Here is a 56630-nt window from a genome sequence, read left to right as displayed (position 1 = left end):
AGCGGCACTGGAGGGTGCGATCGCAACCCTCGATGCAGACCAGCCCCAAGTCGCGGCAATTTTGCTGGAACCCCTCCAGGGGGAAGGGGGGGTGCGACCGGGAGACCGGACCTACTTCCAGGCGGTACGGCAGATCTGTAGCGATCGCAATATTTTGCTAATTCTAGACGAGGTGCAGGTGGGTGTAGGCCGCACTGGCCAATACTGGGGCTATGAACATCTGGGCATTGAACCCGATGTATTTACCCTGGCCAAGGGGCTGGGGGGCGGCATCCCCATCGGGGCAACCCTGTGCAAAGACGCCTATGCCGTGTTCGAGCCCGGAGACCATGCCAGCACCTTTGGCGGTAATCCCTTTGCCTGTGGGGTAGCTCTAGCGGTATGCCAAACCCTAGAGTCCGCAGGACTGGTGGCCAATGCCCGTCATCAAGGGGAACGGCTGCGGGCAGGCTTGCAGCAGATTTGCGATCGCTATCCCCAAGCATTCGCCGAGGTGCGGGGCTGGGGGCTGATCAATGGCCTAGTGATCAACCCTGAGATGGCCTTTACCTCCATTGACGTGGTCAAGGCAGCCATGACCGCAGGGCTACTCATTGTGCCCGCTGGTCCCCAGGTGGTGCGACTGGTACCGCCGCTGATTCTGTCGGCAACAGAGGTCCAGCAGGGGATGGAGAAGTTGGATTGTGCGATCGCAACCCTATTGCCCTAATCCTGTTGCCCCAGGTGACGAGCGCACTTCAACACCAAAACCCGGAGGGAAACGCTAGTAGCGTTTCCCTCCGGGTTTTTTCAGCAATTCTATTCCGAGTAATGCCTACCGAGATTTAGTTGCCCAAGGACTCTAGAACTTAGTACCGCATGGCGTAAATCAGCCCACTATTGTCGCGTCAGCCCAACATTTTCTGGTCCCCTCTACCCCTGGGAGAGGGCTAGGGTGAGGGGCCGAAGTTACCACGAGAGAGCAGTTAGGGTATTTACGCCGCAGAGCACTAAGAGACGACAAAGGCTAGAGCAAAGAGACCCGCTACCAAGGCCATGGCCACCCCCCCAAGAACAATGTAATTGCGCTTTTCAGTTGCCGTGGGGGGCTTTGCCTCATACATCTTCGGCTCAACGGCGAAGTTGTTCAGCCGACCGCCATCTTCAACTGTGTAGCGCATAGGAAAACCCCTATCTCATAAATTAATCTCTCCATAAACTTAGCAGACTACCGCAAGAAGTCGCAATATTTCGCAATATTACCGGCCAATTCTTAGCGCAGCGTCAAGCTCAAGTTTTAGGGTTCTCGTAGGGTGCATAACGCTAAGGCGTGGCTTCGCCTTTTATGTCGCTTGCGAAACGCGAAGCAATACACCCCAGAAAGGCCACACCTAGGGGAAATGGGCAGAGGATTTCCGCCGCCCAGTCCTAGTAATACTTGGCGGAAATAGGCTTACGATTCTGCCGCGCCAGCCCAACATTTTCTGGTCCCCTCTCACAAAGAAAGAGGGCTAGGTTGAGGGGCCACGGTGTACCACGATAGAACGGTCAGAGTATTTATGCTGCCCAGTCCTAGGACTCCGAAGACTGCTTGAAGAACTCACTTACCTTGAAGCTAGAGTTCGTTTCCGTATCTTCCAATTGCTTCATCATGGAGCGGGTGATGAGCTTGCCCGCCTCCACCAGCACCGCCCCGGTAATGGGGTGGAGGAGATTTTGCTCCGCCCGCCGTCCGATCAGAGCCTCAATGTCTTGGAGGGAGTTCACATACATCCCTGGCGGCAGTTCCACCACCACCCCCTCCCCAATCACCCGCGCCTGACAGGCCAAGCGAGAATTGGTCTTACAGGAGGTAATCACCTCCAGAGTGCGCTGCTCCCGGCGATTGACAGGGGTCAGAGACTCCGCCCCAGACTGCACATAAATGTGGCAAGTGGCACACATGCCCCGACCGCCACATTCCTTTAGCACTTCGAGATCTTTATTAAGCAGCACCGACAACAAGTTGCCATTGGTCTCTACGGAACTTTGTTGGGCGATGGGCTCTAGGCGAACGGTCTTAGCCATGGGATTCCTTAAAGGTGGCGGAAAGGGGGTGGGAAAAGCGGTTAGTCCTCAGATCCATTGACCTGAAGCATGGTACGTTGCTCGTCGCTCAGGGCGGTGGCTAGCACCATGGCCCGATAGTCACGAATAACCAGCCCACAACGAGCAATGAAGGCGTTGACCCAACTCTGAATCGCGGCTAGATCCTGGGAGGAGATGGCACTATCCGGGGAAATCGCGGCGGTATCGCTCAGGGTCAAATGGCCACTGCGGTTCACTTGGAAGGCCACCAAGCTGGGGGCCGCTTTATGGGTGGTTCGCCAGGTATTTGCTACTACAATTTTGCCCAGATAGCGAGCCGTCTCATCACTGAGGCTGTTGACGGCAGCTAGAATATCTTCCCACTGGGGCGGAGCGGGCGGAGACGGCGGCGGCGGAGCGGCGGCGGCGGCAGAAGGAGCTAGAAGGTCGGCTTTGTTTTCACCGTCTGGTTCAGGATGCCAATAGGACTGCCCCTTGAGGGTGCTGCCCTCAGCCATTGTGCGGAAATCGGCAACAATGCTGTGGGGGCTTTTCGGCAGGGATTGGAGGAGATCTTGAATGCTCTGACGATATTTGGCAGTACTGAGCACCGGATCGGTTAAAACCAGCAGGATAATATCGCCAGTAATTTTATGAATGTGGGCTTCTTGATAGTTAAACCGAAAGGTGAAGGATTCAAAATCCGCCGGGGTGGTGCTGACCACCTGCTGAATTCCTTGAATCAGGGCCTGCCGCTGTTGATAGTTCAATCCCCGCTCTAGACCACAAAAGTAGGGCTGAGACCGACCATCCATCAGGACAAGCCCTAGGATGCCAGGGAGATTGAGAAATGACTGAATCACCTGCCGCTGCATAGATGCTTTAGGTTTCGCTGCAATTTGGTTGGGGAATCGCGCCAAGCGAGTAATCTAAGGATTGCAGATGATCCCGATGGCTGCACCGTATTTTCGCCTTCACCGTTCTTCCGGATAGAGCATTATGTCTTCCGATCTGCCCTTTACCCTGGATCAGTTGCGGATCTTAAAAGCGATCGCGACTGAGGGAAGCTTCAAGCGGGCTGCTGACAGCCTCTACGTATCTCAACCGGCTGTGAGTCTTCAGGTGCAAAACCTAGAGCGCCAGTTGGATGTACCACTGTTTGACCGGGGCGGACGACGGGCTCAGTTGACGGAGGCAGGGCACCTGTTGTTGGAGTATGGCGATCGGATCCTCAGTCTATGCCAGGAAACCTGTCGCGCCATTGAAGACCTGCAAAGTTTGCAGGGCGGGACACTGATCGTCGGGGCAAGTCAGACCACGGGTACCTACCTCCTCCCGCGCATGATTGGTCTATTCCGCAAGGCGTATCCCGAGGTAGCGGTACAACTCCATGTCCACTCTACCCGTCGCACCTCTTGGAGTGTGGCCAATGGGCAGGTTGATCTGGCTATCATTGGCGGTGAAGTCCCTCCTGAACTGCAAGATTCTTTAGAGATTGTTCCCTACGCTGAGGATGAACTCGCACTGATCCTGCCTGTCTTCCATCCCCTGGCGAGTGCCGACATGATTCAGCGGGATGATCTTTATAAGATGAAGTTCATTGCCCTCGACTCCCAGTCCACCATCCGCAAGGTGATTGATCAGGTGTTGACGCGCTGGGGTATTGAAACCCGGCGGTTGCGGATCGAGATGGAACTTAACTCGATTGAGGCGATCAAAAATGCGGTGCAGGCGGGGTTGGGGGTATCCTTTGTCTCCATCTCTGCCATTGAGAAGGAGCTTCAGATGGGGATGATTCATCGTGCCCGTATTGATTCCCTGGTGGTACACCGAACGCTATCGGTGATTTTTAATCCCAATCGCTACCGATCTAAGGCGGCGGAGGCATTTGCCCAGGAGATTTTGCCGCAGTTCACAAATCGTCCTCTAGACTTTAGGAAATCTGGGAAGGTAGCGGCCCCAGTGACGACTCCGGTCTCTACTCCGACTGTCATGGATGTCAATGGCAAGACGCTGATAGATAAGGCCGATAGACCCAAGTCTGATCGCCGCGATTAGGACGCGAGATTGACCAAACTCTCCTATGGATATTGTTTGTACCCGCCCGAGTTGTCCCCGTCCTGAAAATCATTTTGCCGATCTAGACAGCGGTGATACGGTGAAAACCGTGCGACAGAAGTTTTGCACCGCCTGCGGGATGCCACTGATTTTGAGTGGCCGCTACTTGACGGAAAGACTGTTGGGGAAGGGGGGCTTCGGGGCGGCCTATTTGGCCCGCGATCGCTATACTCCCACCATGCGCCGTTGCGTGGTGAAGTTATTCCAACCCTCGGGAAATTTGAGTCCTGCCCAGATGCAGTTGGCCCAGTCCCTCTTTGAGCGAGAGGCGGCGGTGTTAGAAGATCTGGGCAACCGCCATCGCCAGATTCCTAACCTATATGCCTTTTTCCCTTTGATTGTGCCGGGGCAGCAACCGGGTAGCCAGGATGAGTTTTTCTATCTGGTGCAGGAGTTTATTGATGGGGAGGACCTAGAGCAGGAGTTGGCCCGACGGGGGGCCTTTTCCCAGGGGGAGATGACGGAAGTGCTGGTGGAAATGCTGAAGGTGCTGGCCTTTGTCCATGAAAATGGGACTATTCACCGGGATATCAAGCCGTCGAACATCATGCGTCACCGCAATGGGTCGCTGTACCTCTTGGACTTTGGGGCGGTAAAGCAGGTGACCAATGTTCAGGGGGCGGCCCAGGGCCAGTCTACGGGTATCTATTCCATGGGGTTTGCACCCCCGGAACAGATGGCGGGGGGGACGGTGTATCCCTCGACGGACCTCTATGCCTTGGCGGTGACCTGCATTACGTTGCTGACGGGGAAGGCGACGGGGGATCTCTACGATTCCTACAATAATGTGTGGAGTTGGCGGTCCCATGCCCAGGTGAATGACGCGATCGCAGAGGTACTAGATCGCATGTTGCTGTCTACACCTAACCAGCGTTACCCCGGTGCCAAGGACGTGCTGGAGGCGCTCCGGGCTGCTGCCCAACAGGTCAAGGCCAACCCTAGTTCCAATCCTCAAACTCCCACCCCTCTCACCTCCGGCAGTGCCGGGACGGCTATTCAGTCCCCCGTGCCCGCGCCTGCGATGGCTTCTCCCGTGCCTGCCGCATCCGCGAGCCCTAGAGCGGCGGCTCCGTCCATCCCCGCGCCTTCTACCCCGCGCCCCGCTGCCCCCCGCGCCTCTACGCCCAGTATTTCCCTGGTGCGGCTGCTGGGGGGGGCTGCCTTTACGGGGTTTGAGGGTAGTCTTTTGGCGATCGCCCTGTTCAGCCTCCTGGGTACCACTTGGCTGGGCAGTGGCGCTTGGCTGTTATTGGTGGTGGGGCTAGTGCTGTTGCAACTTCGGAGTGTGATCGAACGATTTGACTTGGTGATCATTGGTGGTGTCACTCTCGGGGTGGTGCTGGTGTTTCCCTCCCTACGCTCGGTGTTGCTGGCAACTGGGGCTCCGCTGGAATCGGTGTTAGTGTTGGCGGTGTTGGGAGGGCTGATGGTGGTTGCGATCGCAACGTTGTTCCGCCTCATCTATCGCCTGTTATCGACAATCCTTTAGGATCTTTTTTTAGCCGCTTGAGGGCAATCCAGCCCTGGAGTCCAACGCCCATAAAGACCGCCCTGGTAGAAATCTGGAGTTCTAACGTTTCTATGAGTAGCAACCGCGAGACCCCGGTATTGATTGCCTCCCTCTTAATTACAGCGGGCCTAATTGGTGGCGGTCTCTGGTGGTTTAGTCGCAGCGGTGATTTCAACCTGGGCAGCCTCATGGGGGGCAACACCCCCAGCGCGACGACACCGAACAATTCCGATAGCACCCTAGCGACGACGGGGGTCGAGACCTTTGCCCAGGTTGACAGCGTCCCCGCTGGGGTTTTTGCCTATGGTGGCAGCACCACCTGGGCTCCCGTACGAGGTACGGTGGATTCCATCCTGACCCAGGTTCATCCCAGCTTCCAACTCCGCTACACCAACCCCATCGGTGTGCCACCGGGGTCAGGTACAGGCATTGAGATGCTGCTAAGCAATCAAATTTCCTTTTCCCAGTCCTCCCGCCCCCTCAATGCCGAGGAGCGGCAACGGGCAGAGCAGCAGGGCTACAGTTTGAAGGAAATTCCGGTGGCCATTGAGGGGTTAGCGATCGCAGTGCATCCAGACCTGGCCGTAGAGGGCTTGACCCTGACCCAACTGCGGGATATTTATCTGGGCAGCCTCACCAACTGGAGCCAAGTTGGGGGACCCAATTTAGCCATTACCGCCGTATCGCGCCCCGGTGCCGGGGGCACCGTTGAGTTTTTCGTCGATACGGTGCTGGGAGGATCCCCTTTGGCCGCCAGCGTCCGTACCGCTGGCACCACCACCGAAGCCCTGCGCTTGGTCAGCGACACCCCCGGCGCAATTTACTACGCTTCTGCCCCTGAGGTAGTAGGGCAATGCACTGTCAAACCCATCGCCCTTGGTCACGAAGCTAATGCCCTAGTGCAGCCCTACGCCGAACCCTACGTCCCCCCTAGCGCCTGTCCCGACCAGCGCAATCAACTCAATCGGGAGGGATTTCGCAGCGGTGACTACCCCATCACCCGTCGCATGTTTGTCATCCTGCGGGAGGACGGCAGCGCTGATCAGCAGGCCGGGGAAGCCTATGCCGCCCTCCTGCTCAGCCGCCAAGGCCAGGATCTCCTCAACGAAGCTGGATTTGTTCCCATTCGCTAGCAGATTGGGTTTTCAGGCGTATAGCCTGACGGCGTTCAAGAAAAGGTGATGTAGCGCTTGCTCTGTGGGTGTACTAGTGTTCCGTCAGGAAAATTTTGACGGGTCTTCGACCCGTCAAAATTTACCCCCAACCGCATCAGGGCAGGGTTGATTTATTAGCGCATAAACCTCTACTCTGACCCTGACCAATCCGGCGGCAATTTTCTCTTTCATTGCCACCTTTGCTGGATTGGGTATTGTAGAATCCGGGCAAGATTACGCTAAATCTGGGGTACTTGTCCTGGGAGTTTTAGGGGGATCCGCACTATGGTGGATGTTCCTGAGTGGAACTGTGAATCTTTTGCGATCGCGCCTCACCCCCCTCGACTGAGGTGGTTAAATCGGGTTGCTGGCACGGTCATTCTGGTCTTTGGTGTTGTTGCGCTGGCGGTTGGTGAATGAAGGCTGGGCCATTCCCTTCAAGCAAACAGATCGGGCGGTGGTGGCAGGGACTCCTCGGTCTAGCGATCGCCCTGGTGGTTTTCGGCAGTGGAATTGGAGTCGGCCAGAGTTGGGGGGCAGATCCCCCAGTGCTGGTGGCCCAGTCTGTAGAGGAACTCCAGCAAAAAAAGGAGGAAATCGATCAGCAGCGGACAAATCTGGAACAGCAACGCAACCAACTGCAAAACCAAACCAGCGCCGCCGAAGATAAGCTCAACGATCTCCAGGACACCATTGCCGCCACCACCACCCAGATTGCCGATACGGAATATCAGCTCCAGCGGGCAGAAACGCGCCTCCAAGAGCTAGAGACGGATCTAGTCGCTGCGGAGTCCGCCTATCAAACAATGCAAACCGCCACCGTAGCCCGACTGCAATTCATGCAGCGGCAGCGGGGTAGCCAGGGCTGGGCCATTTTGTTGCAAAGCGAAAACTTCAACGAATTTCTCGAACGCCGCTACCAACTGGGACTGGTATTTGGGGCTGATCGCACCGTGTTGCAAAACCTTCAGGCCAAGGCGCAGGAAATCCAAGATCAGCAGGCGGTGGTTGAGGAGCAAAAAAATAATGTTGCTCTGATTCGGCAAAAACTCCTGTCCCAAAAGCAGCAGTACGAAGCGGAGGCGGGGGAGCAAACCCAGTTGATTGGCCGCCTTAACCAAGATCGTGCTGCCCTGGAAGCCGCCGAGGCCCAACTGGCCCGTGACTCCGACAGTATCGCCGCCCTGATTCGCCAAAAGGTGGCCGCAGCTACCGGAGTGGTACGGGGTAGCGGACGGTTTATCTATCCTGTCAATGGCCGCATTACCAGTGGCTTTGGCAACCGTCGTCACCCCATTTTGGGCTACAACCGATTCCATGGTGGGGTGGACTTTGGGGCCAGCCAAGGTACTACCATCCACGCCGCCGATTCGGGGCAGGTGATTTTCTCTGGCTGGTACGGCGGCTATGGCCGCACCATCATCCTTGACCATGGCGGTGGCATCACCACCCTCTATGCCCATGCCAGCCAGCTCTATGTGAATGTGGGGCAAAATGTGGCCCAGGGACAAGCGATCGCGGCGGTGGGCTCGACGGGCCTCTCCACGGGTCCCCACCTCCACTTCGAGGTCAGGCAAAACGGCAACCCTATTAATCCGATGAATTATCTGTAGTCCAATACAGATTCTTATTTCCGTGAGCCGCTGGGAGTGGGCAGTGCTATCGTAGGGGCGCATTTGAGCCCCCAAAAGGGGATTTTCTATCGCCAGCCATGTCCAGTCAGACCACCGCTAAACAGGGCGGATTTCGTCCTCTGCGTCAGGGAATAGCCTATCTGCTGGGGACGGTGCTGCTGATCGTTGCCCTAATGGCCTTAAAGGGCCTAGCCGCTTGGGCTGCTGAGGAGTATGTCTACTCCATTGTGGTTGTGGGGGGGCTGCTGAAAAGTTTGGAACTGGTGGAGGTCAGCAATGTGCTGATCTTTGCCCTGCTGGGGGTGGGGCTAGGGGCCATGACCCGTTGGCTAGTGCGGCCCTGGTTTAGATGGCTACGGTGGCTGATTCTCGCGATCGCAGTTCCTTTAGTATTCCTCAGCAGCTATGGGGTGCGTCATGAGCTATGGGTGCAGGAGGTCACGATCGACTCCGGGCTACTCCCCGAGCAAGCCGAGCAGATTACCGAGCGCCTGTTGCAGGAATCCACCGGGCATGAAGGGCTTTGGGGCTTTTTTCTCTACACCGTCCGCACACCACTGCTGCCAACGGAGTTGAGTACTCTCCAGAGCCTAGATGATGATGATCAGTGGTTTCGCTCTGAACTGACCCGTTACAGTGGTGTGGAACCGGGCCTAATTTCTCTGATTTTTCGGTTATCGGGGTGGGGCATTCGGGTCTTTTATATGGGATTAGCTGCCATCACCGCCGCCATCTACTTCACTAAGGGCAATGTCTGGGCCGAGACCCACCGTCAGCAGTCCCAGAATCGCCCTGGAAATCGCCCTGGCAAACAGCGGCCATGACTCTGGCAGCAGTGATTTTAGCAGGGGGCCACAGTCGCCGTATGGGGCAGGACAAAGCCCTGCTGCCCCGAGGCGATCGCCCCCTAATTCACCACCTTTGCACTGTGGCAGCGGCCTGCACGCCAACGGTGGGGGTGATAACACCCTGGCCCGATCGCTATCGGTCCCACGTCCCGGCTGCTGTCAATTTCATCCCAGAACCCGCTACCCCAGAACGGTCCCCCGGTCCCCTCGTGGCCCTGTCCCTGGCCTGGGCTACCGTAACGGCAGACTGGCTACTATTACTGGCCTGTGATTTACCTAACTTGGAGGCATCAGTGCTGCAAACCTGGAGCCAGCAGCTCGATAGTCTCCCCCCTGAAGTCATCGCCTACCTGCCCCGCCATCCCCAAGGCTGGGAGCCCCTCTGTGGGTTCTACCGTCAGACCTGCAAATCGGCCCTAAAGGCCGCGATCGCAGACGGCACCCGCAGTTTTCAAAAATGGCTAGCGAATCAGCCCGTAGTGGCCATTCCCCAAGTTCCCTCGGGGCTGCTACTCAACTGCAATACCCCGGAGAATTGGCAGCAATTCTCAACGCCTGATACCTGAATACCTGATACCTGAATACCTAGAACGTTGCACCCACCAGGGCATTGAGGGCGCTGTGGAACAGCGGTAGCCCATCGGTGCTACCTAGGACCGGATCAGCGGCCCGCTCTGGGTGAGGCATCATACCCAGAACATTGCCCCGCTGATTGCAGAGACCGGCAATATTGCCCAGGGAGCCATTGGGATTATGGACTGCATCCACACTGCCGTCTGGAGCACAGTAGCGAAACAGAATTTGGCCCCGATCCGCCAATACCTGCAAGGTGTCGGCATCGGCGTAGTAACAGCCCTCGCCATGGGCAATGGGCAGGGTAATCACCGCCTGGGGTGAGTACTGCTGGGTCCATAGACTCTCGGTCTGTTCCACCCGCAGGGAAACGCGATCGCAGATAAAGTTCAAATCTCGATTCCGCACCAAGGCTCCCGGCAGCAGCCCCGCCTCCGTCAGAATTTGGAACCCGTTGCAAATACCCAGGACCAAGCCTCCCCGCTGGGCATGGGCCACAGTTTGTTGGAGGGCGGGGGAAAAACGTGCGATCGCGCCACAGCGTAGATAGTCGCCATAGCTGAACCCCCCCGGTACCACCACCAGATCCACATCCCCCAGATCAGAGTCTTCGTGCCAGATCAGGCGAGTAGGCTGCTGCAAAACATCCCGCGTCACATAGGCAACATCGCGATCGCAGTTAGAACCCGGAAAAACAATAATGCCAACCTTCATCCTTCTGCCTGAATCCTTTCGTTACTAATGCTCAGTCAATTAAGGCTTGTAATGCTTGACAGGTGACCAAAATCCTGGAGTTTAGTTGGGGTTGAATTTTGACGGGTTTCGACCCGTCAAAATTTTCCTGACGGAACACTAGACTGAAACCGCCTGGGGTTGAACCTGAAGCTCAAAGCGATAGTTTTCGATCACAGGATTCGCCAAAAGCTGGTCACAGATGCGATCCAATTCCACCTCGGCATCTCCCTCACTAGCCGCCGTCAGCGTCACCTGAATGTACTTACCAATCCGCACCTCAGAGACTGTGCTGTGCCCCATGTGGTGAAGTCCCGCACAGATGGCCGTCCCCGCTGGGTCCAGCACCGACGGGCGCAGGGTGACATAGATCTGAGCTTGGTAAGTGGGCATAGTGTCAGAACCGCAGCAAAGGCCGTATTAAAGCATCCCCATCCTACCCCATCCCCCTCTGGTCTAAGCTGGAGGAAAGCTTTCGGGCTCAGGTATGAAGCAGCGCAGAACACGAAATCAGGATCGGATTTTGCAGGTGATGAAGGCCCAGTCTCACCCTGTCTCGGCCCAGGATCTCTATCTAGAACTGCGGAGCCACCAGTTCAGCACCGGGTTAGCCACAGTTTACCGGGCGTTAGAAGCCCTGAAACTGGAAGGCGCAGTGAAAATGCGAACCCTCCCCAGCGGCGAGTCGGTCTATAGCTTGCCCCAGCAGGATCGCCACCACCTGACCTGTCTCCGCTGCGATCGCACCATCCCCATTGACGAGTGTCCGGTCCACGACCTAGAAACCCAGCTTCACCAGACCCACCAGTTCCGCATTTTTTACCACACCCTAGAATTTTTTGGCCTTTGTCCCGACTGTCAACAGGTCGATGTTGTAGGAGCAGAGGCCGTAAATGGCCCTAAATCCCTCAAGGACAGTTAGGAAAGCGGCACAGAGATTTACCTCACATCGGTATTCTCAGAGATTCTTATAGACAACAAGCGTTTAACTGAAATCCCTGGGTTGCCGTGGCACAGGGATTTTTTTTGCTTAGTGCTCCGTCCGAATGGCTAGAGGTCTTGATAAAACACCCACGAGCACTAGACCCACGAGCATTTTTGTAAAGTCTACTTTTTGGGGGGCTTAGTGATCACACTCACAGGACCATTGACCACCACCTGACAAGCTAAACGACAGGCTTCAGGCCGTTTGCGGAGTTTGCGCTCCTCCACCGCCGTACGAGGAGAGAGATTTTCCATCCCCTCAGCAATTTCCACCACACAGGTGCCACATTGACCGTAGCCGCCGCAGTTCGTCATCTTACCCACAAAGGTATAGAGGTCAATTCCCTGCTCCATAGCTTTAAAGCGAAGATTCGCTCCATCGGCGGCGATAACCTCCCGGTCCTCGTTGATAAACTTAATCGTTCCCATTGCTATTCTCCTTAACTGCCGCAACTGCCGCCTAGAACTGTCCCTATCCGTTCCCTGCCCAGCCTAAGGGGTTGAGGTTCTGATGAAAACCTGTTCAGACCAACCCCATAGATCGACCCAGAGCCCCAGTAACTGCTGGATATTGCGCTAGGGATTCACAATCGTTACACTTCATATACATTTTTGCACCTGTTCTAATCGTCGCAGGGTTTTCCCGCCCGGTATGGTGACATCGACGATTCGGCCATTGCCCGTCAGCACCATTCCTCTACCCGTCCGATCTGTCGCTCCTGAAGTCAGGAAGCGGCAGGGAGTCTGGTAGGCTTATCAGTATCTGCGGCCCTTAAAAAACCTGCAAAACAACTGTCGAAACCTTACGAGGAGGAGAGTAGTCGATGGGACTACCCTGGTACCGGGTACATACAGTGGTCCTCAATGATCCAGGACGGCTGATTTCTGTACACCTCATGCACACAGCCTTGGTGGCTGGCTGGGCAGGCTCTATGGCCTTGTTTGAGCTAGCCACAATTGATCCAAGCGACCCCGTCCTGAACCCCATATGGCGTCAGGGCCTGTTTGTACTTCCCTTCATGGCACGCCTCGGCGTGACTGAATCCTGGGGAGGCTGGAGCGTCACTGGTGGCGCTGCTGCTGATCCTGGCTTCTGGAGCTTTGAAGGCGTGGCAGCGGCCCACATTGTCCTATCGGGTCTGCTGTTCCTAGCAGCCTGCTGGCACTGGGTTTATTGGGATCTAGATCTATTTCGCGATCCCCGCACTGGCGAGCCTGCTCTTGACTTGCCCAAGATGTTTGGCATCCATCTTTTCCTGTCTGGGCTTCTCTGCTTCGGCTTTGGAGCCTTCCATCTCACGGGCCTTTGGGGGCCTGGTATGTGGGTTTCAGATCCCTATGGTCTGACCGGACATGTCCAAGCCGTTGCCCCGGAATGGGGACCTGGAGGGTTTAACCCCTTCAATCCCGGTGGTATTGTGGCTCACCACATCGCTGCTGGTATCGTCGGCATCATTGCGGGTCTATTCCACTTAACCGTTCGTCCACCACAGCGTCTCTATAAGGCACTGCGGATGGGGAATATCGAAACCGTGTTATCTAGCAGTATTGCTGCTGTGTTTTTTGCTGCCTTTGTGGTGGCTGGGACCATGTGGTATGGCAGTGCTGCTACTCCTATCGAGCTGTTTGGTCCTACCCGCTATCAGTGGGATAGTGGCTACTTCCAGCAAGAAATCCAGCGTCGGGTTCAAGCCGAAACGGCGACAGGGGCCTCACTTGTTGAAGCCTATGCTGCTGTTCCAGAGAAACTTGCTTTCTACGACTACGTGGGTAACAGCCCTGCTAAGGGTGGTTTATTCCGGGTCGGCCCCATGAACACTGGGGATGGCATTGCCCAGGGCTGGATTGGTCACCCTGTCTTTACCGATGGGGAAGGCCGGGAGTTGTCGGTAAGGCGTCTCCCCAACTTCTTTGAAACCTTCCCTGTTGTGTTGGTGGATAAGGACGGCATTGTTCGGGCAGATATTCCCTTCCGGCGAGCTGATTCAAAGTACAGCTTTGAGCAGACCGGCGTTACCGCGACGATCTATGGCGGAGAGTTGGCGGGTCAAACCATCACCGATCCGGCTCAAGTTAAGCGCATTGCCCGTAAGGCTCAATTGGGTGAACCCTTTGAGTTTGACCGCGAAACCCTAGGATCTGACGGGGTATTCCGGACTAGTCCTCGAGGCTGGTTTACCTATGCCCACGCGGTGTTTGCGCTGTTGTTCTTCTTTGGCCATATCTGGCATGGGTCTCGTACCCTATTCCGGGATGTGTTCGCGGGTATTGACCCCGAACTCTCTGCGGAACAGGTGGAATGGGGCTTCTTCCAGAAGGTGGGTGATAAGACCACCCGCACCAAGGAGACCGCTTAGGCGATAGGTCTGTTTTCTGAGACATAAACGCTCAGCGGTTGTCCTGCATATCGGGTCTATCGCTGAGCGTTTTTTTTCGGATCCCTTAGACTTAAAAGTATTCCCTCTAAAAAATCATCTCCTGAACTGGACAAAGACTGATGCTCTGACTGCTTCTCGCTTTGTTCTTTACTCAGATTCGAGACCGCCATTTAGCTGGGATACTATAAAAACAGGTTGGTTCAGTAGGAGCTATCGAAGACTATGGAAAGCGTGGCTTACATTTTCATCTTTGCGTGTATCATTGGCACCCTGTTCTTTGCGATCGCATTTCGTGAGCCTCCTCGGATTCCGAAGGACTAGGCTAGAACAGTCAACTCAGGGGATTGGCCCCGGTTGGGGAACATAGCAGTTGCCAGTCCGATTTAGGACAAGATTGCCAGCCACGGTGCTTTAACACTAAGCATCCGATCACGTCCTCGGTGTCTTAAGCAAAGTGGCCAAAGCTGTACATTCTCCCAGCCATCGCTAAATTGGCAAAAAAGGGGTAACATCATCGGATCCACGATGGCGTTACCCCTTTTTAATCGGTTCCGATAAGATGGTCCAATAACGATGGGTTTACGGATCATAGCCATAGTCCAAATCCTACAGATAATCCCACTGCTCCGAGGGGAGGTCAGGTTGCATGCAATGTCCCTTCTGCCAACATCCCAATAACCGTGTTCTAGAGTCCCGTGCGGCTGAAGGGGGGCGCAGCATTCGACGACGGCGAGAATGCTTGGAATGTGCTCGGCGCTTTACCACCTATGAACGAATTGAATACGTTCCCATCACGGTGATTAAAAGCAGTGGCGATCGCGAATCCTTTGATCGTTCTAAAGTGCTACGGGGTATGGTGCGGGCCTGCGAAAAAACAGGGATCACGCCCCAGCAACTAGAGGCCCTTGTGGATGACATTGAAGCGGAACTACAACAGCGATCGCGGCGGGAAGTTGACAGTCGCGAAATTGGGGAACTGGTGCTCCAGCACCTACGGGGGTTGAACGAAGTCGCCTACGTTCGCTTCGCCTCCGTCTATCGGCAGTTTCAAGGCATCCAAGATTTTTCCGAAGCCCTCAACCACCTAGCCCCCACCCCGCCCTTCTCAAACACCGAGCAGGGACTGGCCTCTGCTCGGTTGAGTGCCCTACTAACTTCCGGTAACACCAGCAGTTAGATCCTGGACTTGGTATAGATCCTGAAAGATAGATCCTGAAATATAGATCTTGCAGAAGATAGTTTGGAGGCGATGGCAATGCCAAGGTCTTCGGGTATAATTCTAGATCTTGCGGTAGCGTAGCTGCCGCTAAATAGAGCTGCGTACTCAACGCCTCCGTGCGCTTGAGTGATTCGGGATGTTCCGTCTTTTCTGGCTGACAGCATCCGCCTTAAACCAGCCCCACACTACGGAGAAAACATAGGTAAACACTAGCATGGTCAACCAGGTAGAAAAGGAAAGGGATACAGACATTGGGTTTACCCATGAAGACTTTGCAGCCCTCTTAGACAAATACGACTATCACTTCAACCCTGGTGATACAGTCGCTGGCACCGTCTTCAGCCTTGAGCCCAGAGGGGCATTAATCGATATCGGTGCTAAAACGGCTGCCTACATCCCCATTCAGGAGATGTCCATCAACCGCGTTGAAAGCCCAGACGAGGTGCTACAGGCAAACGAGACGCGGGAGTTCTTCATCCTCACCGACGAGAATGAAGATGGTCAGCTCACCCTTTCCATCCGCCGGATTGAGTACATGCGAGCTTGGGAGCGGGTACGCCAGCTCCAAAAAGAAGATGCTACGGTGCGTTCTGGCGTCTTTGCTACTAACCGAGGCGGAGCCTTGGTGCGAATCGAGGGGCTGCGCGGGTTTATCCCTGGCTCCCACATCAGCACTCGTAAGCCTAAGGAAGATCTGGTGGGCGAAGACCTGCCTCTGAAATTCTTGGAAGTAGATGAAGAGCGGAACCGCCTAGTGTTGAGCCATCGCCGCGCCCTAGTGGAGCGCAAGATGAATGGTCTTCAGGTGGGCGAAGTGGTACTGGGGAACGTCCGTGGCTTGAAACCCTATGGGGCTTTTATAGACATTGGTGGTGTTAGCGGTCTATTGCACATTTCTGAAATCTCCCACGATCACATCGACACCCCCCACAGTGTCTTTAATGTGAACGACGAGATTAAGGTGATGATTATTGATCTCGACGCTGAACGGGGACGGATTTCCCTGTCTACTAAGCAGCTTGAGCCCGAACCCGGAGATATGGTGAAGAACCCTGATCTTGTCTTCGATAAGGCCGAAGAAATGGCTGAAAAGTACCGTGAGCAACTGAGAAAGCAGGCGGAAGCTAAGCAGCAAGCGGAAGTCGCGGAGGAGATCGAAGAAGAGATCGCCTATATCGATGAAGAGGATGTTGAAGTGGAGTCATAGCCTCCGGCATTCAGCCATTCAGCGTAATTCTTTCTATGTCTGCATCCTCAGGATTTGCCCTGCGCCTATTCGGGCCGTAGGGTCGCAGCTTAGCTGCAAGGGGGTATGACTGCTCTACAACGGGGACCACAGATCTACTGTGGTCCCCGTTGTAGCGACATGGCGTTTTGAGGTCAGGAGAACAGGAAATGGCTCGTGTACAGTGTGGCGATCACGTCCTTGAATCTGTTGCGGGGATTGTCTTTGACAAGGACGGAACCTTAGCGGATTCGTTGCCTTTTTTATTCACCCTGGCTCAAATGCGATCGCGACTGATTGATCAGACAGTTCCAGGTCTTTACCCTGATCTGCTAGCGGCTTGGGGTGCGGCGCAAGAAACTCTGCGCCCCGATGGCCTGATGGCGGTGGGCACTCGCCCCGACAATGAGATTGCCGCTGCCGCCTATGTCGCAGCGCGGGGCCGGGGATGGGCCGAAGCACGGGAACTGGTGCATCAAGCCTTCATCGCTGCGGATGCCCTTGGGATACCCAAAGCTGCCGCCACCCCCCCCTTCCCCGGCATCGCTGAACTGCTGGCGTCGTTGCATCGGGCCGGAATTCGGCTGGCGGTACTCTCTGGCGATTCCACCCCCAATGTGCAGGATTTTTTGGCCCACCATGGGCTGACTCCTCTGGTGGCCTGGGGCCAAGGCAGCGATCGCACCTTGGCCAAGCCGGATCCGATCCTGCTGCACCAAGCCTGCGATCGGATCCAGGTACCCGTCAGCCAAACCTGGGTCGTGGGAGATTCCGCCTTGGATATCCAATTGGCCCGTCAGGGAGGCGCAGCGGGGAGCATTAGCGTGACTTGGGGCGGCAGTCCTCCCCTGACCGCTGCCGATATCGTCGTGACCCAGGTAGATCAGATTACTGTTCTGCCTTGAAGAACCTAGCTGGAAATGTTCTCAATCCGTGATGGGATGATGGGGTATTGGGGTGATGGGGTGTTGGGGTCAATCCCGTAGGGGCGGGTTTAGCTCGTGGCTACTGGGAAATCCCAAATGGGAAGCTCAAAACCCGCCCTACCCAGTGCCGGGTAATCCTAAAGCGACGCCTTGTCGCAGGGCTATAGGGCTTGCCCGGTGGGGAATGTGGGCTTTTGGGATTCATCTCATGGAGCCTATGTATCCCTTTGTGGCCATTCTCTGGGGTAGTCTGGTGTTTAGTCCATTGTGTGCTTGAAACAGGGTTTATCTGGTTTCAGCATTGACAGCCCACTAGTTTCAACCGTCGTTTTGCTTCATAAGAGGATCTGCCTGTGTCCCGTCGCTACCTTTTCACCTCCGAGTCAGTGACTGAGGGTCATCCCGATAAAATCTGCGACCAGATTTCAGACACTATTCTGGATGCGTTGCTTGCCCAGGATCCCCACAGCCGTGTGGCGGCTGAGGTGGTGGTAAATACTGGCTTGGTGTTGATTACGGGGGAGATTTCCTCAAACGCCCAAGTCAACTATGTTTCCCTAGCCCGCAAAAAAATTGCCGAAATTGGCTACACCGATCCCACTAATAATGGCTTTTCGGCGGATAGCTGCTCGGTACTGGTGGCATTGGATGAGCAGTCCCAGGACATTGCCCAGGGCGTAGACCAAGCCTTTGAAGCACGGGAAGCCGCCAGCGAAGAAACCTGGGATACCATCGGAGCCGGAGATCAGGGGTTGATGTTTGGCTTTGCCTGCAATGAAACCCCAGAGCTGATGCCGCTGCCCATTAGCCTTGCCCACCGCATTTCTCGTCAATTAGCCCTGGTGCGGAAGTCGGGAGAGTTGGCCTATCTTCGTCCTGATGGCAAAACCCAGGTGACGGTGGCTTACGAAGACGGTCGCCCCGTGGGCATCGACACGATTTTAGTGTCTACTCAACATACGGAAACCATCGGCGATATTACCGAGGGGGCCGATGTCCAGGCCAAGATTAAGGCGGATCTGTGGTCCCAGGTGGTGCTACCCGTGTTTTCGGACCTGACGGTTAAGCCCAGCGACAGTACCCGATTTTTGGTCAACCCCACGGGTAAATTTGTGATCGGCGGTCCCCAGGGAGATTCGGGTCTAACGGGACGCAAAATTATCGTGGATACCTACGGCGGTTATTCTCGCCATGGCGGTGGGGCTTTCTCGGGCAAAGACCCCACGAAGGTAGACCGCAGTGCGGCCTATATCTGTCGCTATGTGGCCAAGAATATTGTGGCGGCGGAGCTAGCGGAAAAGTGTGAGGTGCAGTTGAGCTACGCCATTGGGGTAGCGCGTCCCGTCAGCATTTTTGTGGATACCTTTGGCACAGGCAAGATTGCCGATGAGGTACTGCTGGATTTGGTGCAGAACAACTTTGAGCTGCGTCCGGCAGGTATTATCCACACCTTTGATTTGCAGAAGCTTCCCAGTGCCCGCAAGGGACGTTTTTATCAAGAAGTGGCGGCCTATGGTCACTTTGGTCGGACGGATCTGGATCTGCCTTGGGAAGCGACGGATAAGGTTGAGGTGCTGAAGGCGGCGGCTACCCCGACCCTCGCGGGAGTAGGAGTTTAGGGGGGCCATGGCGGGGCTGACTGTTGCGCTGAAGGAGTGGGCGATCGCAGTTGATGCTCTCTTGGCGGGAGAGTTAATTTTGCTGCTGCGGAAAGGGGGCATTCGCGATCGCGGCAGCCAGTTTCAGGTCCAAACCGATCGGGCTCTGCTCTTTCCCACCCTGGAGCACCAACGGCCTGCCCTGCTGAAATCCCCATGGCGTGATGGTCCCAGGCTAGACCCTGAGAACCATCCTGTCCCGTCCTTAGCGGTGGATTCCACCCCAATCCAGTTCCAGGGCTGGGCCGATATCACCCATGTGCTGCCCCTAAGCGATGGGGATCAGGTGGCGCGGCTCACCCCCTTTCACATCTGGACGCCCCAGTGGGTGACGGAGCGCATGGCTTGGCAGCCAGCACGTCCAATCTACGCGCTGTTGCTGCGGGTCTATCGCCTGCCCCAGCCGGTGTCTTTACCCTTCCATCCCACCTATAGCGGCTGTCGCTCCTGGGTGACGGTGCAGGAGCCGGTGGAGGGGATGGGGAGTGAGCCTGTACTAGCTGATGGGGATTACCGCGATCGCGTTTTGGCAGTCTTGGCCACAATTACCTAGGGTGTTGTCAAGCTTGAGGGGAAAGCAATGATTTAAACCTGAGAGATTGTCATTCCAGGAGGGTTCCCACGATGTCTACCCCTGCTGTTTATTCCCTATCGGAGGTGCTAGCTGCTGCCATTGCGCCACACCCTTTAGTTGTGGCACCCGATACACCAGTGTTAGACGCGATCGCGGCCATGGCCCGCCACCAAACATTAGCGGCTCCTGGGGATCAGGATTCCCGGATGGCCTGCCACCAAAGGGTGTGCTCTAGTTGCGTCCTCGTGGTAGAAACGGGGCAATTGGTGGGGCTGCTGCGAGAGCGGGATGTGGTGCGCTTGGTGGGATCTGAGCAATCGCTGATGGGGCTAACGGTGAGCGAGGGAATGACATCCCCGGTAGTTACCCTGCGGCAATCGGACTTTACCACCCTAGAAGTGGCGGCAAACCGACTCCATCGCCACACCATGGGCTATCTGCCGGTGGTAGGGGACCAGGGCGAAGTTTTGGGAATCATTACCCACGAAACTCTAGCGGCGATCTCTGGGCACACTCACCGAGACCGAACGGTACCCTATGGCGTTCCAGAGAAACATAATTCCCAACGCTTAGAGGAGCAGGAGCAACAGCGGCGGAATCTCAAGACTGCCGCTCATCTCAAAGCGGCCCAGCGCATTGCCCACCTTGGCAGTTGGGAATTTGATCCCCTCACGGAGGAGATCACGTGGTCTGATGAGGTGTTTGACATCTTTGGGCGCGATCGCGCCGCCGGTCCGCCCAGCTACGCAGAACTCATGAGTCTCTATCACCCCGAGGATCAGGCGTATCACGATGAAACGGTACAGCGGGCTATGGAAACAGGTCAGCCCTATGATCTAGAATGTCGCGCTTACCGTACCGATGGTCAGTTGATCTACATTCAGGCTCGGGGAGAGCCGATCTTGGACTCCTCAGGGCAGTTGATCCAATTAGTGGGGACGGTTTTGGACATTAGCGATCGCAAACGGGCTGAAGTCAAACTCCGCAGCCTCTCCGACCGCCTGACCCTAGCGCTCCAGTCAGGGGCGATCGGCACCTGGGATTGGGACTTTATCCAGGAAGCCAGTTGGGATCGGCGCATGTACGAAATCAAAACCTGGACCGCCCTGCCATCTACCAAGACTGGCTTCAATGCCTCCACCCAGCGGATCTGGAGGCGACAGAATCTGCACTGAAGGCCGCCATCCGAGGGGAACAGGACTTTAATGTGGAATTTCGGATTCAACGGACAGATGGCCAACTGCGGTGGGTAAAGGCATCTGCCTTGGTGCAGCGCAGCCCCCAAGGAGAGCCCTTGCGGATGACCGGCATCAACTACGACATCACTGACATTAAGCAGACAGAGGAAGATCTGCGTCAAATCACGGCCCAATTGGAAGCCTCGAATCGTGAGTTAGAAGCTTTTTCCTATTCTGTTTCCCACGATTTGCGCTCTCCCCTGCGGGCCATTGATGGCTTTAGCAGAGCCCTCCTGGAGGACTATGGCGATCAATTCGACGCCCAAGCGACGGAATACTTTGGACGCATTCGGCGCAATGTTCAGCGGATGGGGCTATTGATTGATGACCTATTGCGTCTCTCGCGTGTGTCGCGGATGGCCATGCGCTACAGGACGGTTAACCTCAGTTCCCTGGTGGAGGAGCAGGTAGCCCAATTGCGCAGCCTAGAACCGGAACGTCAGGTGCAGGTGGTGATTGCCCCAGATGCGATTGTTTGGGCCGATATGACCCTGATGGAGGTGGTGATTAGCAATCTCTTGCAAAATGCCTGGAAGTTTACCAGTCATCACCCTACGGCCCAGATTGAATTTGGTGTGATGGCCCCAGGCCAGTCGAAGACCCTAGCACTCCAGGGAGAAGCCACCTATTTTGTCCGCGATGACGGGGCTGGATTTGATATGGCCTACACTAACAAAATCTTCGGTGTTTTTCAGCGACTGCATAATATGGAAGAGTTTTCTGGGACGGGAATTGGTTTGGCCACGGTACAGCGGGCTATCCATCGCCATGGTGGCCAAGTTTGGGCAGAGGCCGCAGTGGAACAGGGAGCCACAATCTATTTCACCGTGCCCAATTCCGCACTTTCCGGTCCCCCTTTGTGAGTCTGCGTAGATACTGTGTTAGCGCCTTAGGGTCAAGACTGCTGAGGCGCTAGCTTTTTGGGGTCAAATTCCTGTCCAGAGGACAAGACCGCATAGATCACACGAATGAGCTTGTGCATCACCGCCCCCACCACCGCCATCTTGTGCTTGCCATTGTCCAAGAGCCGTTGGCGAAAAGCTCTGACCTCAGGGCAATGACGCATCAGACTCAGCGCTGGGAAAAAAAGAGCTTCGCGCAGATGGGCATTGCCAATTTTGCACAACCGCGCCTTGCCATTGATAGAAGAGCCAGACTGATGCTCCTGGGGAGTCAACCCAGCAAAAGCCGCCAGTTGAGCGGCAGAGCCAAAGACCTTAATCGAGCCAATTTCCGCCAGGATAATGCTAGCGCTATGTTCAGCAATGCCAGTAATGGAGGTCAACAAGCGGCAGGGCTCCGCCAACGATTCCTCCCCTTGAATATGCTGCTGGCAGCGCTCCTTGAGAGCCTTAGCCTGTTTTTCGAGAAACTCGATATGGGCCTCAATATCCGTTCTCAGTTCCGAGTCACGACAGAGCTCAAGGCGATTTTTCTCTTGGGTGAGCATCTGCTCCAGCGCCTTCAGACGGCGGGTGAGGCTCTGGAGCTGGGCGATCGCCGCTGGCGTGGGATGCCACAGACTGGGCTGGATATCTCGACAAAAGCGGGCAATCAGGGCGGCATCAGCGGCATCGTTCTTGGTGCGGCTGAGTTGACTTTTGGCATACCCCTTGATGCGGGCTGGGTTGACGATACTGACCTGGTGGCCCTGCTCATGGAGATAGGTAGCTAAGTCATGGCCATAGATGTTGGTCGCCTCCAGACAGGCATGAATTGCCCCGAGAGCATTCCCTTGGAGCCAATGGCTCAACTGCTCAAAGCCGCTGGGGGTGTTGTCAAACTTGGCGTGTTTAGAGGATTTGCCATTACGCTTACCACCACTCAGTAAAGCTACGTCAAAGGTGGCTTTGCTGATATCAATACCGAGGAAGATGATGGGGGCTGTACTCATTGGACTGGCTCCAGAGAATAGAGGTTGGCAGGGGCTCAACAATCGCACTATCCTTGCTAAATTCGAGGTGCCCAGTCGGGCCGCTCATGATACTGTCCAGGCTGATTGGCGATGCCCTTGGGGGAGGGGGGAGGCTCAATGAATCTACGAAACAAGCTTGAAGGCTTGGGGTTGGGTTCGGAGTTCTCCCCTGACGGTCTGCTTCCAAAATAACTCTCGATGGCAGGCCGCTTACATACAAGGTTGGGTGCAACGAAGCGTCACCCAACAGTAGTAAGCCTTGTTGGGTTCCGCTAGCGCTGCACCCAATCTACAACTTTAGACTTGACAGAGCACTAGTACTGGGCGGCGGAAATACCCTGGCCGTCCCATCGTGGCACACTCGGCCCCTCACCGTTCGGCTGAGCTCACGTCGAAGCCCTAGCCCTCTCCCAGGGGGGACCGTAAAATGTTGGGCTGACGCGACAATAGTGGGCTGATTTACGCCCTGCGGTACTCGTGCTCTTCCCGTTCGCGAAGCGCTCCGCAGGAACGGGTGGGGGCAGGACTGTAACGTCGTCAGACCAGAGCTTTGCGCTTAAGTTGACATTGATTAGGTGGATACAAATAAACGATGCTGTAGGGTGCTGTTAGGCGTTAGCGCAGCCTGAGCTTTGCGCATAGCCGTAACACACCACTCCCCAGGGCTTTGATGCGTTACGCTGGCGCTTTAGCGCAGCCATGCCGCAGGCTATACGCATCCTACAAATCATTAAGCCCATCTACTTAGTGATAGCCCTGCTTAGTGATAGCCCTGCGCCTCTATTTAAAGTGTCCGAAGGGTTAGGGGAGATCCGCCTTGACCGAACGCACCTCAGGACTCTTGAGGACTCTAAAGAATGGTTACCTTACGCACAATTTTGCTCGTCGAAGACAATCCCGATGATGAGGCTTTGGCGATCCGGGCATTACGTCGGGGCAAGATTGTCAACAACATCCAAGTGGCCCGCAATGGAGAAGAAGCCCTCAGGATTCTCTTAGGGGTCGATCCCTTGCCTACGGTGGTGCTACTAGACCTAAAACTGCCCAAAATTGATGGATTGGAAGTCCTGCGACAGATTCGCACCCAGGAGCGCACCCGTCGGTTACCCGTCGTGGTGCTGACCTCCTCCAGTGAGGATCGCGATATTGTGGAGAGCTACAGTCTGGGGGCCAACAGCTATGTCCGTAAGCCGATCGAGTTTGATCAGTTTACGGAGGCAGTGCATCAACTGGGGCTCTATTGGGGGCTGCTCAATGAGCCTTTTCCCCCAAACTTCTAACCAGAGTCCAAAGCCCCATTCATTTCCTTGGCTGGGATTGATACCAAATCCTGATCATCGACTTCCGATGGGTTGGCCCTACAGCTATGCGCCCCTAGGAGGATTTCTGTCTGTCATCCCTGGCCGTCATCCTTGATAATGGGAACCGTTGCACAGAAGGTTAATTCACCATGGCCCTACCCAATAACCTGATGACTCTAGAGGGAGAGCCCCTCTCCCCAGACCTATTGGCCGGCAAGGTCGTCCTGTTTGTCAATGTTGCCAGCAAATGCGGCCTCACCCCTCAGTACGAGGGTCTGGAAGCCCTGCATAAGGAATTTAGCGATCGCGGTTTGGTGATTGTGGGAGTTCCCTGCAACCAGTTCGGTGGTCAAGAGCCCGGTACTCCCGAAGAGATCAAAGCCTTTGCCACCACCAAGTACAACGTGGACTTTCCCCTGCTGGAAAAGCAGGATGTAAACGGGGCCAATCGCAGCCCCCTCTACCAATTCCTTGTGGGCGATGGTCCCGATATTGGCTGGAATTTTGGCAAGTTCCTGGTGGGACGTTCCGGTGAAGTGGTGGCCCGTTTTGAGCCCAAAACAGCTCCCGATGATGCCAGCCTGCGGTCGGCTATTGAGTCCGCCCTCGGCTAGGGCGTGTGGACAATCTGTTTCCGGTCTCCCCCCTTGGCAAGGGGGGACTAAGGGGGGTGATGCAGGGTGTAAACAGGTCTGTCCTAAGTTAGGCGGTTGGGCAGCCCTGAGGCATCCAATGCTGGATTAGGTCAGTTGAGATCGCGCCCCCGTGGGCCTGGGGAAGATCATGCTCCGCCTCTGGAAAGGGGATGAGCTGACTATTGGGCAGGCGGCGGGCATAGGTTTCGCAATGCCAGAAGGGAATGGTGGTATCCTGCTGCCCCGCAAAAATGAGCGTCGGCACCGATAGGTGAGGTAAAAAGCGCTCCACCGTATCGATGGCGTCCTCGGGTTTGAGCCGATCGATTAAGAAGGACTTGGCTACAGGCTGGGCCTTTAGTGCCCGCCGAGCGCGGCGAATTTCCCGATACTGGGTCTGCCGTTGAGCCAGGGCCATCACTGGCCCAAGCGCCGCAATCGCCCAATCTACTACCGGGGTCTGCCACAGCAGCGGCTGCATATAGGTGTAGCGTCCCACAAATTGATCGTCCCGAATGCCGGCGGGGGCCAGTAGGGTCAGGGCACGGGGGCGGTGGTAAATCGGCAATTCCCCCTGGGGCCTGTCCCCCTCTAAGGGCAATACCCAGGCCGTTTTGTCAACGGTCCACCCCAACCCCGCCGCCGTCAATCCGTAGGCCACCGCCACCCAGCCTCCATAGGAATGGCCGACCAAGGCCACGTCCTCTAGGCCCATAGTCTGGATAAACTGGTGCAAGAATTCCACCTGATGCCAGATCGTGTATTTCAACCGGGGTTTGGAGGACTGGCCAAATCCCAGTAAATCCAAGGCAATGCAGCGAAAGTGGGGGGCTAGGGGTTCGATCAGCAGATCCCAAGTGTGGACATCCCCCAGAAAGCCATGCAGAAAGATGATGACGGGTCCGGTTCCCTGCTCTTGGTAGGCGGCGACGTATTCGCCCACTGATATTGTCTGAAGGGTTGTTTGAACCATGTCAACGGCTTCAAGATGACTTAGATTTACTAGAGCCTACCCCTCAATTGCCCTTTGCGATCGCGTCAGTTCTACCCGTAATGGTCACCCTTCCTGCTACAGATATCACCCTTCGCATCCTCAAAGAGAGCTTAGGGTTGCAACTGGCTCCAACACCTGAGTTTTTCCCAGAGTGGATGGAAGAGCCAACTCCCCTCAGCACCATGGAGGTGTCTTATCTGGATCGGGTAGAAGCGAACTTTTTGAGTTTAGTAGAAGAGCCACCCCTGCTTGAAAATAGCGTCAAATTGGTTATTCTTGCTCCCTTGCTCGATCTGGCAGGCTTTTATCGCTCCCCCTTTCGCATCAAAACCGAAACCAGTGTTGATATCGAAATGGAAGATGAGGACATCACTATCCGAGGGCAGATTGATATCCTCGTTGTCAAAGAAAGACTCTGGTTGGTCGTCATTGAGTCCCAACGCAGCGACTTTGCAGTCACTCGCGCCCTGCCCCAGACCCTGGCCTATATGCTCAGCAACCCAGAGCTGAAACAGCCCACGTTTGGGCTGATTACCAACGGCAATGAGTTTCTCTTTCTCAAAGCGACCCGAAGGCCGAGGGTTCAATATGCAACCTCCCGATTGTTCTCCCTGATTAATCCCCAAAATGATCTACACGAGGTGCTGACTATTCTCAAACACCTGGGCCAACTCTCCATGACGTAACCCACCCCTACGATTTGGATGGGTTTGGCACGGATCAAGGGGGAAACATCCCCACCATTCCCGTAGGGGCAGGTTTAGCCAATCGCCCCCAACCCTCCACCCAGTTGAACCGTCAAGACCTGCCCCGGCCACCACCCCACTCGTAGGGGCAGGTTTAGCCAATCGCTCCCAACCCCCCACCCAGATTGAACTGTCAAAACCTGCCCCGGCCAACACCCCACGACGAGGCCGGGGTGGGTTTTGTAGGCCAGATCCTGGTGATAGGGGCAGCACCCGTGCCAAACCCACCCCCTATAATTCGGATAGGGGGCCGAGGGTACACATCACAAAGCAACCTAGTTTCTGCACCCGATTGGGGCAATGTCATTGACTCAGCCCGCTGTTTGTATGAACCCTACGTGACACCAATGTCTACAATCCTGGTTAACATCAGCGACTTGATTGCGGTTACACCCTATCCCAGCGGCGATCGTCCCGTGATTGCGGGCACTCGGACTTCCGTAGGGCGGATTGTGGCCCTATATCGGCAGGGCTACAGTGTTGAGGAAATTGTTGCCGATAAGGATTACCTGACCCTGGCTCAGGTTCACGCAGCTCTGGCCTATTACTACGCCAATCCCCAAGTCATTAATCAAGATTTAGCCGCAGAGGCGGCAGCTTACGATCAGTTGGCACCCACCACCTCTTAGACCATGACGACTGTACGGTTCTACCTGGATGAAGATGCTACCAGTAGACGTCTTTTGCAAGCTCTGACAAGCCGGGGTGCAGATGTAACCTCGGCGGCTGAGGCAGACATGTTAGGGCAGTCTGACGAAAGCCAATTAGCTTGGGCATGGACACACCAACGGGTAATCTATAGCTTCAACGTTAGGGACTTTTATCGCCTCCATTCAGATTGTTTGGTAATGGGTAAGCCCCATGCTGGTATTGTTCTCAGCCGACAAGGTTATTCGGTTGGTGATCAAATGCGAGGGTTGTTGCAGTTGGCTGCTATGCGGTCTTTGGAAGAGATGGCCAATACTGTGGAGTTTTTAGGGGCATGGATCAATCGGTTGCCCTAGCCGTAGGTATGTGTTAGCGCTACCCCTGTTAAGGTGAACGTTTGTTCTCCTTTTGGTTTAGGAGGCGAGCGGTCGAAACATGAGGATGTTTGGGGTCATATTCGTTCTTTTTGACAGCTTTTTTGGGGCCTCTGGGCGACGACTTAAACCGTTTCAGGTCGATTTGCGCCGCCCATTCTTTCAAGATTTCGGCGAAGGGTTCAATGGCCATCTTCCCGAACGGTCTCCACTCGGACGGTGGGAGGGCAATCATCATGCCTCGAAAAGTCCCCTGAACTTCTTCAACGAGATGGAAGTTGGACAACCCTGCTTCAATTTTGCCAACCCCGTGAACGGCTTTTAGGGCAGCTTTGACGGTGGATAAGACATTGAAGGCAACGACGGCCATACAAAAGACGAATAAAGCGGCCCTGGGATAGCCCAAAGTGTTCAGCTCACAGGAGAAGACATCGGTGACCACTTGAAACATCTTCTCGACGGTCCAGCGCTCCAAGTAGAGTTCGGTGACCAACGGGGCGGTCGCGACCCTGGTGGGTAAGTTGGTGAACAGGGCGACTTCGCTGTCGCCATGCCGGGTGGGTTGAGCCAGCTTGACGACAACCCGGCGCAGGGTCAGAGTCTGGTCTTCATGAGTGATTCTCACCGCTTGCTCAAAGACTTCTCCGGTCGCCGATGAACCAACGGCCTTCAAGGGCTCTAGCGCTTCCCAAGGGGTGTTTTTATGAGCCCGAATAACGAAGTAGGCTTGACGTTGAGCAATACCCAGCAGCGCACCGCAGGCACAGAAATTACGGTCTGCTATCCACACCTGATTGGCTTGCACCGTTTCGAGCATCTCGGGCAGCAACGAACGCTCTTGGGCATGGGCATCCTCACAAAGAAAGATATCCGTTACCAGATGCTGCTCTGGGTCAAGCACTGCAATCGATTGGCCGGGTAGCGGGCCTGAGCGAGTGGCCTGCAATGGCTTCAACCGATGCTCGGTTGTTCCCAAGTGATTACCGTCGGCGATCCGGATGCAGTAGCCCGGTAAGCGCTGGGACTGGGATAACCCCAGCGCTTTGACCACAGGAGCCAACTCCTGATAGGCATAGCGCACTAATGCCTGACTAATTCTGGGCTCTAAGCCGTTGAGCTTGCTGTACAGCGCTGGTTTTGACACCCCAATTTGCTTCTCTAGCTTTTGGTAGGCAGCGTTCACTGAAGGATGAATCCCGCTGACCACCAAACTCATCAGTCCCACCACACTCGAAAACAATAGCTCTCGGGTGTATTGCTTCTCGGCGTTTTTCTCAAATAACTCGTCGAGTTTATCGGGCCTAAAAATGCGCTCCATCAAGACGCGGAACATTACGCTTACCGGACTCGCTTCGACAAATTGCTCAAAGATGGCGCTAATCATTGGCCTACAACCTTCTGATGACAGGCATTGAGACCTCGATAACTGATTTGGATTTACCGACAGATTACAGGTGAATAGTACAGATGGTCACCTTGACAGGGGTAGTGTTAGCGCTTCAGGGTCAAGGGCGCAACATCTCCCCATCCCCACCATTCCCGTAGGGGCAGGTTTAGCCGATCGCCTCCAACCCCCACCCAGGTTTAACCGTCAAAACCTGCCCCGGCCAACACCCCACGACGAGGCCGGGGTAGGTTTTGAGCGCCAGATCCCGGTGATGGGGGCAACACCCGTGCTAAACCCACCCCTACGATTTGGGTGGGATCCGATTGGACACCCCTCAGGGAGACCCCGAAAGAAACCCGGTTTCTGCCCCCCACTGAGATAATGTGGGGCAAAATTCGAGAAACCGGGTTTTGGGGGGACGCCGTATCGGCAGCTACAAATGCCTGTTCATAGGACTGTTTTACTGAGCCTAAAATCCAGGAGTCCTTTTTATGGTCGCAGCCTTAACCCAGAGCCAGAGCCTCGTTGAAAAAGCTAAGACTCTGGGCCTTAAGTTCTTTTTGGTGTCCTACACCGATCTGCTGGGGGGGACTCGGGCCAAGCTGGTACCCGCCACTAAAATTGCCTCGGTGGAACAGGAGGGAGCCTTTTTCTGCTCCTTTGCATCGAACCTGGGGCTGGGGCCAGAGGCGGCGGAAATTGCGGTGGTGCCAGACCCAGACTCCCTGATTCAACTGCCTTGGGAGCCGACGGTGGGCTGGGTGGCCAGTGATGTGTACTTTGAGGGGAAGCCATTTCCGGCGGCACCTCGGATGATTCTGAACCGGGTGCTGGAACAGGCGGCGGCGCTGGGCTATACCTACAAGGCGGGGGTGGAGGCGGAGTTCTTTTTGCTGCGGCAGACGGAAACGGGATATGCGATCGCAGATACCAAAGACACCGCCGAGCGCCCCTGTTACGACCAGCTCAACCTGATGCGTCAGTTTGACCTGATTTCCACCCTAGTCACCTACATGGAAGACCTGGGCTGGGAGCCTTACCAATGCGACCACGAAGACGCCAACGGCCAATTTGAGTTGAACTGGACCTATAGCGATGTGAGAACGACTTGCGATCGCCATGTCTTCTTCAAATACATGGTCAAGACCCTGGCGGAGCAGCGGGGCTTCGTTGCTACCTTCATGCCCAAACCCTTCAGCCACATCACCGGCAACGGCGGCCACATCCACAACAGTTTGTGGCAGGGCAGCACCAACGCCTTTGCCGAAGGGGCTGATGCGGGCGGGCTTTCCCCCCTGGGCTACCACTTTTTGGGAGGTGTGCTAGCCCACGGCAAAGGGCTGGCGGCCCTCTGCGCCCCCACCGCCAACTCCTATCGCCGTCTGGGAGCCAGCACCACCGCCTCTGGCAGCACCTGGAGCCCCCGCTATATTTCCTACGGCGGGAATAACCGCTCCCACCTGATCCGCATTCCTGATACGGGCCGATTTGAGTGCCGCATGGTGGATGGGGCCGCCAACCTGTACCTGGCCACGGCGGGGATTTTAGCAGCGGGACTGGAGGGGATCAAAACCCAGGCCGATCCCGGCCAGCGCATCGATGAAAATCTCTTCGCTCGCGGCGACGAATTCCCCAATCTACAAACCCTACCCCACAATCTTTACGAGGCGATGGCAGCCCTAAAGCAGGACTCCCTGCTGATGGCAACCCTCGGCGAGTTGGGGGCTAAGACTTTCCTGGAAATGAAGACGAAGGAGTGGAACGCCTTCAATGCTCAAATCACCGCTTGGGAAATGGCCCAGTACGTGAATATCTAAGCTATAGCGGTTCCCTAATGTATGAGGCACACCTCAGCTTAATGACACTTCAGCGAACAAGGGGCTTAAGCCCCTTGTCTGTACTTAACCCAAGGGAGAACCGCTATATCTGATGATTCACACCTACAACTTCCCGACCCGAATTCGGTTTGGACCAGGGGCGCGGGCCGAACTCACCGCCGAACTCACCGCTTTGGGTCTTCAGCGGGTCCTGATTGTCACCGATCGGGATGTGGCGAAACTGCCCTGGTTTCCGGAATTAGTCGCATCCCTCTCCACCTTCGAGACCGCTACCTTCAGCGGCGTCTGGGGGAACCCGGTGGTGTCCCAGGTGACGGCGGGTGTGGAGGCGTGGCAGGCCCACGGGGCTGACGGAATTGTGGCGGTGGGGGGCGGCGCGCCCATGGATGTGGCTAAGGCCATCGCCCTGATGGCTCACCATCCCGGTCACCTCTTCGACTACGAGGATGGGGCTAGCAGCCGCCCTATTGACCAGTCGATTCCCCCCATTGTGGCGATTCCCACTACGGCGGGCACCGGGAGCGAGGTGGGGCGCAGTACCGTGATCTCTGATGACGCCACCCATGCCAAAAAGATCATGTTCGACCCCCAGCTTTTGCCCAGGGTGGTGCTGGCGGATCCTGAACTGCTGCTGGGACTCCCGGCTAAAATTACCGCCGCTACGGGCATGGATGCCCTGACCCACTTAATTGAGGCATTTCTAGCGAAGGGTTTTAACCCCCTCTGTGACGGCATCGCCCTGGAGGGAATTTACCTGGTGGCGCAACATTTGCAGGATTGTGTGGGGTTTGCCCAGCGGCTAGGGGCGGGGGAAGTTTTGGATGAAGGGGCGACGGCAGCCCATTTGGCCGCTAGGGGGGGCATGTTGAATGCGTCGATGATGGGTGCGATCGCATTTCAGAAGGGGCTGGGGGTCACCCATTCCTGTGCCCATGCCCTCTCCACGGTGTACGACACCCACCACGGGTTGGCCAATGGCGTCATGTTGCCCGCTGCCATGGCCTTTAACCTAGAGGCGGCTCCCGATCGCTTTCTCCGTATGGCCCGTACCGTTAACCCAGGGGCGAGCCATGGCCAAGACCTTCTGGACTGGATTGGGGCACTATCGACGGCCATCGGCATTCCCGCCTCCCTGGGCGATTTAGGGGTTGCCCCAGATAATCTTGATGCCCTGGTGGCGGTGGCTCTCCAGGACGGATGCCATCCCTTCAATCCTAGACCTGTGGCTAAGGATGACTTCTACGCCATTTTCACCGCTGCCTTGTAGCGGGCTTAGATGGCGTAAATATCCTTGCCGTTTTCTAACGACGAGGCAGAGCCTCGGTGAGGATTCCCAGGCAGAGCCTGGGAACCAGAAAATTCGGTATCAGCGCTGTCACCCCGCCGGGAATTCAAAATTCCCGGCTAACAGGCTTAAGTCCATTTTTAATGGCCCTTAAAAATGGACTGGGAGCTGGGCTGGGGATAGGGGGGCGAGTCCGTTTTAACGGACTTCTGCGATGAGCCAGGGCAATTTATTCCCTGGCGGATGGGCAGCGAAGCTTAAGTCGAACTCAGGTCGTGTTAGTTGAGTCGGCGCAGGCCGACTTTGTTTGTATAGCAGCGGTTTTAACCGCCGCGAGTCTAGCGGCTTGGTATTACTGCCGCGTGATGCTGAGGGAGTAGCAGAACCGATCGGCCCGAGAAATAGTCTCGCCATGGAGGATCGCCTGATGCTGGGGGGCATAGGCGGTGTAGCGATAGACAATCAGGGGATGGCCGAGGGGTACCTCCAGGTGGCCGCTCATCTCATAATCGGCGTGGGTGCATTCGATCACGGCGTCAATGGCCTCAATGGGAATACCGTGTTGCTCCAGGGTGGGAAAGGTCATCTGGCGCTTTAGTAGGGGGGCAAACCGCTGGCCCAAATCTGGGACCAGGTAGGAGATATCCACGGCTCCGGCTGCCCCATCCATGCGAAACAGTTTCTTTTGCAGGTAGACCATCGGGGGGGACGATAGATGCAACAGGGTCCGAATATTGGGGGGTGCTTCTACGGATTTTAGAGCCAGATTTTCAAAGGAAAAGGCGATGCCACGCCGATCCATGTCCTGTTCCAGAAACACCAGGGGGCTAGAGAGGGAATAGGCAACCTTTTTTTGGGGGGTGACAAACACTCCTTTGCCGCGATGCGCGATCGCAAGTCCTTGGCTCACCAAATTCGCTACCGCCTGCCGCGCGGTAATACGGCTGACGCTAAAGGTTTCCATGAGCTGGTGCTCGCTGGGTAGTTTGTCACCGGGGCGATAGTCGCCGACCACAATGCGGCGGCGGAGATCCTCTGAAATGCTGATGTGGAGAGGGATTGCCATGATCAGGACTATCGGCGGTGGCAGGTTTAAGCCATTTCCTGACACGAAAGTCCCGAATGTTCCATCAGGAAAATTTTGAGGGTCTTCGACCCTCAAAATTTAACCCCAACTAAACTCCAGGATTTCGGTCACCCGTCAATCATTAATTGACTGAGCACTAGAAGAGACAGCGTGGCCAGGGAAGAAGATATTTTAGGGCAGAAACCACTGCACTGCCCGTGGAACATGCTAAATTCAACTTGTCATAACAAGTAGGCGGAGTCCACTTGTCGCAATATTGTCCCTCTGCTCTAAACCCTCGACCATAATGACTCATTCTGCCCCCTTCCTCGCCCCCCGCCCCACGCCCGCCAATCCGCGCCAAATCCTGTCGGCCCAGGATCTGGCGCAGCTGAACCAGCGATCCAACTGGGCGGGGGGGCTCCACTTCTTGGGCCACCTGGGGGTGTTAGGGGTAAGCGGTTACCTTTGGGCTGCTGCGCCCCTGGGGCTGGCGATTCCCGCCCTGGGATTGTATGGAGTAAGCCTAGCGATGATGTTTTGTGCCATGCATGAGTGCTGCCACCGCACCGCCTTTGCCAACCCCCGCCTAAACGATATCGCTGCCTGGTTAGCGGGACTGTTGTCGTTTTACAACAGTACGTTTTATCGCCGTTACCACAAGTGGCATCACCGCTATACCCAAATTCCTGGCAAAGACCCGGAACTGGGGGATCCTAAGCCCACGACCTGGGGCACATACCTGGGGCAACTGACGGGCATTCCCTGGTGGATCGGCAAGGTGCGGGGCCATAGCCGGGTGGCTCTGGGCCAACTGGAGGACTGTTTCTTTTTGCCCGAAAGTGCCTACGGTGAAGTCGTGCACTCAGTCCGGTGGCAACTTGGGGTATACGGGGCGGTAACTGCGATCGCAGTTCTCCTCGGCCATCCCTGGTTTTTAGTCACCTATTGGTTCTTGCCCCTAGCCGTGGGGCAACCCCTACTGCGGTTTGTCCTGCTGGCGGAGCATACAGGCTGCCCCCAGGAGGACAATCCCCTCACCAATACCCGCACCACCCTGACCCTGTGGCCCCTGCGCTGGCTAATGTGGAACATGCCCTTCCACGCTGAGCACCACCTGTATCCTTCAATTCCCTTCCAGTCCTTGCCCCAGACCCATGCCCAGCTACAGACCTACTTCGACCGGGTCGAGTCGGGCTATATACAGGTCAACCGCTCCATCACAGCAACTTTTCAGGGAATTCCTGAGGCAAAACAATGACACATGGGCCGGGACCGCTACGGGCGTACCAGACTCTAAACCGTTGACCCCCAGAAACACCAAAACCCTTAGAAGGTTTTTGGTTCAGCGAGGATGCGCGATGGTCTTTGACCGGCCTCTGTCCATCGCGACCTGGGAAAGAGAGCGTGCCTGTACCCTGAAACGGTTGATGCGCCAAAGTCTCCAAGAAACCAATCAGGAGCTAAGGGCTAGCGTCACTGACCTGGTGGGGATGATCACCACCATGGCCGGAGAACAGGGGGAAATTAGGCAGCGGCAGGAAGAATTTAGACGGGAGCAGGAGAAAGCAAGCCAGCGCTTTGAAAACCTGCTGGCGGATGCCAGGGCAGATCGCCAACGGATTGATCAGGCGCTAGCGGATGCTCAGGCAGACCGGGAAAGGGCAGACCGCGAGCGTGAAAGCAATGAAGCGGAACACCAGGCTTTTATGGAAGCCTTGCGGGTAAGCCAGGAACAGGCAGAGCGTGACCGGGAAAGGGCAGACCGCGAGCGTGAAAGCAATGAAGCGGAACACCAGGCTTTTATGGAAGCCTTGCGGGTAAGCCAGGAACAGGCAGAGCGCGATCGCGCCTTGAATGAAGCTGAGCACCGCGCCTTCCGGGAAACGTTTCAAACTTTGCTGGCAGAACTGGCCCGGATTTGGGGACGCATTGCGAGTTAGGGAAAATGTGCGGACATGAACATTCCAACAGGCATTCCAGCCCCTAACCTGTCCCTTTGTCGAATTGTCGAACACCCATATTTCAGGGGACTGGGTAGTCCCTCCCTGATACCCCCTTAACCACTCTTTCACCAAAGATGCAGTTAAAAATGGTGAATTACGGTGAACTTACCCTCCTCACAACCAACCTTCTTAAACGCCAAAACCCCCAACAGTGGGGGTTTTGGCGTACAGGCCCTGCTGGATTCGAACCAGCGACCGACCGCTTAGAAGGCGGTTGCTCTATCCTCTGAGCTAAGGGCCCATGGCTATATCAAGGGGCTGGACAGGCTAGGGAAACCCTGCTCCCAGACCACTCGTAGCCTGTAGCCAACAGACATTCGGTAGATATCATAGCGTCAAGGGCAGTAGTGCTTACCAGGAACCTCTCTTGGGATGGTCTAATGTAGGGTATTACAACGTAGACTGCCTGCCTTGACCCTACGGATTCAACTTGCAGCGCCATGTTCATTCTCAAGCGACAGGATGTTGACATCAAAAACATCCAGCATCCCAAAAAGCAGGACCAGCAGATTCCCATTTTGTCCTACCAGGGGCAAACCTTTCGCTTGCTAAGTGTGTTTGGAGCCGTTCAGGAAGAGGACGCTCGGGCACTGTGGCGTGATTTGACCGATAATCGGGGCAAAGCCTGCGTCCTGCTAGAGGAGCCGGAACGGTTTAGCGTTTGGGGTAAGGTTCGTCTAGATGCTCTAGAGGAGGGGGATGATGATCAAGGGACACCCGCATCTCAGCCCTTGATTCAGGCATCTCTGCTCCTGTTACAGGCTCTATATATCGATATTGAAGACTTGCTGGGCGGCAAACAGGCTAGCCAGTTTGAGAAGGAGGTGGCCTCAGTGCTAACCCAGTGGCGGTTTCCCCAGGTGACCTCGGCGGCGGTGGTGAAGACGCTGCTGACGATGGATCCTCTTGCCACCCAGGTTCCGGCTTGGCAAGATATGCATCTGCAAAAACTCCTAGAGGAGATGCATCGTCTGGGCAAGAACTACTTTGGCAATGCCAACTTCACCGAACGGGCACTAGATGCCCTAGAGGACATGCCCAAAGGTGATCGCCAAACCTTTCTAGCGTGGCTAGATCTATCCTCTCCTGGCCAGCTCTGGAAATAATGGGCCGCAAAGGTGTTACGCGCTGCAAACAAAAATTGGGAAATCACTAGATCTGAGGCTAACTTAGGGCTGATGTGCCAATCTGACTGAGTCAAATACGCCTAAATTACCTATCATTGACACCCTGAAGCGTCTTATCTCCTTGGGAGGAGGGTTCCGTTGAACAAGCAATCCCCTGCAAAAAAGTTTCTGCCATCTGCCACCGTTTTAATTCTACTGGGTATTACCTGGGGGATCTTCGCCCTTTTGTTTTTCCTCCTGTTTAGTGTTCCGGCACCGGGAGAGGAATTGCCGACCTGGTATTTTGTCGGTATCACACTGATAGAAACCGGGGCTTTCTTCCTGGCAGCGGCTCTATGTTTCCGCAACTGGCAGAGTGGCCAAATCGTCAGCGGTCGCAATGTTTGGCTCTGGATTGCCATCGGACTCAGTTGTTACGGGGTCGGTAATATCCTCTTTTATGTCTGGGGCAACGTGTGGGGAAAGGATCCTTCGGTATCCCTGGGGGATATTTTTTACCTTATTTCCTACATCTTCTTGGCGGGGGGCATGTTGCAGGCGGTGCTGCCTAGGCGCTTGAATTTGGAGATGAAGCAGTGGGCCATGGTGGCTGTAATTGGCTTCCTCGGGATATTTTTGGCCTACGTTTTGAACTATCGCCTTGGCGGGGCTGAGCTTGAAAGTTTGCTGCCCGTAGAGAGTCCCCCTGAAGAGGTGACGCCTGGGGCTCCGGAGGCGGTGGCCCCAGATCCCAATGGGGATCAGGCGGCTCCTGCGCCTGTGGCTCCTGAGATTGATGCCAATGGGGCAGAAACCCCCGCTGAGATGGAGGCCAGTGAGGAGGCGTTTCCTAACGCACCGGCTTGGGCGGTACAGCTCGATAGTCGCCTAGAACCTTTTCAGGAGTTGGTGGGCTTATTCTATGTGGTGGGAGACTGCATTTTGCTGGTGGTGGCGGCAACGCTGCTGGTGGCCTTTTGGGGAGGGCGTTTTTCCCAGTCCTGGAAGCTGATCGCGATCGCGGCCTTCTGTCTCTATATTGCCGATATGTTCTTTGCCTTCTCCGTGAATCAGGGTAGCTATGAAGAGGGATCGCTGTGGGAGGTGTTTTGGACCTTCTCCGCTCTGTTCTTTGGGCTAGGAGCGGTGGTGGAATACGCCATTTCTACCCAATCTCGGCGCTCCTCTCGCCGTCGGCGGGCGGGTTAGAGCAGTAATATAGGGAAGCACTCTCTCGGCGGGAGCTCCCAAAAGCATGGCATCTCGAAAACTATCCGACGCTGATAAGCAAGCCATCCTTGAGCTTTACCGTCAGAGTCAGGAAACCTCCTCTTCCATAGCGGACCGCTATGGCGTTAGCAATAGCACCATTAGCCGGGTTCTGAAACAGAATCTTCCGGAGCGCGAATATAGTCGCCTGATTCGACAAAAGCGCAGTGGGGCAAAACTGGAGTCTCCGACAGCCGCTCCAGCACCCCCAACGGCTCCAGTCGTGCCTGCTCCCCAGCCAGAGGTCACCCCAGAACCAACCCCGACCGCTGCGGGCTCGGTATCTCGACCCGAGAAGAAAGTTCCAGCACCCGTCCGCCGCCGTCAATCCATAGCGGAACCTTCTATCCCCACTCCGGCACAGAAGACTGACAGAGATCCATTAGACCTCATTGATCTTGATACTGCGATCGCAGCGGATAACGATGAGGTGGATGGAGACGATCCCATTGTCGCGATCTCATGGGAAGAGGAGGATAGCGACGAAAAGGCAGTTCTGGATGCTGATGACTATGGAGATGATGACCTTGACGAGGAGGATCTCGACGATTGGGATGATGATGACAGCAAGCCCCATGCTGCTACCCTCCCCCGCCACGAGCAGCTTGAAATCTTACCCTTTGCCAATGTCACCTTTCAGCACACCTACTATCTGGTAGTGGATCGCCTGTCGGAATTGATCACCTACCCCCTGAAGGAGTTTTCTGAACTGGGACAGATTCCAGAGGAGGAGGAGCAGGCCCGAACCCTACCGGTCTTTGATAACCATCGCATTGCCCGACGGTTCTCTCGGCGCAACCAACGGGTCGTCAAGGTGCCCGATGGTAGTGTCATCCAAAAGACCCAGCCCTATCTCCAGGCTAAGGGTATTACCCGTCTGCTCATCGACGGCAACGTGTATTCCCTCAACTAATGTATGGCTGTGAACGCTGGATTTTTCGATCTCGATCTGGACCTGCAAGGGGCTCTGGAGCGGGTATTACAGGCCACTTGGGCGGAATTTCCCACCCTGGCGAAGAACCAAATTGCCCTCACCTGGATTCTGTACGATCCCCCTTTCCCCGTGAATACGGGGGGGGCGCTCAGTGCCACTGAATTTTGGCGACATCGGCCCCGAGGGGCTAGCTATCGGGGGGTAGAGTGCATTTATCCCGCCAGTGTCGTCAAGTTGTTTTATCTCGTAGCGGTCCATGAGTGGTTAGAGCGGGGCATGATCCAGCCCTCACTGGAGCTGGACCGGGCCACCCGCGACATGATCGTGGACTCCAGCAACGATGCCACCGGGCTGGTTGTGGATGTGCTGACGGGAACCACCAGTGGCCCTGAACTTCCCCCCGGTCCTAGGGAAACCTGGCAACACCAGCGGAATCTGGTGAATCGCTATTTGCAAACGCTGCAATGGCCCGAGTTGGAAACCATCAATGTTAATCAAAAGACTTGGTGTGATGGTCCCTACGGTCGGGAGCGCAGCTTCCTGGGTGAAGCTTACGAAAATCGCAACAGGCTCACCACGGAGGCAACGGCGCGCCTGATCCACAGCATTGTAGGTGGGGTGTCAGTATCGGGGGCGCGATCGCAGGCAATGATGACCTTAATGCAGCGCAGTCTAGATCCCCAAGCCCTAGCCGCTGACCCCGAAAACCAGGTAACGGGATTTCTCGGGGCGGGGCTACCTCTGACGGCAAAATGCTGGTCCAAGGCTGGATTGACCAGTAAGGTCCGCCATGACGCCGCCTATATTGAGATACCCGACACCCGTCCTTACCTACTAGTGGTGTTTACAGAGGGACCAGAGCATAGCCAAAACGAGGCGATCCTACCCTTTGTTTCCCAGGCCATTCTGGAGCAGGGTGAAGGAGTGAGGGGGTGTATAGCCTAACGGCATTCAAGAAAGGCGTTGGCGAAGCCACTCCCAGGGAGTTAGCCTGCCCGGAGGACTTTGGGGTAGGGGCGCGGTTTTCGCGCCCAATGCAGGATGTGACAGGTGGTAGGAGTTTTGAATTTTGAATTCAATTTCCCGTAGGGGCAATCCCTTGCCTGTCCTGAGCGGGTCGAAGGGTGGTTGCCCTTGTTGCCCGGTGCCCCGTGGGGGGGTAAATCCCGTAGGGGCGGGTTTGGCTCATGTCTACTGGGAAATCCCAAATGGGAGGCTCAAAACCCGCCCTACCCAGTGCCGGGTAATCCAGGATTGAAGTTAATTCCGTAGTGGCCAAGACCGAGATTCCTCCCGTTGGCCGGAATGACAGCAGGAATCCCCTAGGCGCGAGGATAGGAAATGGGAATTTTAAGTTTTGATTTGCCCTCTTATCTGCCAACTGGGGCGTCTGGAGGTATCCTTGGATGCCAGCACCGTTCAGGGTTGGGTTTTTTCCATGACTCAGGTATATTCTGCGGCCCCCGATACCAGCGCCAGGGTGGTCTTTCAGGTAATTGATCCCCATCTCAGTACTGAGGATCGCGATCGCGAAACAGCAGGGCTTTTGAGCTATCTCCAGACCCTAGAGATGGCCCCAGCAGCCAACCTGATCTATCTCACCGATCCTGCCAACCCCGCCAAGAAGCTAGGGGTGCAGATGACGGTGACCGCCGATCGGGTGCGGATAGTGCTCCAGGCTTTGAGCGATCACCTGCGGGTGCGGCCCCTAGAGGTGCGGCTACTGCTATTGCTGCACCAGGTCCGGCTCCAGGTCCAAAGTCGTAATGGGGAAGAACTGCTAGCGCTGCTGCCAGCGGTAGATACCCTTTTGCCTGCGCGTCAGATTTTCCAAGCTCGGGCAGAAACCTATGCTCTGCGGGGCGGAGAGCATTCCCCCGTTGAGCAGGCCAATTTGGAACTCCTGCGCTATCGCCTTAACCTCCCCCTAGAAGAAGCTGAAGCCATCATTGCTCGCTCCCTAGGGCCTTACCTAGATCGGCAGGCAAAGCTTCAGAAATACCGAGAAGTGCTCAATGCAGAACTGGATCGGGGCGATCCCCTCAGCGATGCCACCTGGGCCGAACTGCGCCAGCTTTACCAAAGTCTCGGCCTCAGCTACGACGATGTCGCTGGCATTGACCAAGAACATATCACCCGTATCCGGGCGGAGGTGACCCGACTGGAACAAACGGAAAAAGAGGCAGAGGAAGAGACACGGATGCTGGAGATGCAAGAGCAGTCCCCGGCCCCAACGACAGAACAGAACCAGGAAACCTATATCGAGCAATATCGGCAGGAATTTCAAGAAGCCATCGCCCAAAACCTTTACCCCAGTGACTTTGACCGGGGTCGCCTAGAGCAGGCCCGCCGTTTTTGGCATCTGGAGCCAGAGCGGGTGCAAGCCATTGAACAGGAGGTCACGGCAGCTCTCTATGGTCCCATCGACTCGGCCCAAAACCTGGACTATACCCGGTTGCGTCAATTGCTCTGGTCCCAACAATGGCAATTGGCAGACCAGGAAACCGAGCGGCTGATTCTCACCGCCCTCAGTCGCGACATGTGCCCCATTGATGGGGAGGCAATTCTACACTTTCCCTGTGTGGATATGAACACTCTAGATGCCCTATGGGCGCACTATAGTGAGGGTCGCTTTGGCTTTCGTGCCCAATACCGAATCTATGCCCAACAGGATCGCCGTGCCGATGAGTTTTTGCAGGCGGTGGCGTGGCAGGGGGGCATCGGCATCGGCAATGTCAATCTCGTAACCCGCCACAAAACCTATCGCGATCTCCAGTTTCAGTCCGATGCGCCAACTGGTCATCTGCCCAGTTGGCGCTGGGGCTGCAAAACCCTGGAAAGTGAGTACGTGGTACCTGAAGCCCTGGTAGATGCCCTCTTTCTCCATGTCGAGAAATGTCTACCGGGAGCTGCGATGGCCCCTTCGGGCCAGTCCCTGACCATCGCGCCCCCCTCGCCAACGGAGCAACCATGACCCCTTCTTCTCCCATGGCCACGACAGCAAAGATACCCCAATGGACGATACAAGATCTCGACGCCCTCCTGACCCAGCAGGAATGGCAGGCCGCAGACCAGGTCACCTTAGCCCTATTGCTAAAGCGAGCGAACCGCACCACTGAAGGCTGGCTAGATGACATCACTATCGCCCAGCTTCCCTGCGACGCCCTGCACGACCTAGATCAGCATTGGGTGCGCTACAGCAGCGGCCAATTTGGGTTCAGCGTACAACACGAAATTTATACCGAGATGGCTCAAGGCGATGCCTTTGCCTTCAGCCGTCAGGTCGGGTGGACGATTTCCCCCTATCGATGCCTGGGGTTCTACAAGTTCTATGACTTTCTCAATTTCAGCCTAGACGCGCCGCCGGGGCACCTCCCCGCTCGCTGGTTTTGGCAGATTCCCTGGCATCAATCCCTGCGCATGGGGGGAGTGGGCACGGGCCGGGGGGCAGCCTTTGGGGATGCCAATATGCTGGATGCCATGATGTTGCGGTTAGAGCGGTGTCAGCAGGTTTAGTCACCCTCAGGCTATCCCAGCCTTTCCTCGACGGGGTTTGTTACGATACGGAAACGAGCGGCCCATCCCTACCGATGTCACCTGAGCTGATATTCGGGGACCACAGCCTTTCTTTACCCTTAGACCTTGTAGCCCTGCCCTCAAGAGCGTTCCCCTATGACTGTCGCCATTACCCCCGGTCGGCTTATCCGCACCCAGGAAATTCCCGGCCTCGATTACCGGGCCACCCGCGATCGCTTCGATGAATCCTGGCGCGATCCCCTTTCCCTATTACTGGGGCTGGGGCGGGCTGCTGGAGCGGACTTGGTGGAATTTTTCCTGGAGCACAACCAGCACATTAGCTGCCTCGCAGAGGATGACAGCATCACCAGTATTTCCCCCACCATTGTGGCTGGCGCTGGCGTGCGGGTCTTTCTGGGTAAAGGAGACTGCTACGTCAGCACCAATGACCTTACCTTCTCTGGCCTCAAGGCTGCGCTAGAGAAAGGCTTGGCCATCATGGGGCTAACCCTGCCCGGACCCGCCTCCCACCTGTCGGAGATCAACCTGGAATTGTTTCGGGACTACGCCACCGCTAAGGGCAAAGAGACTTGGCTGGACCAATGTAGCTCCATGCAGGAAATGGGGGATGTGCTACTGGCGGCCAATGGCACCATTGCCCAAAAGGCCCGCCATATTCAGGCCCGTCGCAGTGCCTACTTCCGGGACTGGCAAGAGGTGATGGTGGCTGCCAGTGACGGCACCTTTGCCCGTGATATTCGCCTGACCCAGTCCGTCAGTAGTAATCTCCTCTGCGCCGATGGTGATCACCGTTCCTCCATTGGTCAGCGCCTCGGGGATACCAGCGACCCCCACTTTCTAAGGTCTTGGGACTATGCCTCCACGGCGGAAGAGGTGGCGGAGTCGGCGGGCAAAATGCTCTACGCCGACTATGTGGAGTCGGGGAACTATCCCATCATCATGGCTAACCACTTTGGCGGAGTCATCTTCCACGAAGCCTGTGGCCATCTGTTGGAAACTACCCAGATCGAGCGGGGTACTACTCCCTTCATTGACAAGAAGGGGAAAAAAATTGCCCACGAAAATCTCACGGCCTGGGATGAGGGTTTGTCCGCCGATGCCTTTGGCACCCTGGATATGGACGACGAGGGCATGCCCACCCAGCGCACCCTGCTAATCGAAAAGGGGGTATTGAAAAACTTCCTAAGCGATCGCGCCGGGTCCATGCGTACGGGTCACCCCCGAACCGGTAGCGGTCGCCGCGCGGGCTACACCTATGCCGCTGCCTCCCGGATGCGAAACACCTATATTGCCGCTGGCGAAACCTCTGTGGATGACCTCTTTGCCTCCGTAGACAAGGGTATCTATTGCAAGAAAATGGGGGGCGGTAGTGTTGGGGCTACCGGCCAGTTCAACTTCGGTGTGGATGAAGCCTACCTGATAGAAGATGGTAAAATCACCAAGCCTCTGAAGGGAGCGACCCTAATTGGGGAGGCCAAGGAAATCATGCAGCGGATTTCCCTCTGTTCTAATGATCTCAGCCTCGCCCCAGGATTTTGTGGTTCCGTCAGTGGCAGTATCTATGTCACTGTGGGCCAACCGCATCTGAAGGTAGACTCTATTACTGTGGGTGGTCGCTAGTCCTCTGTCAATCCTAAATTTGTAGGTTGGGTGCAGCGCTAGCGGAACCCAACGTAACCCACCGCTGTTGGGTTCCACTTCGTTTCACCCAACCTACGCAGACTGACAAAGATGCCATGTGCAAACAACATCTATTTCGTAGTGTGGGTTGAGGAACGTTCGAGCAGCATCTCCGCTGGGAGAAAAACTACGGAAACGGGAATTTCCCGGTGGGCTGTAGTTTTTTCCTGACGGAGATGCTCCGCTCTAACCACGCCACAAGGTCAACTTTGCACAAAGTTGATTCGCACAAAGTTGAGTAGATTCAGTGCCGTAAATTTCCTAATCTTCTAGAGGTTCTGAAGGGACATCTCCTTCAAAAGGTTGTACGCCAATGCTGGGGACAGGTTCATCATTTGGCCCAAAGATGCGGGCAAAGGCATCACTAAAGTACTGGACGATATCCTCAAAGACTTTGAAGAGTTTCATGGTGCCTATCCTCATAGATGGAAGTCTCAACAACAGCAGTGTATTTTTGGCCCTAGATTTATTGAGAGGGGGTAGGATTTAACCACCTTTTCTGCTGATGCTTTTAATTTAACGGTTGGGTAAAATATGGACTGATCTCGGCCAATATTCTTTACAGACTTCCCCTTAAAAAAACGATGAAAATCGCAACATTCCAATATTATTAATGAGAAAAAATGGATTTTTACGGCTTCAGTAGAGGAAAATAACAGGCTATGATACCAACGGCTTAGACTTTTTCCATATCCTCGTTCTGAGTGCTGCCATGCCCACTGGGATTGCTCTGATTGCCCACGACAGCAAAAAAGATGACATGGTGGCCTTCCTTCGTCACTATCGTGATCTGTTTGCTCGCTATGACCTGATCGCTACGGGCACCACCGGGCAACGAATTCAGCAGGGCACCGGACTTACGGTGAACTGTATGGCTTCCGGTCCCTTGGGGGGAGATGCCCAGATTGCGGCCCGAGTGGTGACGGGGGAAATTACGGCTGTTTTCTTCTTCCTAGATCCCCTCTATGCCCAGCCCCACGAGCCAGATATTCGGGCGCTGTTGCGGATCTGCGAAGTTCATAATGTGCCCCTAGCAACGAATCAGGCGACGGCAGTTGCGATCGCGGATCACCTATGCCGTTCCCGTGTGGGGCATCTGATTTTCAATCCCGTTTCGGGGCAGGGGAATCCTGACCAAGACCTAGCGTTGATTCGTCGCCTACTGGAGCCCCAGATCCAGCTTAATGTGATCCTCACCAATAGTGAGGAGGATCCGGCGGAGCAGGTTCGAGCGGTGTTGGCGGAGGGGACGGACTTGGTGATCGCCTCGGGGGGGGATGGCACCGTATCTGCGATCGCGGCGGCGGTGCTCGAAACCAATATTCCGCTGGGGGTGATTCCCCGAGGCACCGCCAACGCCTTTGCCAGTGCCCTGGGACTACCGACCGACATTCAATCCGCCTGCGAAACCATCCTGTCCGGCACCACCCGCGTCGTAGATGCCACCCGCTGTAACGGCCACCCCCTGGTGCTGCTCGTGGGCATTGGCTTTGAGGCAGAAATGGTCAACCGCGCCAACCGCGACCTCAAAAACCGCCTCGGGGTCCTAGCCTACCTCCTGGCCGGGGTCCAACAGTTCCAGGAGCAGATCGCCTTTCAGGCCACCATTGATATCGATGGCGAACTGACGGAGGTGGAAACCAGCGCCATTACCATCGCCAACGCCGCCCCCGCCACCTCCGTCCTGGCCCAGGGCTTTGGGCGCGTTATCCCCGATGATGGACTCCTGGATGTCACCATCACGACTCCCAAAACCCGCCTCCAGGGTTTGAACACCTTCACCAGTCTCTTTGCCGCCGCCCTCATCAACGCCCCCACCAACCACGAAGACATCCTCTGCCTCCGCACTGCCCGCCTCCGCATCACCACCGATCCCCCCCAAAAGGTCGCCATCGATGGTGAAATCATCGGCACCACCCCGGTCGAACTGGAATGCCTCCCCCAAGCCCTCACTGTCTTTGCCCCCCTGAGCAGCATCCAGCCCACACCCGAGAGCGAGACCTAAGCCGCTTCTAGGACAATCAAGAGTCTTGTCGCAAAGAGCCAAGGCAAGCCATCACAAAAGTGATCAATATTGTGCATCAATGGCATCCAGGAATCTGGGTACATCTGAGGTTTTGAATATCCTCCCGAAGCCACATAGGAAATGGCGGACAATCTTTGGACTTTGACAATCGAAAACCCGGATAGATCCCAGTTACGTCTTCGGCCCAGAAAAATCCTACTGGCGTTACCTTGGGCGGCATAATAGTCGATTTGATCCGGCTGCCACACTGGGGGAGCCTCCCATTGAATCGGTTGCTTCAACGCTAGGGGCTCAGGGTGTAGCGCACCGTAAACTATCAAGCCGAGTAAACTGACACAGGGCTCAAAGAGGATCACTCTGCCGCAATGATTCAAGACCCGATGAAACTCCTTAAGGGCAGTTCCGGGATATTGAAGGTGATGAAATACGTCAAACAAAATTAGGTTGGCAATACTGTGATCAGCAAAGGAGAGTGCATAGGCATTCTCGGTTTGATCAATCCAGGGATTGGGGAAAATATCGGTTCTAATACAGTCAGGAATGATGTGCCGAATGTCTGCTACCCCAGACCCCAGCTCCACAGTCATCCCTGAAGTTTGGGGGGCAAGACTTCGGGCAATCCTTTGATGGAATTCTTGGTATATAGTCCGTAGAGCTGATTTTCTTTGCCAGGATTTGAGATTTTCCTGAATTTCCTGATTATGCCGATCGATATTGGTCACAAAGAGATATGTCGAAGTTTTTCAAGTCCAGCATTGATCCATTTGGCGGAAGCCCATTTGGGGGGGATCCCTCTGGAGATCATCAATCTGGCTGGAGTGCTTACGTTGGTCTGAGTCTTTGGGTGGGTTTATTACTCATTTTACGCAGCCCGGACCAGAGCCTGATGCCCCATGACGAGGGGTGGTATGCCCAGCAGGCCCGGTGGATTGTGGAAAGCGGAGATTGGGTAACCCAGCAGTGGTGGGGCGAACCGATTCACGACCGCATGATGGGCATCCAGTGGTTAATTGCAGTATCTTACAAGCTTTTTGGTGTCAGCGCAGGGGTGGCGAGGTTACCCAGCGCGATCGCATGTTGGGGCAGCGTATTGCTGACCTATGACCTGGGACGGCGGTGCTTAACTCGCCAGGTGGCTTGGTGGGGAGCGGCGATTTTGGCAGCAACCCCGATTTGGATGCAGGCTGGACGACTGGCGATTCAGGATGTGCCGCTGACGGCTCTGGAACTCCTGGGCATTTGGGCGCTGATTCGGGCTGAGGAGCAGCCACACCATCGCTATCGTTGGGGATTTCTGGCTGGGATCACAGTGGGGCTAGGCTTCATGCTGAAAAGTGTGATGGTGATTCCCGTGATTGCGGCTCTAACGCCCTATCTGGTGATGGAGCAACGTCGCCATCGCCATTTGACCAATCCAGCCCTCTATGGCGGTCTGATCCTGGGGTTCCTTCCGGCCCTGAGTTGGCTGGGGCTGAGCGTTAATCTCTATGGCTGGATGCCCATTGAGCGCACCTTTGGGGCAGTTGTGAGCTTGGCGCAACAGGATTTTCACAATGCGGGGCCTTGGTATTACTTCTGGAATATTCCGGCCAATGCCTTTCCCTGGCCCTTTTTGGCAATTCCCGGCATCTGGATTGGTTGGCGATCGTTCTCCACCGATCCTGGACCCTCGCCGTATGTCCGCAAATGGCTATGGCTGGGATATCCCATTTTTCTCTTCGCCCTCCTGACCGCCTTCAAAACCCGAACTTGGTACTATCCGCTTCAGCTTTTACCTTTTGTGGCATTGCTAGCGGCCCTGACCCTGACCACCTTGGGAAATCTGTACAATTCTCGGTCTGACCCGCGTCGTTGGCTGATTCCGCTGCTCAGCGTGATCCTTGCGGGGGTAGGAACTCTCTTGATCGGGGCGGGGGTAATCGCATTAGCACGGCCTGAATGGTTTCCCCTGCCCGAGATCTGGCGGTACGCTCTGGTGGCTCTGGCCGCTGGCATAGGCTGGCTGGTACCCCTGGGGGTTTATTGGCACGATGGTCAGGGACCGGCCCGAAGGGGCCATCGCAGTCAGATTCCCAGCTATCGAAACCGGACACTATGGCAATGGGGCTGGCTGCTAGGGCCATGGGGTGCGATCGCACTGCTATACATCACCGGGCTGTGGGGAAACTACAATCCCGAGTACTTGATGATGGCGGAGCCTCCCCTAAAGGAAATTCTGTCGGCACATCCCGTTAATGCTGTGTTTACCCCAGAGAAAATCAGCCCTGCCAGTGAAGCGTCGGTGCTATTGACCTTCTACACACCGCAGTTGGGGATCAGCGTCACCGACTGGCGCAGCCTGAACCCTGGTGATTATGCTTGGCTACTGAGAAGTGAATTGGCCGAACTCCCCACCGATACCCCGGTTTTGGGTCAGGTGCGGGACTGGGTGCTGGTTCAAATTCCAGATTAGTGCGGAATTAGTCCATAGGGGGGGATCGGGAGTTCGGTAGGATATGACCTATCCTCATGCATCCCACAGCGGCAAATCCGTAAGGGAGTCGCCATCCCTAACCCTCCCTAAAATTATGGTGAATTCTACAACCAGTCCCGTTTCCATCTCAGGCCACAAGCATCGGCTATCCCTTGAAACCCATGCCTATTTCGACCGTATTGCGCCGGAGTTGGAGCGGTGGAATCGGCGGAACCGCTATTACTATCGGGATCTAGAACGGCTGCACCAGTTCTTGATTCCCCCAGGGGCGCGGGTGCTGGAGATTGGTTGCGGCCTCGGAGATCTGCTTCAGAGCGTAGCTCCGGCGGTAGGGGTGGGGGTGGATTTTTCCAATGTGGTGGTGGACTTGGCCCGCCAGCGTCATCCCAACCTGCACTTTTACAGTCTGGACGCGGAAACCCTGGAAGCATCGACTCTGGCCCCGGAACATCGGCAGTTTGACTACATTTTGCTGGCGGGGGTGATGGGGTACCTGAGTGATGTGCAGGCGGTGCTTCAGCGGATTGTGCCCCTGTGCCATAGCCGGACACGGGTGATTTTGACCTTTCACAACTATATGTGGGAGCCCTTTCTGCGGTTGGCGGAGCGGATGGGGCAGCGCCGTCCCCAGCCCCCCCAGAGTTGGCTGTCGATGGAGGATGTGGTAAATCTGCTGTCGATTACAGGGTTTATCCCCCTGAAGCAGGGACGGCGGTTCCTCGTACCCCGGCGGGTGCCGCTCTTAGCGGATGCCAGCAACCGTTACCTGGCTCCGTTGCCCCTGATTAAGCATCTTTGTTTGACGAACTATGTGGTGGCGCGGCCTGTGCCGATGCCGACGGAAGTCGCCCCGCCCAGTTGCTCGGTAATTATCCCTGCCCGCAATGAGGCGGGAAATATCCGCAATGCGATCGCACGTTTACCCCAATTGGGTCGCCATACCGAGGTGATCTTTGTGGAGGGCCATTCCCGCGATCGCACCTGGGACGAGATTCAAACCCTGCTGGCGGACTATCGCGGTCCCTTCACTCTCAAGGCGTTTCAACAGTCTGGTAAGGGCAAAGCCGACGCAGTGCGGCTGGGGTTTGCCGAAGCTACGGGGGATGTGTTGATGATTCTGGATGCGGATCTGACGGTGCCCCCGGAGGACTTGCCCCATTTCATGGAGGTGATGGCCTCTGGGCGGGGGGAATTCATCAACGGGTCGCGGCTGGTGTATCCGCGATCGCTGGTAGCGATGCCCTGGCTCAATACCCTGGCGAATAAATTCTTTGCCCAGATCTTTTCCTTCCTACTGGAACAGCCCCTAAAGGACACCCTCTGCGGCACTAAGGTGCTGTGGCGGCAAGACTACGACCGCATTGCCGCCGGACGAGTCTACTTTGGTGATTTTGATCCCTTTGGTGACTTTGACCTGTTGTTTGGCGCGGCAAAGCTGAACCTACACATTGTCGAGGTGCCGATTCGCTATCAACCCCGGCACTATGGCGAGTCCAATATTGCCCATGTCAAGGAGGGACTGGTACTGCTGCGCATGTGTCTTCACGCCTCCCGCAAGCTGAAATTTCGTTAGGGTGTTTCATATTCCCTAGTACTCTGCGCCATAAATCCCAGTATCATGCCATCGCGCAGGCAGCGTCCGGCTAAGGGGCTCGCAGGAAAATAACGGACCTGCTGATCTCTAAGCTTGTCGGAGTCTAGCCTGCGGCAAGCGTCCCGCTTGCGCGACATTTTGCTCCCCTACGGGATTCTGGGAATACCACTGCTGAAGAAAAGTTACAGCGGCAGTGAGGGGTAAGGGGCGAGCGATTAAATACCCCTGAATGTTATTAATGCAAAGTTGCCGCAATGTGGCCAGTTCCGCTGGGGTTTCCACGCCTTCCGCAATGATTCTACTGCCCGTTTCCTGAGCAAATCGAATTAGGGCCGCCGCTAGTGCCCGACGGGAGCGATCGGAATCGATATCTCGTGTCAGACTCATATCCAGCTTAATTAGATCCGGGTTGAGCCTCAAAATATGACGAAAACTGGCATACCCTGCCCCAGCGTCATCAACGGCGAGGCGTAATCCCCGCGCGCGCAAGGGCTCAAGACTATGGCAAAACTCTGCATAGTCGGGAATGGAAACATGTTCTGTGACTTCCAGAACAATTCTGTCTAGGGGTACTTCCTCTAGGGCAGTTGCGATCGCGCCACTCAAAATGGTCTCTGGTGATACATTGAGTGACAAATAGGTATCCTCTGGAAAGTGACTAAGACCTTGCAAAGCCTTATTAATAGCTTTGATTTCTAACTGCTTTCCAAGACCCACCTTGGTGGCTTCTTGGAACCAAATGTCGGGGGGGCGAATCGGCTCAGCCGCAAATCGAGTTAGGGCTTCAAAGCCGATAATTCTATCCGAAGCTATATGATAAATGGGCTGATAAAAACAGGTTATCCCATCTAAACTTAGAACCGAATTAATTCTAGCCTCCATCTCACTTTGAGCTTGAGTGATAATGATTTGACGTTCAATTTGTTTTCCCACAAACTCCGCGAACATGCTCATGATATCTAGATCGCGTTGAACCAAGGTCGAATCAGGGGTTAGGCTAAAACAGCAAAACGTACCATAAATTTTTCCATTGGATAATCGGAGGGGAATACTAATATGGGCTCCGACAGGCAATTCTAATGTTGCTGGAATTTCCAGGGCAGCAGGAACCTGAGTTGCATCTTGGATTAACTGGGGTAAAGTTCCGGCAACAATTTTCTCGCAATAGCTTTCACTCAGGGGATCAGAATTGCCAACATGGATCAATTGCCTGTCGGGAGCTGCATCCACATACCGAAAGATCCGCCTGTCCTCCACAAATTCCGAGATGAAGGCAACATCCATATTCAAGTGGGAACGGATTGTGCGTAATATGTCGGGCAGGATGGAATCAATGGAGGAATTTTCAAGATTAGAGAGAATGATATTGGGTAGCGAAGATGCTGGAAGAGCAATATTATCCAAAGGCTCACTAATTCCAGACCCCATCATATGGCGCTCCATCGTTGTTAATACAATATCAAGATTGTCTACAGGGATTTCTGTTTTGAGGCAGGAGGTATAAAAACCCGTAGTGCAGGCGTCTTGCCTCCCCTGTTGGGTTCCACTGCGTTTCACCCAACCTACGAGTACCTTAAATCTTTAGTTTTGACGCTGCACTAGTACTGTGCGGCGTCAAGACTCTGAAAGTTCCATCGTGGCACACCTCGGCCCTCACCGTTCGGCTGAGCTCACGCCGAAGCCCTAGCCCTCTCCCAGCGGGAGAGGGAACCAGAAAATGTTGGGCTGGTGCGGCAGAATCGTAAGCCTATTTCCGCCAAGCAGTACTAGTAATCTCTAGCGAAAATCCTGCGAGTATTTTGGCGTTGCATAGGCGTATGCGAACTGGACTCAGCCAAGCCAAGCCAAGTATTCAGGCATCATCTTGTCTAACGGCGCTATAGCTGTACCACATTGGCTAAAAATTTTGTGTTGATCCGAGTGACCATAGAGAATGTATTGAGAATCTGAACATAGTCATCGAGAACACTGGAGGTAGTGTAGCGCTTTTGATTCAATTTTGCAGCATCCCATTGTGTATTGAGAGCATGGCTGGAATGCCTTGGAAATGCCTGATTACCGGGCAAACTCTTGCATAAGCATGGATTTCAAGTCCAACCACGATACCTGGAAACTTGGGTAATCCCCGTCAATATACGGATTTGCCCTGAATCTGTAAAACAACTTGCCAGCACGGTTTTTTCAGCCCTGGATCACCAGCAAAATATCCAACCTACGGAAGAGAACCCGCTCATCTGCTAGAACTCCGCTATTCCAGTCTTTGCGCTGGTCACCGCTGAGGTCCAACACCGCCCGACGACAGTAAACTCCTCTGGGGCGTAGGGAGACATATAGCGACATGCAGTTGGATTACGTACATCCCTGAGGGCGCACAGCCGTGCGCCCCTACCGTGGGCGTACTTGATTGAGATAAGTACCGCTATATCCTCACGCTTGGTCTGATACGCTGCGTGCGATCGCAACAACGCCACAGACTGACCAGCCATGCCGACGCAGCACCGCCGCTGCCGCTCGCACCGTTGTCCCCGTTGTGTAGATGTCATCCACCAGCAAGATGGGGTGGCTCTGGGGACGGGTCAAGAGGTCTGGCCCCAGGGCAAAGGCGTTGGCTAAATTTTGCTGTCGCTCCGTCACCCCCAACCCAAACTGGGGGAGCGTGGCCCGCTGCCGTTGCAGCCCCCGTGCCAGGAGGGTCAGACCGGTCTGGTGACAAAAGGCATCGGCAATCAGGGCAGCTTGGTTAAAACCGCGATCGCGTTGTTTCTGGGGGTGCAGGGGAATTGGGATGACCCAGGGAGGCTGCCGGGTAGGGATGGGGGTTTGTTGCCAGCGTTGGCCGAGGGCTTGCCCCAAGGGCGTGGCTAGGTAGCGATGGCCCTCATATTTCAGGGCCGCGATCGCCCGCTTTAAGGGGTGTTGATATCGGCCCCAGGTCAATACGGTGAGGGCATCGGCCTCCCTCTGGGGTGGCTCAACCCATTGGCAAGACTGAAGTTGCTGCCAACAGCGATCACAAAGGGGGGCCGGATGGGCACGATCGCACAGAGGGCAAGGTTGCTGGAGCCAAAGACTTGTGAAGTGAGTGAGGGCTTGAGACCACATCTGTCGAGGGGGGGTAGAGGCACTGCGATGGTCACTGGCGTAGCCGCCCTAGAGGAGCTAGACCGGCCCCAAAGGGCCATAGTAGTTCAGCCGCAGAAGCAGCCTGTCGTCTGCTATGGCAGTCGTCAGTCGGATTAGGACAAAGACTGCCAGCCAATTGGCTTTAGCCCTAAGCATCCGAGAGAGGTCCAACATCTGAAGCACATTGGCCAAAGTTGTATTTATGAAATCCCAATGAGATCCCAAGAAGATCCTACGATCAAAATCCTTGCTCCTTATCATGGGTTTAGATAACGTACATCCAGGGCACTATTTCTAGAACCCTATTTTTATCGTCAAGATCCTTCAGGATTCCACCCCATAGCCTGGTTCTAGAATCCTGGCCCCATAAAACATCTAGGACCAAATGCTGGAGCCCCTTTCCACCCTCAGTCCATGGGATGATTTTCAAGGGATAATTTTTAGATGGAATGCTCTCAGCCGTTAATCATCCCAGAATTCATCAGCGTCATCCCTTAGGTTCTCCTAGGACAGGGTTTCTTTAGGACTATTAGGGGTGATGGATTCGGGACAGAGAAGCAGGCTTGCTGCCAAGGTCTTGAGTTAGGGCCGTTTCCGAAATCCTGGGTTGTGTTTGCTATGCCCTCATTGCCCGCCTTCATTTCCCTCAACACCCGAATCCCGATGGCAAAGCCCGAGGTGGGTGAGTTGGCATGGGAACTGGCTCGTCTGAACCACTTAGGGTTACCAGTCGTGTCCGGCTGGGTAGTGCCCGCCACAGTATTTGAGCAGGCCCTACAGAACTTGGTCAGTCGAGAGCCGCTACTAGCGGACTGGCCCCACCTGCTGGGGCAGGCGGAATTGACCGCTGCCACCTCCCTGCCCCGCCTCAGTCAGCGTCTTCGCCAGCCCCTGCTCATGGCCCAGTTAAATTTACCCTGGGCCGATCTATTCGCTAAAGTCAACACCCCTGTCCTGCGGTTACAACCTTCTCTGTGGTGGCCGGGAAAGGACGCCACCAGTCCCCTAGCACAAGTCTTGGGGGAGGTACTGTGCTGGGCTGATGAACAGAGCCTTGCCCAGGGGATTAAGACCCTCTGGGGTCGCATGGTCAGCGGTCATAGCTGGGCCTATTGGCAGCGCTCGCCCTCCCCCCCTACAGCGCTACGGTTGGCCATTGTGATTCAGCCCATGGTATCTACCCGCGCATCTGGGCTGATGTGGCTGCGGGGGAAGCGGGTCCAGATTCAGGCCATCCAAGGCAATCTCCAGGGCTTTGCTGAAGCTATCCCCGATCGCTATGATGGCGGGTTGCAGGTAACCTCGGGGACAGGATGGCAACTCGGTTATCAGGAACGGGTTCATCAGCCCGCCCGTCCTCACTACACTCTTAATCCAGAGGATTGCCTGGTTACCTATCCTGCTCGGGGCAGTGCTCTGGATATAGTGCAGCCAGATCAACTACAAACCCTGGTGGACTGGGTTTCTTCCCTAGGAGAGCCGACGACGTGGCAGGTGGCGTGGCAACTGCCAGTGGGAGCCCAGACCCTCTCTCTAACCCAAGCTATGCCCTGGCCCTTAGCACCGCCGGTGTCAGCGAACTGCCCCCAGGAACAGCCCACGGAGTTACGTCTGGTTGGCCGGGGGGCAGCGCCAGGGCGAGTCATTGGTCCTGCTCTGGTTCTACAAGCGGGAGATGTACCCCCCAGAGGTGGTCAGCACCATATTTTGGTGGCGACTCACATTTCCCCTGCCTGGTTGCCCTACCTCAAAACGGCGGCAGCTTTGGTTTCAGAGCAGGGGGGGCTAACCTGCCATGGGGCTATCCTGGCACGGGAATTGGGCATTCCCGCCGTTATTGGCATCGCCGACGCTACTCAGCATTTTCGCACCGGGGAAACTCTCCACTTGGATGGTGATCGCGGTGTGGTAGAGCGATTCTATGGGGATGAGTCGCGATTCCTACCGGGTTCTCCAGTCCCCTCTGATTCTCCAGTCCCCTCTGCTACCGTGCCTACCCTGGAGATCTCAACGGGCCATCTTTGCTCCAGAGATCGCTTAGGGGATCTTCCGGTAACCCTTGCAGAGGCGATCCCCAGTCACCTGACCCCTCAGGTCTCGGGTCAGATATCGCGAAGGGTGGCCCCGGAACTGTGGGTCAATGTGACTCAGCCCGAAGCGGCTCGGGCAGCAGCTCGACTGCCCGTGGCTGGGGTGGGGTTGCTGCGCTCAGAATGGTTGTTGCTACCGCAACTGGATCAGCGTCATCCCTACCAATGGCTGAAGGACGGTGACGGGAAACAACTCCAGGAACGCCTAGTTCAGCAATTGCGCCCCATTCTAGCCGCTTTTGCTCCGCGCCCGGTGCGGTATCGTAGTCTGGATCTGCGTTCCCATGAGATGCTGGACCTAGCCGGAGCCCCACCCCCAGAGGTGAATCCGATGCTGGGTCTGCGTGGCACCTTTAGCTACCAGCAGCATCCCGACCTATTTCGCTTGGAGTTGGCTGCGCTGCGGCAGTTGCAGCAAGAGGGCTACGACAATCTGCAACTGCTTTTGCCCTTTGTGCGCACGGTGGAAGAGTTTTGCTATTGCCAAGACTTGGTGATTGCGGCCCAACTGACCCGGTCGTTGGGTTTCCAACTATGGATTATGGCGGAGGTGCCTTCGGTGCTGTTTCTGTTGCCGGCCTATGGGGAGGCGGGGGTCCAGGGGATTGCCATTGGTACCAATGACCTGACCCAATTACTATTGGGAGTGGATCGGGACCAAGCTGCCCTCTCGCAGGCTTTTGATGAGCGTCATCCCGCTGTGCAGGGTGCGATCGCACAATTAATCCAGCAGGCCCAGACCCTCAACCTACCCACCTCGATCTGTGGCCTTGCCCCCAGCCGCTACCCAGAGATGGTGGCAGACTTGATTCGCTGGGGCATTACGGGCATTTCGGTGGATCTGGCCTCGGTGACCGAGACGGCGGCGGCGATTGCCCAAGTCACCCCTGCGATCGCGGCCTCGTTAATGGAACTGGACAGAACTTGAACAGAACCCTAGGTCGTAATCCGTCCCGTTAGAGGAGAACTGGCGCTGGCCTGGGTCTGAATGGGGATGCGTCCCGCCAAGTAGGCAAGGCGGCCTGCGGTCGTCGCCATGCCCATGGCCTGCCCCATGGCAACAGGATTTTGGGCCTTTGCGATCGCGGTATTGATCAACAGCGCATCTGCCCCCATTTCCATGGCCTGGGCCGCTTCACTAGGGGTACCGATACCCGCATCCACCACCACCGGCACCTGGGCATTTTCGATGATGATTTGAATATTGGCGGCATTCCGAATGCCCTGGCCGGAACCAATGGGAGAGCCCAGGGGCATCACCGTCACACAGCCGACCTCCTCCAGCCGCTTCGCCAGCAGGGGGTCAGCATTGATATAGGGCAGCACCGCAAACCCCTCCTGCACCAACTGCTCGGCGGCCTCTAGGGTACCGATGGGGTCCGGCAGCAGGTAGCGGCTGTCGGGAATCACCTCCAGCTTGACAAAATTGTTGTCTTCCTGACCCAGTAACTTGGCCATCTCCCGGCCCAAACGGGCGACCCGCACCGCCTCCTCAGCAGTTTTGCAGCCAGCGGTGTTGGGCAGCATCCAAATCTGGCTCCAGTCCAGCGCCTCCGCCAACCCCTCGTGGCCGGGGGCATTGGTCTGCACCCGCCGCACCGCCACCGTCACGATCTCGCAGCCGCTGGCGGCCACCGCCTGTCGCATCACCGCGAAGGTGTCGTACTTCCCCGTCCCCGTCATGAGCCGCGATCGGAAGGGGCGATTGGCGATGATCAAGGGGGTGTCTTGGAGGGTGGTATCGGCGATAGCGGGTGGGGTTTGGAGGAGGGGCATGGGGGTGGGG

The 56630-nt window shown here is 55.7% G+C and carries 53 protein-coding genes and 1 tRNA gene (1 of these 54 running past the window's edge); 37 read left to right on the top strand and 17 right to left on the bottom strand.

Annotated features, from left to right (window positions below; translation table 11 throughout):
* On the top strand, positions 1-709 hold the 3' portion of the coding sequence (locus LEP6406_RS0201610; protein ID WP_008311632.1) for an aspartate aminotransferase family protein. The gene continues 572 nt to the left of window position 1, outside the view; the window shows 709 of its 1281 coding nt (coding positions 573-1281); its start codon lies off the left edge, out of view; the stop codon is at positions 707-709.
* Between the two features lie 280 nt (positions 710-989).
* On the opposite strand, the gene psb34 is transcribed toward LEP6406_RS0201610, so the two are convergent.
* The 3 genes from psb34 to LEP6406_RS0201595 all read right to left on the bottom strand — a co-directional run bounded on the left by psb34 (position 990) and on the right by LEP6406_RS0201595 (position 2909).
* Positions 990-1160 (bottom strand): photosystem II assembly protein Psb34, encoded by a 171-nt coding sequence (gene psb34 / locus LEP6406_RS32545; protein ID WP_008311634.1) that lies wholly within the window; start codon positions 1158-1160, stop codon positions 990-992.
* 391 nt (positions 1161-1551) lie between these two features.
* Positions 1552-2046 carry a 2Fe-2S iron-sulfur cluster-binding protein gene (locus LEP6406_RS0201600; RefSeq protein WP_008311638.1) on the bottom strand — a complete coding sequence of 165 codons (495 nt, stop codon included), beginning with the start codon at positions 2044-2046 and terminating at the stop codon, positions 1552-1554.
* A gap of 41 nt (positions 2047-2087) precedes the next feature.
* Positions 2088-2909, bottom strand: a complete 822-nt coding sequence (locus tag LEP6406_RS0201595; RefSeq protein ID WP_155834607.1) for a hypothetical protein — start codon at positions 2907-2909, stop codon at positions 2088-2090.
* A gap of 136 nt (positions 2910-3045) precedes the next feature.
* On the opposite strand from LEP6406_RS0201595, the gene LEP6406_RS0201590 reads away from it, so the two are divergent.
* From LEP6406_RS0201590 to LEP6406_RS0201565, 6 genes are all read left to right on the top strand, one after another.
* On the top strand, positions 3046-4104 hold the full coding sequence (locus LEP6406_RS0201590; protein WP_008311642.1) for a LysR family transcriptional regulator: 1059 nt from the start codon (positions 3046-3048) through the stop codon (positions 4102-4104).
* 25 nt (positions 4105-4129) lie between these two features.
* Positions 4130-5653 (top strand): serine/threonine-protein kinase, encoded by a 1524-nt coding sequence (locus LEP6406_RS0201585; RefSeq protein ID WP_008311644.1) that lies wholly within the window; start codon positions 4130-4132, stop codon positions 5651-5653.
* Between the two features lie 92 nt (positions 5654-5745).
* Positions 5746-6807 (top strand): PstS family phosphate ABC transporter substrate-binding protein, encoded by a 1062-nt coding sequence (locus LEP6406_RS0201580; RefSeq protein ID WP_008311646.1) that lies wholly within the window; start codon positions 5746-5748, stop codon positions 6805-6807.
* A gap of 437 nt (positions 6808-7244) precedes the next feature.
* The gene (locus tag LEP6406_RS0201575; RefSeq protein WP_008311648.1) at positions 7245-8441 is read left to right on the top strand and encodes a murein hydrolase activator EnvC family protein; all 1197 of its coding nucleotides are present in this window, start codon (positions 7245-7247) and stop codon (positions 8439-8441) included.
* 98 nt (positions 8442-8539) lie between these two features.
* A complete protein-coding gene (locus LEP6406_RS0201570) occupies positions 8540-9286 on the top strand; it encodes a hypothetical protein (RefSeq protein WP_008311649.1) in 747 nt (248 codons plus the stop codon).
* Positions 9283-9876, top strand: coding sequence for a molybdenum cofactor guanylyltransferase (locus LEP6406_RS0201565; protein ID WP_008311652.1), 594 nt, complete (start codon positions 9283-9285; stop codon positions 9874-9876). Before LEP6406_RS0201570 ends, LEP6406_RS0201565 begins: the two co-directional genes overlap by 4 nt.
* A 19-nt stretch (positions 9877-9895) precedes the next feature.
* Here the strand turns inward: LEP6406_RS0201565 and purQ are convergent, their stop codons facing one another.
* Together purQ and purS are read right to left on the bottom strand one after the other, a co-directional pair.
* Positions 9896-10597 (bottom strand): phosphoribosylformylglycinamidine synthase subunit PurQ, encoded by a 702-nt coding sequence (gene purQ, locus LEP6406_RS0201560; protein ID WP_008311653.1) that lies wholly within the window; start codon positions 10595-10597, stop codon positions 9896-9898.
* A gap of 138 nt (positions 10598-10735) precedes the next feature.
* Positions 10736-11008: a phosphoribosylformylglycinamidine synthase subunit PurS gene (gene purS / locus LEP6406_RS0201555; protein WP_008311655.1), complete on the bottom strand. Its 273-nt coding sequence runs from the start codon at positions 11006-11008 to the stop codon at positions 10736-10738.
* A 94-nt stretch (positions 11009-11102) separates the two neighbouring features.
* Here purS and LEP6406_RS0201550 point away from each other — a divergent pair, with 94 nt between their 5' ends.
* On the top strand, positions 11103-11537 hold the full coding sequence (locus LEP6406_RS0201550) for a Fur family transcriptional regulator (RefSeq protein WP_008311657.1): 435 nt from the start codon (positions 11103-11105) through the stop codon (positions 11535-11537).
* A gap of 185 nt (positions 11538-11722) precedes the next feature.
* On the opposite strand, the gene LEP6406_RS0201545 is transcribed toward LEP6406_RS0201550, so the two are convergent.
* Positions 11723-12028, bottom strand: a complete 306-nt coding sequence (locus LEP6406_RS0201545; RefSeq protein WP_008311659.1) for a 2Fe-2S iron-sulfur cluster-binding protein — start codon at positions 12026-12028, stop codon at positions 11723-11725.
* 395 nt (positions 12029-12423) lie between these two features.
* Between LEP6406_RS0201545 and psbB the strand changes: the two genes are divergently transcribed.
* The 9 genes from psbB to LEP6406_RS26215 all read left to right on the top strand — a co-directional run bounded on the left by psbB (position 12424) and on the right by LEP6406_RS26215 (position 21680).
* Positions 12424-13956 (top strand): photosystem II chlorophyll-binding protein CP47, encoded by a 1533-nt coding sequence (gene psbB, locus LEP6406_RS0201540; RefSeq protein ID WP_008311661.1) that lies wholly within the window; start codon positions 12424-12426, stop codon positions 13954-13956.
* Positions 13957-14199: 243 nt separating this feature from the next.
* On the top strand, positions 14200-14298 hold the full coding sequence (locus LEP6406_RS30790; RefSeq protein ID WP_008311663.1) for a photosystem II reaction center protein T: 99 nt from the start codon (positions 14200-14202) through the stop codon (positions 14296-14298).
* Positions 14299-14623: 325 nt separating this feature from the next.
* Positions 14624-15154, top strand: coding sequence for a transcriptional regulator NrdR (gene nrdR, locus LEP6406_RS0201535; protein WP_008311665.1), 531 nt, complete (start codon positions 14624-14626; stop codon positions 15152-15154).
* Between the two features lie 256 nt (positions 15155-15410).
* A complete protein-coding gene (locus LEP6406_RS0201530; protein WP_008311668.1) occupies positions 15411-16403 on the top strand; it encodes a 30S ribosomal protein S1 in 993 nt (330 codons plus the stop codon).
* Positions 16404-16591: 188 nt separating this feature from the next.
* Entirely contained in the window at positions 16592-17326 is a 735-nt protein-coding gene (locus LEP6406_RS0201525; RefSeq protein WP_008311670.1) for an HAD family hydrolase, read from the top strand.
* A gap of 374 nt (positions 17327-17700) precedes the next feature.
* On the top strand, positions 17701-18966 hold the full coding sequence (gene metK, locus LEP6406_RS0201520) for a methionine adenosyltransferase (protein WP_008311672.1): 1266 nt from the start codon (positions 17701-17703) through the stop codon (positions 18964-18966).
* A gap of 7 nt (positions 18967-18973) precedes the next feature.
* Complete coding sequence (locus tag LEP6406_RS0201515) at positions 18974-19558, top strand: DUF1802 family protein (RefSeq protein ID WP_008311674.1); 585 nt, start codon at positions 18974-18976, stop codon at positions 19556-19558.
* A gap of 71 nt (positions 19559-19629) precedes the next feature.
* Positions 19630-20754 carry a PAS domain-containing protein gene (locus LEP6406_RS0201510; protein ID WP_008311676.1) on the top strand — a complete coding sequence of 375 codons (1125 nt, stop codon included), beginning with the start codon at positions 19630-19632 and terminating at the stop codon, positions 20752-20754.
* A complete protein-coding gene (locus LEP6406_RS26215; protein ID WP_071992184.1) occupies positions 20646-21680 on the top strand; it encodes a sensor histidine kinase in 1035 nt (344 codons plus the stop codon). The genes LEP6406_RS0201510 and LEP6406_RS26215 overlap by 109 nt, the downstream gene beginning before the upstream one ends.
* Positions 21681-21712: 32 nt before the next feature.
* On the opposite strand, the gene LEP6406_RS0201500 is transcribed toward LEP6406_RS26215, so the two are convergent.
* Positions 21713-22711, bottom strand: coding sequence for an IS110 family RNA-guided transposase (locus LEP6406_RS0201500; protein WP_027268693.1), 999 nt, complete (start codon positions 22709-22711; stop codon positions 21713-21715).
* Between the two features lie 878 nt (positions 22712-23589).
* Here LEP6406_RS0201500 and LEP6406_RS0201495 point away from each other — a divergent pair.
* Together LEP6406_RS0201495 and LEP6406_RS0201490 are read left to right on the top strand one after the other, a co-directional pair.
* Positions 23590-24012, top strand: coding sequence for a response regulator (locus tag LEP6406_RS0201495; protein WP_008316293.1), 423 nt, complete (start codon positions 23590-23592; stop codon positions 24010-24012).
* A gap of 170 nt (positions 24013-24182) precedes the next feature.
* Positions 24183-24647, top strand: a complete 465-nt coding sequence (locus LEP6406_RS0201490; RefSeq protein ID WP_008316292.1) for a glutathione peroxidase — start codon at positions 24183-24185, stop codon at positions 24645-24647.
* A gap of 88 nt (positions 24648-24735) precedes the next feature.
* Here LEP6406_RS0201490 and LEP6406_RS0201485 read toward each other — a convergent pair whose 3' ends face one another.
* Complete coding sequence (locus tag LEP6406_RS0201485; RefSeq protein WP_008316290.1) at positions 24736-25641, bottom strand: alpha/beta fold hydrolase; 906 nt, start codon at positions 25639-25641, stop codon at positions 24736-24738.
* Here LEP6406_RS0201485 and LEP6406_RS0201480 point away from each other — a divergent pair.
* The 3 genes from LEP6406_RS0201480 (at position 25629) to LEP6406_RS0201470 (ending at position 27412) form a co-directional block, all read left to right on the top strand.
* Positions 25629-26348, top strand: coding sequence for a type I restriction endonuclease (locus LEP6406_RS0201480; RefSeq protein ID WP_263971114.1), 720 nt, complete (start codon positions 25629-25631; stop codon positions 26346-26348). The genes LEP6406_RS0201485 and LEP6406_RS0201480 overlap by 13 nt on opposite strands.
* A 407-nt stretch (positions 26349-26755) precedes the next feature.
* Complete coding sequence (locus LEP6406_RS0201475; RefSeq protein WP_008316287.1) at positions 26756-27037, top strand: DUF433 domain-containing protein; 282 nt, start codon at positions 26756-26758, stop codon at positions 27035-27037.
* A 3-nt stretch (positions 27038-27040) separates the two neighbouring features.
* Positions 27041-27412 carry a DUF5615 family PIN-like protein gene (locus tag LEP6406_RS0201470; protein ID WP_008316285.1) on the top strand — a complete coding sequence of 124 codons (372 nt, stop codon included), beginning with the start codon at positions 27041-27043 and terminating at the stop codon, positions 27410-27412.
* A 28-nt stretch (positions 27413-27440) separates the two neighbouring features.
* On the opposite strand, the gene LEP6406_RS0201465 is transcribed toward LEP6406_RS0201470, so the two are convergent.
* Positions 27441-28814 (bottom strand): transposase, encoded by a 1374-nt coding sequence (locus LEP6406_RS0201465; RefSeq protein WP_008315299.1) that lies wholly within the window; start codon positions 28812-28814, stop codon positions 27441-27443.
* Between the two features lie 494 nt (positions 28815-29308).
* Here LEP6406_RS0201465 and glnT point away from each other — a divergent pair, with 494 nt between their 5' ends.
* Together glnT and LEP6406_RS0201455 are read left to right on the top strand one after the other, a co-directional pair.
* Positions 29309-30634, top strand: a complete 1326-nt coding sequence (glnT, locus tag LEP6406_RS0201460) for a type III glutamate--ammonia ligase (protein ID WP_008315980.1) — start codon at positions 29309-29311, stop codon at positions 30632-30634.
* Positions 30635-30746: 112 nt separating this feature from the next.
* Positions 30747-31922, top strand: coding sequence for an iron-containing alcohol dehydrogenase (locus tag LEP6406_RS0201455; RefSeq protein WP_008315978.1), 1176 nt, complete (start codon positions 30747-30749; stop codon positions 31920-31922).
* Between the two features lie 370 nt (positions 31923-32292).
* Here LEP6406_RS0201455 and LEP6406_RS0201450 read toward each other — a convergent pair whose 3' ends face one another.
* Positions 32293-33006: a GntR family transcriptional regulator gene (locus LEP6406_RS0201450; protein WP_008315706.1), complete on the bottom strand. Its 714-nt coding sequence runs from the start codon at positions 33004-33006 to the stop codon at positions 32293-32295.
* Between the two features lie 307 nt (positions 33007-33313).
* Between LEP6406_RS0201450 and LEP6406_RS0201445 the strand changes: the two genes are divergently transcribed.
* Both LEP6406_RS0201445 and LEP6406_RS29900 read left to right on the top strand, forming a co-directional pair.
* A complete protein-coding gene (locus LEP6406_RS0201445) occupies positions 33314-34267 on the top strand; it encodes a fatty acid desaturase (RefSeq protein WP_008315705.1) in 954 nt (317 codons plus the stop codon).
* A gap of 100 nt (positions 34268-34367) precedes the next feature.
* Positions 34368-34949, top strand: a complete 582-nt coding sequence (locus LEP6406_RS29900) for a hypothetical protein (protein ID WP_027268743.1) — start codon at positions 34368-34370, stop codon at positions 34947-34949.
* Between the two features lie 231 nt (positions 34950-35180).
* Here LEP6406_RS29900 and LEP6406_RS0201435 read toward each other — a convergent pair.
* Positions 35181-35253 (bottom strand) — tRNA-Arg (locus tag LEP6406_RS0201435).
* A gap of 199 nt (positions 35254-35452) precedes the next feature.
* Between LEP6406_RS0201435 and LEP6406_RS0201430 the strand changes: the two genes are divergently transcribed.
* The 7 genes from LEP6406_RS0201430 to LEP6406_RS0201400 all read left to right on the top strand — a co-directional run bounded on the left by LEP6406_RS0201430 (position 35453) and on the right by LEP6406_RS0201400 (position 43478).
* Positions 35453-36118: an Npun_F0813 family protein gene (locus LEP6406_RS0201430; protein ID WP_008319030.1), complete on the top strand. Its 666-nt coding sequence runs from the start codon at positions 35453-35455 to the stop codon at positions 36116-36118.
* 159 nt (positions 36119-36277) lie between these two features.
* Positions 36278-37327: a hypothetical protein gene (locus LEP6406_RS0201425; protein ID WP_008319028.1), complete on the top strand. Its 1050-nt coding sequence runs from the start codon at positions 36278-36280 to the stop codon at positions 37325-37327.
* A 46-nt stretch (positions 37328-37373) separates the two neighbouring features.
* Positions 37374-38300 carry a helix-turn-helix domain-containing protein gene (locus tag LEP6406_RS0201420; RefSeq protein WP_008319026.1) on the top strand — a complete coding sequence of 309 codons (927 nt, stop codon included), beginning with the start codon at positions 37374-37376 and terminating at the stop codon, positions 38298-38300.
* A 3-nt stretch (positions 38301-38303) separates the two neighbouring features.
* Positions 38304-39266, top strand: coding sequence for a serine hydrolase (locus tag LEP6406_RS0201415; RefSeq protein ID WP_008319025.1), 963 nt, complete (start codon positions 38304-38306; stop codon positions 39264-39266).
* A gap of 493 nt (positions 39267-39759) precedes the next feature.
* A complete protein-coding gene (locus tag LEP6406_RS29895) occupies positions 39760-41295 on the top strand; it encodes a GUN4 domain-containing protein (protein ID WP_008319023.1) in 1536 nt (511 codons plus the stop codon).
* On the top strand, positions 41292-41837 hold the full coding sequence (locus LEP6406_RS26200) for a GUN4 domain-containing protein (protein WP_008319022.1): 546 nt from the start codon (positions 41292-41294) through the stop codon (positions 41835-41837). Before LEP6406_RS29895 ends, LEP6406_RS26200 begins: the two co-directional genes overlap by 4 nt.
* Before the next feature lie 156 nt (positions 41838-41993).
* Positions 41994-43478 (top strand): TldD/PmbA family protein, encoded by a 1485-nt coding sequence (locus LEP6406_RS0201400; RefSeq protein WP_008319020.1) that lies wholly within the window; start codon positions 41994-41996, stop codon positions 43476-43478.
* Positions 43479-43799: 321 nt separating this feature from the next.
* On the opposite strand, the gene LEP6406_RS33485 is transcribed toward LEP6406_RS0201400, so the two are convergent.
* The gene (locus LEP6406_RS33485; RefSeq protein ID WP_008319018.1) at positions 43800-43946 is read right to left on the bottom strand and encodes a hypothetical protein; all 147 of its coding nucleotides are present in this window, start codon (positions 43944-43946) and stop codon (positions 43800-43802) included.
* A 304-nt stretch (positions 43947-44250) separates the two neighbouring features.
* Between LEP6406_RS33485 and mgsA the strand changes: the two genes are divergently transcribed.
* A complete protein-coding gene (gene mgsA, locus LEP6406_RS0201390) occupies positions 44251-45543 on the top strand; it encodes a methylglyoxal synthase (RefSeq protein ID WP_008319016.1) in 1293 nt (430 codons plus the stop codon).
* Here mgsA and LEP6406_RS0201385 read toward each other — a convergent pair.
* Positions 45540-46151, bottom strand: a complete 612-nt coding sequence (locus LEP6406_RS0201385; protein ID WP_008319014.1) for a class I SAM-dependent methyltransferase — start codon at positions 46149-46151, stop codon at positions 45540-45542. The genes mgsA and LEP6406_RS0201385 overlap by 4 nt on opposite strands.
* 257 nt (positions 46152-46408) lie before the next feature.
* On the opposite strand from LEP6406_RS0201385, the gene LEP6406_RS0201380 reads away from it, so the two are divergent.
* Positions 46409-48016, top strand: a complete 1608-nt coding sequence (locus LEP6406_RS0201380; RefSeq protein WP_225886391.1) for an ArnT family glycosyltransferase — start codon at positions 46409-46411, stop codon at positions 48014-48016.
* A gap of 115 nt (positions 48017-48131) precedes the next feature.
* Positions 48132-49610, top strand: coding sequence for a bifunctional class I SAM-dependent methyltransferase/glycosyltransferase family 2 protein (locus LEP6406_RS0201375; RefSeq protein WP_051463595.1), 1479 nt, complete (start codon positions 48132-48134; stop codon positions 49608-49610).
* Between the two features lie 108 nt (positions 49611-49718).
* Here LEP6406_RS0201375 and LEP6406_RS26190 read toward each other — a convergent pair whose 3' ends face one another.
* From LEP6406_RS26190 to LEP6406_RS0201365, 3 genes are all read right to left on the bottom strand, one after another.
* Positions 49719-51062 carry an EAL domain-containing protein gene (locus tag LEP6406_RS26190; RefSeq protein WP_008319006.1) on the bottom strand — a complete coding sequence of 448 codons (1344 nt, stop codon included), beginning with the start codon at positions 51060-51062 and terminating at the stop codon, positions 49719-49721.
* Positions 51063-51812: 750 nt separating this feature from the next.
* Positions 51813-51971 carry a hypothetical protein gene (locus LEP6406_RS32540; RefSeq protein WP_155834606.1) on the bottom strand — a complete coding sequence of 53 codons (159 nt, stop codon included), beginning with the start codon at positions 51969-51971 and terminating at the stop codon, positions 51813-51815.
* Positions 51972-52058: 87 nt separating this feature from the next.
* Positions 52059-52733, bottom strand: a complete 675-nt coding sequence (locus LEP6406_RS0201365) for a ComF family protein (protein WP_008319004.1) — start codon at positions 52731-52733, stop codon at positions 52059-52061.
* 639 nt (positions 52734-53372) lie between these two features.
* Here LEP6406_RS0201365 and LEP6406_RS0201355 point away from each other — a divergent pair.
* Positions 53373-55772 (top strand): putative PEP-binding protein, encoded by a 2400-nt coding sequence (locus tag LEP6406_RS0201355; RefSeq protein WP_008319001.1) that lies wholly within the window; start codon positions 53373-53375, stop codon positions 55770-55772.
* A gap of 8 nt (positions 55773-55780) precedes the next feature.
* Here the strand turns inward: LEP6406_RS0201355 and LEP6406_RS0201350 are convergent, their stop codons facing one another.
* Positions 55781-56620 carry a thiazole synthase gene (locus LEP6406_RS0201350; RefSeq protein WP_051463594.1) on the bottom strand — a complete coding sequence of 280 codons (840 nt, stop codon included), beginning with the start codon at positions 56618-56620 and terminating at the stop codon, positions 55781-55783.
* Positions 56621-56630 lie beyond the last annotated feature (10 nt).

This window comes from Leptolyngbya sp. PCC 6406 (genome assembly GCF_000332095.2).
In the GTDB taxonomy this organism is placed as follows: Bacteria; Cyanobacteriota; Cyanobacteriia; order Phormidesmidales; family Phormidesmidaceae; genus PCC-6406.
This window is presented reverse-complemented; position numbering and strand designations above follow the sequence as displayed.

Excerpts from the sequence above, each read along its gene's own strand:
- psb34 (WP_008311634.1), bottom strand. The coding sequence starts at position 1,160 with ATGCGCTACACAGTTGAAGATGGCGGTCGGCTGAACAACTTCGCCGTT.
- LEP6406_RS0201600 (WP_008311638.1), bottom strand. The coding sequence starts at position 2,046 with ATGGCTAAGACCGTTCGCCTAGAGCCCATCGCCCAACAAAGTTCCGTA.
- LEP6406_RS0201590 (WP_008311642.1), top strand. The coding sequence starts at position 3,046 with ATGTCTTCCGATCTGCCCTTTACCCTGGATCAGTTGCGGATCTTAAAA.
- LEP6406_RS0201585 (WP_008311644.1), top strand. The coding sequence starts at position 4,130 with ATGGATATTGTTTGTACCCGCCCGAGTTGTCCCCGTCCTGAAAATCAT.
- LEP6406_RS0201580 (WP_008311646.1), top strand. The coding sequence starts at position 5,746 with ATGAGTAGCAACCGCGAGACCCCGGTATTGATTGCCTCCCTCTTAATT.
- LEP6406_RS0201575 (WP_008311648.1), top strand. The coding sequence starts at position 7,245 with ATGAAGGCTGGGCCATTCCCTTCAAGCAAACAGATCGGGCGGTGGTGG.
- LEP6406_RS0201570 (WP_008311649.1), top strand. The coding sequence starts at position 8,540 with ATGTCCAGTCAGACCACCGCTAAACAGGGCGGATTTCGTCCTCTGCGT.
- LEP6406_RS0201565 (WP_008311652.1), top strand. The coding sequence starts at position 9,283 with ATGACTCTGGCAGCAGTGATTTTAGCAGGGGGCCACAGTCGCCGTATG.
- purQ (WP_008311653.1), bottom strand. The coding sequence starts at position 10,597 with ATGAAGGTTGGCATTATTGTTTTTCCGGGTTCTAACTGCGATCGCGAT.
- purS (WP_008311655.1), bottom strand. The coding sequence starts at position 11,008 with ATGCCCACTTACCAAGCTCAGATCTATGTCACCCTGCGCCCGTCGGTG.
- LEP6406_RS0201550 (WP_008311657.1), top strand. The coding sequence starts at position 11,103 with ATGAAGCAGCGCAGAACACGAAATCAGGATCGGATTTTGCAGGTGATG.
- LEP6406_RS0201545 (WP_008311659.1), bottom strand. The coding sequence starts at position 12,028 with ATGGGAACGATTAAGTTTATCAACGAGGACCGGGAGGTTATCGCCGCC.
- psbB (WP_008311661.1), top strand. The coding sequence starts at position 12,424 with ATGGGACTACCCTGGTACCGGGTACATACAGTGGTCCTCAATGATCCA.
- LEP6406_RS30790 (WP_008311663.1), top strand. The coding sequence starts at position 14,200 with ATGGAAAGCGTGGCTTACATTTTCATCTTTGCGTGTATCATTGGCACC.
- nrdR (WP_008311665.1), top strand. The coding sequence starts at position 14,624 with ATGCAATGTCCCTTCTGCCAACATCCCAATAACCGTGTTCTAGAGTCC.
- LEP6406_RS0201530 (WP_008311668.1), top strand. The coding sequence starts at position 15,411 with ATGGTCAACCAGGTAGAAAAGGAAAGGGATACAGACATTGGGTTTACC.
- LEP6406_RS0201525 (WP_008311670.1), top strand. The coding sequence starts at position 16,592 with ATGGCTCGTGTACAGTGTGGCGATCACGTCCTTGAATCTGTTGCGGGG.
- LEP6406_RS0201515 (WP_008311674.1), top strand. The coding sequence starts at position 18,974 with ATGGCGGGGCTGACTGTTGCGCTGAAGGAGTGGGCGATCGCAGTTGAT.
- LEP6406_RS0201510 (WP_008311676.1), top strand. The coding sequence starts at position 19,630 with ATGTCTACCCCTGCTGTTTATTCCCTATCGGAGGTGCTAGCTGCTGCC.
- LEP6406_RS0201500 (WP_027268693.1), bottom strand. The coding sequence starts at position 22,711 with ATGAGTACAGCCCCCATCATCTTCCTCGGTATTGATATCAGCAAAGCC.
- LEP6406_RS0201495 (WP_008316293.1), top strand. The coding sequence starts at position 23,590 with ATGGTTACCTTACGCACAATTTTGCTCGTCGAAGACAATCCCGATGAT.
- LEP6406_RS0201490 (WP_008316292.1), top strand. The coding sequence starts at position 24,183 with ATGGCCCTACCCAATAACCTGATGACTCTAGAGGGAGAGCCCCTCTCC.
- LEP6406_RS0201485 (WP_008316290.1), bottom strand. The coding sequence starts at position 25,641 with ATGGTTCAAACAACCCTTCAGACAATATCAGTGGGCGAATACGTCGCC.
- LEP6406_RS0201475 (WP_008316287.1), top strand. The coding sequence starts at position 26,756 with ATGTCTACAATCCTGGTTAACATCAGCGACTTGATTGCGGTTACACCC.
- LEP6406_RS0201470 (WP_008316285.1), top strand. The coding sequence starts at position 27,041 with ATGACGACTGTACGGTTCTACCTGGATGAAGATGCTACCAGTAGACGT.
- LEP6406_RS0201465 (WP_008315299.1), bottom strand. The coding sequence starts at position 28,814 with ATGATTAGCGCCATCTTTGAGCAATTTGTCGAAGCGAGTCCGGTAAGC.
- glnT (WP_008315980.1), top strand. The coding sequence starts at position 29,309 with ATGGTCGCAGCCTTAACCCAGAGCCAGAGCCTCGTTGAAAAAGCTAAG.
- LEP6406_RS0201455 (WP_008315978.1), top strand. The coding sequence starts at position 30,747 with ATGATTCACACCTACAACTTCCCGACCCGAATTCGGTTTGGACCAGGG.
- LEP6406_RS0201450 (WP_008315706.1), bottom strand. The coding sequence starts at position 33,006 with ATGGCAATCCCTCTCCACATCAGCATTTCAGAGGATCTCCGCCGCCGC.
- LEP6406_RS0201445 (WP_008315705.1), top strand. The coding sequence starts at position 33,314 with ATGACTCATTCTGCCCCCTTCCTCGCCCCCCGCCCCACGCCCGCCAAT.
- LEP6406_RS29900 (WP_027268743.1), top strand. The coding sequence starts at position 34,368 with ATGGTCTTTGACCGGCCTCTGTCCATCGCGACCTGGGAAAGAGAGCGT.
- LEP6406_RS0201430 (WP_008319030.1), top strand. The coding sequence starts at position 35,453 with ATGTTCATTCTCAAGCGACAGGATGTTGACATCAAAAACATCCAGCAT.
- LEP6406_RS0201420 (WP_008319026.1), top strand. The coding sequence starts at position 37,374 with ATGGCATCTCGAAAACTATCCGACGCTGATAAGCAAGCCATCCTTGAG.
- LEP6406_RS0201415 (WP_008319025.1), top strand. The coding sequence starts at position 38,304 with ATGGCTGTGAACGCTGGATTTTTCGATCTCGATCTGGACCTGCAAGGG.
- LEP6406_RS29895 (WP_008319023.1), top strand. The coding sequence starts at position 39,760 with ATGACTCAGGTATATTCTGCGGCCCCCGATACCAGCGCCAGGGTGGTC.
- LEP6406_RS26200 (WP_008319022.1), top strand. The coding sequence starts at position 41,292 with ATGACCCCTTCTTCTCCCATGGCCACGACAGCAAAGATACCCCAATGG.
- LEP6406_RS0201400 (WP_008319020.1), top strand. The coding sequence starts at position 41,994 with ATGACTGTCGCCATTACCCCCGGTCGGCTTATCCGCACCCAGGAAATT.
- LEP6406_RS33485 (WP_008319018.1), bottom strand. The coding sequence starts at position 43,946 with ATGAAACTCTTCAAAGTCTTTGAGGATATCGTCCAGTACTTTAGTGAT.
- mgsA (WP_008319016.1), top strand. The coding sequence starts at position 44,251 with ATGCCCACTGGGATTGCTCTGATTGCCCACGACAGCAAAAAAGATGAC.
- LEP6406_RS0201385 (WP_008319014.1), bottom strand. The coding sequence starts at position 46,151 with ATGACTGTGGAGCTGGGGTCTGGGGTAGCAGACATTCGGCACATCATT.
- LEP6406_RS0201375 (WP_051463595.1), top strand. The coding sequence starts at position 48,132 with ATGGTGAATTCTACAACCAGTCCCGTTTCCATCTCAGGCCACAAGCAT.
- LEP6406_RS26190 (WP_008319006.1), bottom strand. The coding sequence starts at position 51,062 with ATGATGGGGTCTGGAATTAGTGAGCCTTTGGATAATATTGCTCTTCCA.
- LEP6406_RS32540 (WP_155834606.1), bottom strand. The coding sequence starts at position 51,971 with ATGTCGCTATATGTCTCCCTACGCCCCAGAGGAGTTTACTGTCGTCGG.
- LEP6406_RS0201365 (WP_008319004.1), bottom strand. The coding sequence starts at position 52,733 with ATGTGGTCTCAAGCCCTCACTCACTTCACAAGTCTTTGGCTCCAGCAA.
- LEP6406_RS0201355 (WP_008319001.1), top strand. The coding sequence starts at position 53,373 with ATGCCCTCATTGCCCGCCTTCATTTCCCTCAACACCCGAATCCCGATG.
- LEP6406_RS0201350 (WP_051463594.1), bottom strand. The coding sequence starts at position 56,620 with ATGCCCCTCCTCCAAACCCCACCCGCTATCGCCGATACCACCCTCCAA.